Origin of the sequence: Neorhizobium vignae (genome assembly GCF_000732195.1) — a bacterium.
Lineage (GTDB): Bacteria > Pseudomonadota > Alphaproteobacteria > Rhizobiales > Rhizobiaceae > Neorhizobium > Neorhizobium vignae.
On record NZ_JNNU01000003.1, the window covers coordinates 172,552 to 229,593 of the forward strand.

Genomic DNA, 57,042 nt, shown 5'->3' on the forward strand with positions numbered 1-57,042 from the left:
CAAGCCGCGTCTTGCGATGCGCGCTCCGTATGTGATTGGCCGCCTGTGCTGTTGGCATCCAGATCAGCTTTGCGCCCATTTTCAGCTGGGCGTCGACCACGAACGGGTTCAATCCGCCCGTCGAGTTGTTGAGCACCAGGCCGCTGAACATCGACAGGCCGCGGTCTCCGAACAGCCGCTCCATCATCGGGATCACCGGCGCGACCGAATAATGATGGTCCTTGAACAGAAGCCCGCGCATGCCCGCCGCCGCCGCCTCTTCGGCGGCCTCCATGTGGTCGAGCTGCCGGGGCATGGTCGAAGGACCGGAGTGGACGTGAAGATCAACCGCGCCGCGCAGCAAAGTGCTGGCCAATTCATCGTCGACACCGGCGATAAGCCTTCTGACTTCCTGTCTATTGCGGTTCACATCGTCTGCCGAGGCCATGGCAATCTCCTGCTTGCGTCCTGAACCTCCCTAAAGCTTGACTCCAGATTGCGACAACTTATCATCCCCGGCATTTCGCTAGTCGAAACAGCCGTCTAGATTCTACGGGAGGAGGATCCATGGGCATTCGAGCAATCGAACGCGCGATGAATGTTCTGCAAGAGCTGAACCTTCACCCAATCAATACAATTGCCCAACTGCATGCCCGGACCAAGCTCCCGAAACCTACTCTCGTTCGCATCCTGCGGACGCTCGAGGAAGCGGGATATGTGGAAAATGATACACGGCAGGGAGGCTATCAGGTCAGCGGGCTGGTGACGTCCCTGAGTTCCGGCTTTCACAAGGGACCGCTGGTCGTGGAAGCCGGCCGCGCCTGGGCAATTGCGATGACCCGCAAGCACAAATGGCCGATAGCGATCGCCTTGCCGGACTACGACGGGATGGTGGTGCGGTTCAGCACGGTGCCGGACAGCTTTATTTCGCCGTTTCACAGTACGGTCAACAAGCGTCTCTGTCTGCTTACGCGCGGACTGGGCCTGGCCTACCTTGCCTTCCTCGACAAGGATGAATTCGACCTGATCATCGACGTGCTGAAGAGGTCGGATGATCCCGAGAACGCGCTCAGTCACCATCCGGCCGAACTGAAGCGGGTTGTCGGCAAGGTCCATCGAGACGGCTACGCCACCCGATCGTCTCTCGTGGAGCCAAAGAACTCCAACACCATCGGCGTTCCCATCATCGGCCAGGGCGGGCGGGTCCTGGCGAGCATAGGGCTGACCTATTTCACGTCGGCCTTCGGCTCGGAACGGGAAGCGTGCGAACGCTACGTTCCGATCCTGCAGTCGGCCGCGGCTGCGATCTCGGAAGATCTGGACCGCCTCTCCAACACGTTTGCCACCTGATCCGACAGGGCCGCCTGCCGGACCGAGACCGAAAGGCATTCCGGGCCGTCGGCAAGACCTGCTGCCATCAGCGGATACGGCCGCTTGTCAGGACATGTTCGGTGCCGTTGCGGACATGTCGCGTCAATATATCCCGAGCGCCGCCGACATCCCGTTTCATGGCAAGCTCGAAAAGCCGCCGGTGGTCGTCCACCACCGGTTTGCCGCGAAAACTTTCGGCCAGCAGATGGTAACGCAGGAAGCGGTCGAAGACGGACGAGAGCGTCGCCATCAGCGTCTCTGAATTGCAGGCCGAGACGAGAGCCTGATGAAACTCCCAATCGTAACGGACCCAGTCGACGGTGCGTGAGGCGTCGCCTTCGAGAAGCTGACGTTCGATTGCCGAAAGCTTGTGATGCGCCGCGACGATCCGCGCCTCCCAGTCGAGATCTCCCGTTGCGAAGGAGAGGCCGATCGCATGGCTTTCAAGCAGGATTCGAAGATCCGCCAGTTCCAGGAGTTCCTGTCGGGACGCCGGGCTCACCTCGAACCCACGCTGCCCTTCGGCGATAACGAGGTTCTCTGTGGTGAGCCGGCTCAATATTTCCCGGAGCGTCGAGACGCTGACGGAATAACGCTCCTTGGTCTGCTCGAGCCTGATTTTGGAACCAGGGGGCAGGGCGCCGGAAATGATATCCTGGCGTATCCGCCGAAACACGGTCTCGCCGATCGTCTCGGCTGCCTCTTTTTCTGATTTCAGCATGTTCCCCCCTTTGATCTGATCGTATATAACTGATGAAAAAGAAAATACAGGCTAGAATTCCGATAATATGATGTTTCCCGATCGCAGCCGGAAAGACAGAGAAGTCAGGCAAAGACTGAATTGACTTATACGAACTATTTCGTACAATACAAAGGTGCGACGTTCTCGGGAGGAATGGCCTGCACAAGGGAGGCTTCGTCGCAGGTAAGCGGCGCGCCGTGAGGAGGAGGAACCTGCCCATGACATTCGATCTGACCCGCCGACATTTTCTCGGTGCTACATTGGCAACCGCCGCCCTGTCCGTGCCGGTGCTGGCACAGGACAAGCCGGTCCTGAAGTTTTCCGCGGTATTTTCCGAACAGGATATTCGCGCCCAGATGACCAAGATGTTCGCCGAGGCGATCGCCGGCTCTTACAAGCTGGAGCCTTATTACGGCGGCAACCTCTTCAAGCAAGGAACCGAGCTCGTCGCCATCCAGCGCGGCAATCTGCAGATGGGCAATATCGCTCCGCAGGATATTTCCAACCAGATCCCGGAATGGTCGGTGCTCACCTCGGCCTATCTGTTCCGCGACGCGCAGCATGTGACCAAGTTCTTCCAGAGCGAGGCCGGCGCGGAATTCAAGAAGATGGCCGACGAAAAACTCGGCGTTCATATTCTCGGCCCAACCTATTTCGGCGCCCGGCAGATCGGTTTGAAGCCGAACAAGAAGATCACTGCGCCCGCGGACATGGCGGGCATCAAGCTGCGCATGCCGGGTGGCGATGCATGGCAGTTCCTTGGCGCCGCGCTCGGGGCCAACCCGACGCCGATGGCCTATGCTGAAGTCTATACCGGTCTGCAGACCGGCGCGATCGACGGCCAGGACAATCCGCTGCCGAACGTCAAGAACATGAAGTTCTACGAAGTCATGTCGCAGATCGTCATGACCTCGCACCTCATCGGCTACGATCTTCTCACCATTTCCAGCAAGGTCTGGAAGGGCATGAGTGCCGACCAGCAGAAGTCCTTCCAGGCAGCCGCTGACAAGGCGATGAAGTGGAGCGAGGACCAGCACCTTGCGCAGGAGAAGACGCTGGTCGACGAATTCAAGAAGGCCGGCCTCAATATCTACGAGCCGGACATCGCCGCCTTCCGCAAATTCGCCCAGGAGAAATACCTGGCCTCCGATCTTGCCAAATCCTGGCCGAAGGGTGTCCTCGAAAAGGTCGCGGCAATCTGAAACAGCCCTCCTATAGGCGGGCGCCTCACAAATGCGTCGGCGGGCCGGAGCGATCAAACGCCCGGCCTGGTGGCCGAACCTCCGGGGGAGGGGGTAAATGAATTCGAAACTCATCGCTGCCGGCGGCTGGCTGCGGCGCCGGGCCGAAAATCTCCTGGCGCTGATGCTGCTCGGGATGTTTGTTGCCTTCGTCCTGCAGATCGTCTTCCGCTACCTCCTGAACCTGTCGGTCGGCTGGACCAACGAGATCAGCGTCGTGCTGTGGATCTGGATCGTGCTGTTCGGCGCCGCCTTCGTGGTGCGGGAAGTGGAAGAGATCCGCTTCGACTTCTTCTGGGCCGGCGCCGGCGACAAGGGGCGGCGAGTGATGCAGACCATCTGCGCCATCGCGCTCGTCGTCCTGTTCGGCATCTCCCTGCCGGCGGTGATCGACTACGTGACCTTCATGAAGGTGGAAAGTACCGCCTATTTGAAGATCCGCTTCGACTACCTCTATTCCATCTACATCGTCTTCGCGGTCGCGATGATCGTGCGTTATATCTGGCTCGGCGTGCTCGCGGTTCGCGGCAGGGCGCCTGAAGCCTTTGATCCCACCAAGGCGGGCTCGGGCGTATGAACCTCACAAGCCCGTTTTCGATCGCGCTCGTCATCATCACGGCGCTCGCCTTCCTCGGCCTGCCGATCGGCCTTTCCATGATGTGCGGCTCGATCCTCTACCTGCTCCTCGCCGGGGCGGACATGGGCACGGTGGCCGAGCAGTTCCTGAACGGCATGTATTCGAACTACCTCATCCTTTCGGTGCCGCTCTTCGTGCTGGCCGCGGAATTCATGAATATCGGTTCGATGACCGAACGGCTGCTGGCGTTCTGCAACGTGCTGGTCGGCCGCTTCCGTGGCGGACTGGCGCAGGTCAACGTGGTGCAGAGCATCATCTTTGCCGGCATGTCCGGCTCGGCGATCGCCGATGCCGCCGGCAGCGGCCGGATGATGCAGAACATGATGACGCGGGACGGGCGCTATACGCCAAGCTATGCCGCGGCGTTGACGGCCGTCACGTCCGTCATCGGCCCGATCATCCCGCCCTCGATCCCGATGGTCATCTATGCGCTCGTGTCGGATGCCTCGATCGGCTACCTCTTCCTCGCAGGTATGGTGCCTGGCCTGCTGATGGCCGGCCTGCAGATGATGCAGGTGGCGATCACCGCGCGGCGCAAGAATTTCCCCGTCGAAGATCCGGTGCCGCTGCGGGATATTCCCCGCATCACCTGGCGGGCCTTCCCGGCTTTGATGATGCCGGTCGTGCTGCTCGGCTGCATCTATTCGGGGATTACGACCCCGACCGAAGCCGCCGCGCTCGCCGCCGCCTATGCGCTGGTCATCTCGCTTGTCATCTACCGGAGCATCAGCTTCGGAGCGTTCTACGATTCGCTGTTGCTCAGCGCCAAGTCGACGGCGTCGATCGGCATGTTGATCGCCGGTTCCCTGGTCTTCAACTATGTCGTGACGATCGAAAATATCCCGGACACTCTCCGGGTGCTGTTGACCGGCTGGGACCTGACGCCGACCGGTTTTCTCATCCTCGTCAACGTCCTGCTGCTTCTGCTTGGCTGCGCGCTGGAAGGCACGGCGATCCTCCTGATCATCGTGCCGGTCTTCATTCCGACCGCCCAGGCGCTCGGCATCGACATGGTGCATTTCGGGGTCGTGGTGGTCGTCAACATCATGCTCGGTCTCGTCACGCCGCCTTACGGGCTGCTGCTCTTCATCATGACGAACATTTCCGGCGTGCCGGTGAAGGACATCATCAAGGACGCGGCGCCCTTCATTTTCTGGATGGTGGTCAGCCTGGTCATCATCACTTTCGTGCCGGACGTCGTCCTGTGGCTTCCGCGCCTAATGGGTTATCAGGGGTGAACCGATGAAACCGATCTATATTCTCAACGGCCCGAACCTCAATCGGCTCGGCAAGCGCGAGCCGGATATCTACGGCACCACGACGCTTGCGGAAGTGGAGGCGTGGTGCCGTGAGGCGGCGGGCGAACGCCCGGTCGAGTTCCGCCAGACCAACAGCGAGGAAAAGCTGATCGACTGGGTGCATGAGGCGATCGACGAGGGTGCCGGGATCATCATCAACCCTGCCGCCTTCACCTTCACGTCACTGGCGCTTCTTGATGCGTTGAAGATGTTCAAGGGGCCGATCATCGAGTTTCACATCAGCAACATCCATCGCCGTGAACCGATCTATCACAACTCCTATGTCTCCATGACGGCGACAACGGTGATGGCCGGCCTTGGAGCTACAGGTTATCCGCTGGCGGTGAAGGCCCTGGAACGCCTGATCGAAGAGCAGAGACGATAACCAGGCCGAGCGGCTCGCGTTCGGGTAAATAACGCTTTCGGCCCAAAGGCTAATATTGACAGGCAATGTATACAGATTTATTGCTTGTATAACGGCGTTGAGGGGGAGCAACAGGCCGGCGGTTTTCCTGACTGCGCAGGGCAGGCCTTTTCTATCCCGGTTTTTCTTGCGGTTTCGATACCTGGGCCGAAGTTAGCGGTATCCGGGAGTGGTTTTTGACAAAACGCGACGCAAGAGGCGGGCCTGTATACACGGATTTGCGAAATCCAGGCCGAGCTCTCGGGAAACGTCTGGCCACGTTCAGCGGTTAACGAAGGCGGGAAAATAGTCGGACGCCAAACTGCCGCGCCCGTTGACTGTTGATCGCGATGTCCCCGATATATCCCGACAGGGCGTGATGGGCCGGACGCCGCAAGGAGGACGCGGTCTGTCACCAGGAGCTTTGAGAACAGTTTGTCTTAGAGGAGGAAAGAGAATGATTACCAGAAGAACATTGATGGCTGCGGCCGGTCTCGCCATGGGCGGCCTCGTTGCCATTCCGGCGTCCGCGCAGGAAACGGTCAAGATCGGCCTTATCCTGCCGATGACCGGCCCGTTCGCGTCGACCGGCCGTCAGGTCGAGGCGGGTGTCAAGGCCTATATCGCGCTGAACGGCGATACTGTTGCCGGCAAGAAGATCGAAGTCGTGCTGCGCGACGACGGCGGTGTCGCCGACCAGACCCGCCGCATTGCCCAGGAACTTGTCGTCAATGACGGCGCCAAGATGCTGATGGGTTTCGGCCTGACGCCGCTCGCCATGTCGGTCGCGCCAGTTCTCAACCAGGCGAAGATCCCGGCGATCATTACCTCGGCCACGACCTCGGCAATCATGCCGCAGTCGCAGTATTACGTCCGTACCTCGATGGGCGGCCCGCAGTCCGCCGTTCCGGTGGCCACCTGGGCGGTGCAGAACAACCTGAAAAAGGTCGTGACGCTGGTCTCCGACTACGGTCCGGGGATCGATATCGAGCAGGGTTTCACCAATCAGTTCAAGAAGGATGGCGGCACGATCGTCGAGGCGATCCGCGTTCCGCTGGCGAACCCGGATTTCGCCCCCTTCCTGCAGCGCGTCCGTGACGCCAAGCCTGACGCGGTCTTCGCCTTCGTGCCGGCCGGCATCGGGGCGCAGTTTATGAAGCAGTATGTCGACCGCGGCCTGGCCGACGCCGGCATCAAGCTGATTGCCACTGGCGACGTCACCGACGACGACCTGCTGAACGGCATGGGCCCGGTCGCCAAGGGCGTTATCACCGGCCATTTCTACTCGGCCCTGCACGACAGCCCGGAAAACAAGGCTTTCGTCGCTCAGGTGAAGAAGGCTGCCAACAACATGCGCCCGAACTTCATGTCGGTCGGCGGCTATGACGCCATGACGCTCGCCTATATGGCGCTGAAGAAGACCAATGGCGATACCGACGGCACCAAGCTCATCGAAGCCATGAAGGGCGCCACTTGGACGAGCCCGCGTGGCCCGATCACCATCGATCCGGCCACCCGCGATATCGTCCAGGACATCTACATGCGCGAAGTCAAGGAAGTGAACGGCGAACTCTACAACGTTGAATTCGCGACCTTCCCGAAGATCAGGGACCCGAACGCCAAGTAAGGCGAGGGCGATCCCGCTTTCCAGCGCGACACCTGGCGAGCGTTTGCTATGTCAATGCCTGCGAGCAAGCGGTCGAGGTGGTCGACCAAAAGAACGATATCCGCCGCCTCTGCGGAGGCGGCGGCTTTGCGGGCGCCCAATGCTTGCACGACTTGCCGGGGACGGCGATGAATATAACGAAAGCTAAGCGAGATCTGTGCGTTCCTGGCAAACGGCGTCGCCATCTGGTCGAGATAAGTTTCGACATCGATGGAAATCGCGACCGGCCGTACCCGATATTCATCACCATCTCGCCTCCGACCCATGTGACTAGGTCAGCCCTTGCGAGGGAAAACAACGTTGGAGGACACCCTTGAAATCGGCCAGAACCGTCTCGAGTTTATAACTTCCAGGAAGCTGCCATCGGTCTGCAGGATGAGCAGCCGAGAGGTTTGATGGCTATCGATGTAAAAGTACCGATCGCCTTTTTGGTCGGGGATACGGAGCACTTTTATGACATACCCTTGGGCGTCTTGACATAGGATTGCTTGAGTAGGATCTGGTGCCATCTCCACGATTCTCCCGCCTCGCCGAAGATGGAACAGCGGTTCGTACGAATCAACAGGTCCTCCCGTCGAAATACCACCATGGAAAAGTTGCAGTTCCCCTTTTCTCCAGTGCCACGCTAAGGCAGCCTGATTCCGAGCGCTCCGCCCCCGGCTCCGCTATGGCGTGCCGCCCAAGTTCCCGCCTCGTTCGGAGACCGCATTCTCGGGAATCAACGCTCGCTGCGCCGATTTGAGAGACCCAGAAATCGGTACTCGGTGCTGTGGTGTGTCGGCCATGTTGGCGACGAATGCGTGGCGGAGGCCACCAGGCCACCGCCGCGCGCTCATTCTCGATTAGCTCTTGATGGCGATGCGCTTGACCTGCGACTGGGCCTTGTCGGTCTTTGGCAAGATGACAGTCAGCACGCCGTTTCTGAAGGTGGCGTCGACTTGGTCTTCCTTGACCTCGACACCGAGCGGAATGCGGCGTTCGAAGCGGCCGTAGTAGCGCTCGGAGAACTGCCGATCCCTGCCTTCGCTCTCGGAGCGCTTTTCGCCCTTCAGCGTCAGCACGCCATCATTGAGCAGGACCTCGATGTCCTTCTCTTCAAGGCCAGGCACGTCGGCCACCACCTTAATTTCCTTTTCGGTATCGCAGATCTCGACACTCGGCCAGCTACCTCCGAACGTGGCGCTGTGTCCGAAGGACGGGAGGCCGGATCCAAAGCCGCGGAAGACGTCATCGAAAAGACGGTTCACCTCGCGATGAAGCGACAGGAAAGGATCACGGTCGTCGTTGCGCAAGAGACTTGGAACCTGGTGGCCATTGTTGCGACCCCAGGGAATTAGATCACGAACACTCATCGTTCTTCTCCTTTCTGTTGGTTCGGTTGGCAAGACGTTCTTGCCGGCGTCGGACCATGTCCGGCGCCGTGTTTGCTCCCTGCTAGCGGAACGCTTAAGCCGCCTGCTTCTTGGCCTCGATCTGCTTGGTCTCGGTCTTCGGCATTCCCTGGCCTGTTCGGATCTCGATCTGGCGCGGCTTCATCTCTTCAGGGATGTCGCGCTTGAGATCGATGGTCAGCAGACCGTTGACGAGACCTGCACTCACGACCCTGACATGGTCGGCTAATTCGAAGCGACGCTGGAACGAACCGCTGGCGATGCCGCGGTGCAGATATTGGAGGTCATCGCCGCCCGCCTTCTGTCCCGAGACGATGAGCATGTTCTGCTCTTGCGTCATCACCAGTTCGTCCTGTGAGATGCCCGCCACTGCCATGACAATGCGGTAATCATTCTCGCTAGTCTTGACGATATCGTAAGGCGGCCAAGTGTCGATCGTCTCGGCGCGGCTTGCAGCCTCGAGCGCGTTCAACATTCGGTCGAAACCGATGCTCGACCGGAACAAGGGTGAGAAATCGAGGTTTGTCCTCATAGCCATATCCTCCTTATAAGCAACATGGATACAAGGAGACGCCAAGAGAGACCGGCGTCTCCTGGACTGGTGTCAATCCCCGTTGGGCAATCGACTAATATTTATATAATTCAGTGTCTTAGAATTTCAAGGGGAGGGGAATTTCTCGCTGGAAAAATTGAAATTCTCGGAGGCGCCACAAAATCTGGACCGAGTTAGGGGAAGGAGAAAGTAGCTACGACAATGACCTTAGACGACGCCATCACCGTCCTTAGGCCTGCCGATGAAACGCTGGTGGCAATCATCGCGACAGTTGCGACCCAGGCTGAACTCGCCGAGGCTCTTGCGGGGGCCAACAACGACGAGGCCATGACTGGCGAGGGGCGACCTCTGCCGGCTGGCAAAGTCGCCGCCCTGATTGAACTGTTGGATGCCGATGAGGAAGAGCCCGAATAGGCTAAGGGTGGTCCCGCGCCATCTCGTATCGTTGCGGATGACCCCTATGCAGTCGTGAGCACGCGAACATCGCCGCGGCGATCGATGACATCCACCACAACCTGTTGACCTGAACGGCGAATGGCGACGTCGACCGATCCAGTACCGGTCTGCAGGCGCCGCAAGATGACCTCATTGAGGAAAGCGGGTAGCCTTGGTTCGTTGAGGCTGATGAGCTGGCCGTCCGGTTCGAAATCGAGACCCAGACAAGACTGCAGCAACAGGAGAGGCGCTGCCGCCGCCCATGCCTGCGGCGAGCATGCGACCGGATAGAAGGTCGGCCCCTGCGCGCGCTGACGCGACATCCCGCAAAAGAGTTCGGGGAGCCGCCGCAGATCAATATAGGTCGACGCGGCAAACAAGCCCTCGAAAATCCGAGCGGCTTGGGCGCGGTAGCCATAACGAGCGAGGCCGCTGGCAATCAAGGCATTGTCATGCGGCCAGATGGAGCCGTTATGATAGCTCATCGGATTGTACCGCGCCTCGGTCGACGGGATTGTGCGGATGCCCCAGCCGCAGAAAGACGAAGCGCCCATCAAGGTGTGGGCAATAACCTTCGCCCGTTCGTGATAGGCGATGCCGGTAAACAATGCATGGCCGGAATTCGAGGAGCGGACCCGGCAGGCGCGCTTGTCCCCGTCGAGCGCCAGTACGTAGGTGCCCAGTTCCTCGTCGAAGAAACTTACGTCGAAGGCGCGGCGCAGGTCTTCCGCCCTTGCCTGGAATTTTGCCGCCCGTTCCGGCCGCCCGAGCCGTCGAAAGATCTCCGCCGCGGCCTGCCAGGCGCCATAGACATAGGCCTGCACCTCCGCGATCGCGATTGGGCCTTTGGCGAGTGTCCCGTCGGAATGAAACACGGAGTCGTGGCTGTCCTTCCAGGCCTGGTTGATCAGCCCGTCTTCGGTCTGCCGACCATATTCGACGAAACCGTCGCCGTCGCGGTCACCATGCTCGTCGATCCAGGTCAGTGCCGCCTCGATATTTGGTAGCACGGTTTCGAGAGTGGCAAGGTCCCCCGTGCGCTTCAGGTATTCGCCTGCCAGCATTACAAACAGGGGCGTCGAATCGATGCTGCCGTAATAGCGCCGGAAGGGAACCTCACCGAGTTCCGCCATTTCGCCGTAGCGCACTTCGTGCAGGATTTTGCCAGGTTCGGCATCAGAAGCGGCGTTGATCTCCGTCGCCTGGTTGGCAGCCAGGTGTCCAAGCACGCCGCGAGCGATCTGCGGATCGAGCCAGAGCGTTTCCAGCGCGGTGATCAGTGCATCGCGGCCGAAGACCGTGCTGAACCACGGGATGCCGGCATAAGGGTACGGACCTTCCGGCGTGTCGGTCATCAGCATATAAAGGTCGGAGACACTGCGGCGGGCCAACTCGTTGAAGATCTCGTTGGACGTCGCGATCGATGCCGCACGCGCTGACGAGGCACGCAAGGCGCGGCGAGCGTCCCGCAAGGCAAGAAAAAACGAACGGTGGCCCGGCCGCCCGGCCGCGGCCTGATCGCAGCCGATCTCGATAAAGAACGACCGGGCTTCGTGCGGCTCAAGATGGAGATCATAGGCAACGAGATCATCGCGAACTTCGTCCGGCCTCGGATCGAAGGTAATGTGGGTCGATCGCTGACGTTCGTCCAGACCGATATAGGACAGAAGGACCCCGTCCCTTTCTTTAACGATGGGAGTGGGGCGGCCCTTCTTTGCTCTTACGGTTCCGCGCACTTCGAAGAGATCGGCAAAATCGGCCCCAAACGCGATCTCGATGCGAATGTGCTGACGCCGGTCGTCGTAATTACGAATACTCAGCCGTTCGAAGCAGCCGGCATTCCAGAGGAAGCGGGTCCTGCGCAGGTGGACAAGGTCATGCGCGAGCGAGAGCTTGCCCTTGTGATCGAATATGTCGGGGTTGGTGAGGTCACAGGTCAACGTCGCGTTGTCGTCGCGTAGCCTCGACGACAGAAGCATCGGCCGTTTGCCATTGATCGTCAGATGAAGATGGGAGAGATAACGTGTATCCCGATGAAACAAGCCCTCCGGACTGCCTGGTCCGGAAACCACATCGCCATTGTAGTCGAAGACGGCGAAGGTATCGCCGTGCTTCAAGGTGCGCGGCCGTCGCTCCTGCAGCGACGCGGTGGCCGGAATGAAGAACTGCGCCATCGGCGCTTGGCTTGCTGCCGTCACGGAATCGCCGTCTGCCGAAGCGACCGACATTTGATGGCCTCCCTTTTACGCCACGATCTGAAGATCGAGGCCTTGACCATTGGCGCGGCGCAACGGTGCTGCCTTCATGCGCACACCGGACAGGTTGCGGTAGATATCGAGATAATCCCGCGCCATCCGTTCAGCGCTGAACCGCTTCTCGAATGTGGCGCGCACCTTCTTCCGATCCATTCGCAGAGCCCATTCGACGTTTTCGGCCGCTTCCGTCACGCTGTCGACGAGTATCCCCGAGACACCATTGTCAATCACCTCGGGCACAGAGCCGCATGCGAATGCGATGACGGGAGTGCCGCAGGCCATCGCCTCGATCATGACAAGGCCGAAGGGCTCCGGCCAGTCGATCGGAAACAGCAGGGCGCCGGCATTGCCCAGGAAGGCAGCCTTCTGATGCTCGTTGATTTCGCCAATGAACTCGACATTTGCATGGCTCTTCACCAACGGCTCGATCACCGTTTCCCAGTAGGCCCTATCGGCATTGTCGATCTTGGCGGCGATCTTCAACGGCATGCCGACCTTGGTGGCGATTTCGATTGCCCGGTCCGGACGCTTCTCCGGCGATATCCGCCCGAGGAAGGCAAGATAATTGCCCTTAGGTTTTTCGGTGAACGGAAGAAGATTGGTGGGCAGGCCATGATAGACCGTCCCGGACCAGTTGACCGGAGGCATCGGGCTACGCTGATCGTTGGAGACCGACACCAACGGAATATCGGGAAATGCCTTATAGAATGGCTTGAGGTCCGGCAAGTCCAGCCGCCCGTGCAAGGTCGTGACGGTGCGGTCAGCAAAATCCCGGATCAGCGGGAAATGCACAAGATCGATGTGGAAGTGGAGAACGTCGAATTCGTGCGCACGGCGGCGAATTTCCTCCAGCATCACGACCTGATGCGGCAGGTGGTCCCTGACGGCCGGGTTGAGCCGCAGCGCGACGTCTGAGCAGGGCGCCAGCTTGGCATCGGTGACGGAATCGCCGCTGGCAAAGAGGGTTACGTTATGGCCCTGGGCCACAAGTTCTTCGGTGAGATAGGAAACAATCCGTTCGGTTCCTCCATAAAGCTTGGGCGGAACACTTTCGGCAAGCGGCGCGATCTGAGCGATCTTCATCGGCAAAACCTCCTCAGTTGAACAAAGAGTCGTCGGCAAAAATCAGGTCCGCGTCCTCGTAGAGGCACGCGACAGGTCAAGGCGAAAGTCTATATCTCGAATGGCTGCCGGCGATGTCCTCCTTTCCGGTAGCTGCACAGGCCAAGGCCGCCGAGCCGGCGCATTTGCGGTCTCCTGCGATGCGTCGTTCTACAGGCATTAAAAGATGCCGACGAACGCTGCTCGCCGCTTCGCTCCTCGGCCTTGTCCAAAGTCTTCAGTGCGTCGATGATCTCGTCGTAGGAGACGGCTTTATCCGTGCCGGGATAAAGACGAAGGGCCGGAATGGATTCGATGGCGAAGATATCGGATGCCCACGAGGCAAGAATGGCCCGCTTTTCCTCGTCGCCGATGTCGTCGGCGGCAAGCACGTCACGAGGGTGATCGAAATGTTTGGCCGGGTGAAGCAGTTGCGCGGCGCTGATCGCGGCTGTGGCTTGCTCCGGTACCGAATTCCTGATGTTTTCCTTTCTCATGGCTTGGCTCCATTGATCTTGACCGATGGAACTTGGTTGAATGGTGGGGAGGCCCGCCCCTGACGGAGGCTGCGGGCCTCCTCGATCAGTTTAGAAGTCCATGCCGGCGCCGGCGGGCAGGGCCGGAGCTGCTTCCTTCTTCGGCTTTTCGGCGATCATCGCTTCGGTGGTCACCAGAAGGCCGGCGACGGAGGCTGCGTCCTGGAGTGCGGCGCGCACCACCTTGGCGGGATCGATGACGCCCTGTGCGTAGAGATCTCCGTATTCACCGCTCTGGGCGTTCCAGCCGTAGGAGAACTCGGCTTTTTCGCGCAGCTTTCCGACGATCACAGAACCTTCAGCGCCAGCGTTTTCTGCGATCTGCCGGACGGGAGCCTCGATTGCACGACGGACGATGTCGACGCCGACACGCTGATCCTGGTTGACGGTACTGAGATTGTCGAGCGCCTTGACGGCCCGCAGGAGCGCTACGCCGCCGCCTGGCAGGATGCCTTCCTCGACAGCCGCGCGGGTCGCATGCAACGCGTCGTCGACACGGTCCTTCTTTTCCTTGACCTCGACTTCCGTCGAACCGCCGACGCGGATCACGGCAACGCCGCCGGCAAGCTTGGCCAGACGTTCCTGCAGCTTTTCGCGGTCGTAGTCGGATGTGGTCTCCTCGATCTGGGCGCGGATCTGGGCCACGCGGCCGTCGATTTCCGACTTCGAGCCGACGCCATCGATGATCGTGGTATTTTCCTTCTCGATCGAGACTTTTTTGGCACGGCCAAGCATGTTGAGCGTGACATTTTCGAGCTTGATGCCGACGTCTTCGGAAATGACAGTGCCGCCTGTGAGGATGGCGATGTCTTCCAGCATAGCCTTGCGGCGGTCGCCGAATCCCGGAGCCTTGACGGCAGCGATCTTAAGGCCGCCACGCAGCTTGTTGACGACGAGCGTTGCAAGAGCTTCGCCCTCGACGTCTTCGGCGATGATCAGGAGCGGCTTGCCGGACTGCACGACGGCCTCCAGGACCGGTAGCATCGACTGCAGATTGGAAAGCTTCTTCTCGTGGATCAGGATATAGGGATCCTCGAATTCGACGCGCATCTTCTCGGCATTGGTCACAAAGTAGGGACTGAGATAACCGCGGTCGAACTGCATGCCTTCGACGACTTCCAGTTCGGTTTCAGCCGTCTTGGCTTCCTCGACGGTGATGACACCCTCGTTGCCGACCTTTTCCATGGCTTCGGCGAGATAACGGCCGATCTCCTCGTCGCCATTAGCCGATATGGTGCCGACCTGGGCGATCTCTGCGTTGTTGGAGATCTTGCGGGCGTTGGCTTTCAATTCCTTGACGACGGCGTCGACGGCCAGATCGATACCGCGCTTTAAGTCCATGGGGTTCATGCCGGAGGCGACCGCCTTGGCACCTTCCTTGACGATTGCCTGGGCAAGAACGGTGGCAGTCGTGGTGCCGTCGCCAGCAATGTCGTTGGTCTTTGAAGCGACCTCGCGCAGCATCTGCGCGCCCATGTTCTCGAACTTGTCTTCCAGCTCGATTTCCTTGGCGACAGAAACACCGTCCTTGGTGATGCGCGGAGCGCCGAAGGACTTGTCGATAACGACGTTGCGGCCTTTGGGGCCGAGCGTCACCTTCACGGCATTGGCCAGCACATCGACCCCACGCAGCATGCGTTCACGGGCATCGGTGTTGAATTTGACTTCTTTCGCAGCCATTTTTTCACTCCTTCAATAGGCAGCTTAGTTTGCCTGATGGACAAAGGCGCCTCAGGCGGCCTTCTTGTGCTCGGCCTGGGCTTCGATGATGCCCATGACATCGCTTTCCTTCATGATCAGCAGGTCTTCGCCGTTGATCTTGATCTCGGTGCCGGACCACTTGCCGAACAGGATGCGGTCGCCGGCCTTGACGTCGAGCGCTTGGATCTGACCGGCCTCGTTACGGGCGCCGGGGCCGACGGCGATGACTTCGCCTTCCTGCGGCTTTTCCTTGGCCGTGTCGGGGATGATGATGCCGCCCTTGGTTTTTTCTTCGGACTGGACCCGGCGGACGAGAATGCGATCATGAAGCGGTCGGAACGACATGTTTTCCTCCATTGGACAAAAAAGATGACGCTTGATCCCCTACCGAACCGGATGACCAGTCCGGGCGGGCGCGAACCTCGTCTGAGCTTCGCGCGAAAAATCTATTTTCGACATTTTTTGATTTCAAGAGGTCACATCGAAAAAATTAGCACTCATGTAGGGTGGCTGCTAACATGCTGTAAAGGAACAATAAACTGAGTTAGTGCGTTCAGAATTCCGTTGATGGCCACAGAATTTTACGCCACCTTCACCGTGTCATGAAATGGAGATGAAGCATGCGATTTTCATCGGATCTGGAGCGTCAGCTCAATGGCTATGGTCTTACCACCGCGCATATCCTCTACCGCATTCCGGATTTCGAGAGCGTCCTGCAGACCTATGTCTGGCAGGACTACGACCTGGCGCCCGATTTTCCGGAAATGCACAAGTTTCTCGAATTCTGGCAGGCCAATCTCGACGGGCCGCTGCATTCCGTCCGCTACAGCCATCAGCGCCTGATCGGGCCGAACGAATGGCGCCGCGTCGAAGGCGAGTTCAAGCTCCACTGAGGTCTTGACACCCAATTTTTCGCTTCCTAGCTCTTTGCGCGATCGAGGCTCCGACGAGCTCGGTCACTATCCCAGGTCTGTCTGGAGTGAGATCGAGAATGGAAGAGAAGATAAAAATCATCAAAGACCTCAGCATCGAGGAACGGGAAGAAGTCTTTGCCGATATCGCGCGCGTTCTGGAGGGAGCTGCCCGCGAGGCATATGTTGAAGGTAACCGCGGCTTTGCCGTTCTTTCCGCGAATATGGCCGAGGCGATCCGTATCAATGCCGACGAACTGGCGCGCGACGATCTTCAGAACGCTGAGAGCGTGCTGCAGCAGGCAACGACCGTGATCTCGCAGTTCAAGGCCGTGCATCCCTATCGGATGGTGAGCCACGCACGCCACTAGGGCCAGCTGTGATCGCTCCAAGCCGAAAAGGCTTTGGCTCCAGCCCTCGCGAACTCTTCATCCACGGGCGATCGCGCCTGGGTGATGACGAGTGGGCGGCTTTCGCCGAAGCCGTGCCGGCGCACCAATCTCGTGGGCGTCGGGATAAAGACGACGGACGGCGGCGCAACGCCCAACTGAAGCGCGACTGGCAACTCCGCGATCTCTTCCTATAGGGCGCGCGATCAGTAAGGCTATGCGTGCCCGTCTCAGGTATCGCCGCTGGCGATCAGCGTCTCCCGTGCTTCGCCGTATGCATCCTGCGGCGCCTTGTGGCCTTCGAGCCCTTCAAGAGCGTAGTTGTTGAGGAACTGGCGTCCGGCAAAGAGCTTGCGCTCGACGGGGCTGAGTTCCGCCTCGTCGCAAAGCTCTTGCCAGTGCGCGGCGATGACCTGGATCTGGGCTTCTATCAGCGCGGCGGCTTCAGCCTCGTTCAGGTGATAGTCGCGCGGCGGCGAGACAGGTGGCGAGCGTACTGGCGTGAACCACTCGCGCTGGGCCACGGGACACGGAAAAACTGAAAGCGATGGAATCGTCCTCCTCATCGTGATGCCAGTCAAAGCGCTTTTTCTCTTCCAGGCACCTGCTTCACGTCAGGTCGATATCCGCAACGCGTCCGACTAGGGTCAGGCGAGCGGTTTTGAAAAAAACCTGAGCAAAACGCAGGGGTTCGTTGTTATTTGCATACGAATTTGAGCGCCAATCCCGCTCGCGATTCCAATGAAGTGTCCGGAGTTTCGCGTATTCGCATAATCCCGGACGCGCCATCGTGTTGGAAAGCTCCGCCCCGAAATTTAAATGGACAATGCTCGAGCAAAGATCGTAAGAGGCGCTGATTTACGCAGCTCCTCCGGGGCCAAGGTTCCGCGGCGAGGGTGACCCAAAGCCTAAACAGACCCGAAAAGGTCTTGGTAGCTGCCGCTTCAAACAAGTCGAGCCAAAGCCCGGGAATCCCGCGACAGCTCATTGTTGTGGCGTGTGGCGTTCTGCTCGCTAACCTTCTCCCCAGACCCGACGGAAAAGATGCTCAATTCTTGGCGTCGACGACGTGCGATTATCCCGTTCTTGCAATCTCCCACAATTCGAGTAACCTTTCATAATGCGCATCCTAGGTGCACCTCTATGTTGTTTTCACATAATTGGTTCAGGATACCGGAATGCATGATCGAAATCGACCAACAGATCTTGAGGCGCTGGAAGCGCGTCTTGCCCTGGATTTGCTGTGGCTAAATCAGCCGCCGAAGGCTTGGATGCCGTCGCGAGACGTTGACGGCTCGCCAGCTCTCGACGTTGCCGTGATTGGAGCGGGTTTGTGCGGCTTGGTCGCTCTGGCGGCGCTAAAAAAGGTCGGGATATCAAATGTGCGGGCCTACGACCGTAGCCCGCAAGGGTTCGAGGGGCCCTGGATGACCTATGCGCGTATGGAGACCCTGCGGACGCGCAAGGATGCCGTCGGTCCGGCCCTTGGCATTCCGTCGCTGACATTCCGGGCGTGGTTTGAAGCGCAATATGGCGCTCAGGCCTATCTCGACATGGGGCTCATCCCGCGTCCGATGTGGATGGATTACCTTGTCTGGTATCGTCGGGTGCTCGATCTTGATGTGGCCAACGAGACGACGTTTTCGGGCCTGGAATTTCGTAAGGACGGACTTCTGGCGGTGCAGCTGGAAACCGGCGGGCAGACGCAGACGGTGCTTGCACGCCGCGTCGTTCTGGCGACCGGTCTCGATGGACTGGGCGCACCTACCCAACCGGAGGTCGCCACCCGGGTCCCCCCGCGTTTTGTGAGGCACGGTGCCGACCTCATCGACATGACCTCGCTGAGGGGCAAGCGCGTTGCGATCGTGGGGGCCGGTGCCTCGGCCATGGATAATGCAGCCGCCGCCCTTGAGGGCGGCGCGGCGCGTGTCGATATCTTCGTCCGCCGGCCGGATATCCCGCGCATCGACAAGTTCACCGGTGTCGGCAGCCAGGGAATGACGCACGGCTATCTCGGCCTGCCCGATGCGCACAAATGGACCTATATGGTGGCCGGCGAGCGGGCACAGATTCCGCCACCGCGTCACAGCGTGCTGCGCGTCTCGCGGCACCCAAACGCCTTCTTTCACCTCGCAAGCCCAGTGGACGATCTCGTCGAGACCGCCGACGGCGTCGACGTCGTGACGCCGAAGGGCCGTTATGCTACCGACCTTGTGATCTTTGCCACCGGCTTTTCGGTCGATTTCGGCAAACGTCCGGAATTTGCGGCGTTACGAGACAGGATCCTGCTCTGGCAGGACGCCTACAGTCCTCCTGCCGGTTGGGAACATGCCGGCATCGGGGCCACACCGTATCTTGGCCCTGCTTTCGAGTTCCGGCCCAAACCTGATCTCGACAGGGCGACGGCCGACGCAGTCTCCCGGATCTCCTGCTTCGCCTATCCCGCAGTTCCGTCACACGGCAAGATCACGAGCGGCATTCCTTCCATCAGCGAGGGGGCAACGCGCCTTGCGACTGGACTTGCCCGCTCGCTGTTTGTCGAAGACCGGGCCTATCATCTTGATCGTTTTCTCGGGTTCGATACGCCAGAGCTTCTTGGCGACGAATGGACAGATTCAGACCTCCATGAGGACCTGAGCCGCGCCAATGGATGAACAAGTTCCGAAGCTGCAGATTTTCTACGGCATCTCGTCCCCCTGGGCATATTTCGGGGCACGGAAGGCGATCACCGTCGCCACCGACAACTGTGCCCAAGTGCGTCTGCGCCCGATCCGCATCATCGAGGCCAATGGCGGCATACCGCTGCGCCAGCGGCCGGACGCGCGTCAGCTCTATCATGAGGTCGAATTGCGCCGCTGGCGGGAATATCTCGGCATCCCGCTCAACCTGAAACCGAAATTTTATCCCTGCCGCACAATCGAACCGGCTGCACAGGCGGTGATCGCACTCCAGAACGCCGGGCTCGACGCCATCTCGTTTTCCTTCGGCGTCCAGCGCGCCTTGTGGGCCGAAGAGCGCGACATCGCCGACACCGACACCTTGCGCGCCATCGCCCGTGCCATGGCCGGCGAGGAAGCTGCCGCATTGGTGGTTGATCCACAGCCGGAAGCGATCGTCGATGAGTGGCAAGAAAACCTTACGGAGGCCGAGCGGCTCGGCATTTTCGGGACGCCTACCTATGTCGTCGGCACGGAATTGTTCTGGGGCCAGGACCGCCTCGACTTCGTCGACCGGGCACTGAAAGCCGGCCGAAAAACGACTGACGCACGGAAGGAATCTGCGTGATGCCCGACACCGATAAGCTGGATGCCAAGAAACTGCATGAAGACGCCATCATCGTCGATGGCCTGCAGACCTGCCAGTGGAGCCGGTCGATCTTCGAGGAAATGCGTGCCGGTGGTCTGACCGCCGTCAACGTCTCCTCGCTGCTATGGGAGAATTTCCGCGAGGGTATCGGCTACGTTTCCGAATGGAAGCGCTTCCTGCGCGAGAACGACGACATTCTCCGTCCGGTTCGCACCGTCGCCGATATCCATGCCGCCAAGGCGGAGAACAAGACCGGCATCATCATCGGCTGGCAGAACACCTCGCCGCTCGAGGACAAGCTCGACTACGTGGAGATCTTCAAGGATCTCGGCGTCGGGATCATGCAGCTCACCTACAATACCCAGAACTATTCGGGTGCCGGTTATCTGGAGGAGGTCGACAGCGGCCTCACCGGTTTCGGCAAGGAGGTTCTGGCGGAGATGAACCGCGTCGGGGTCCTCTGCGACCTCAGCCATGTGGGCGACAAGACGACTGCGGACGTCATCGCGCAGTCGAAGAGCCCGGTCTGCATTTCCCACATCCTGCCAAGGGCGCTGAAGGACGTGAAGCGCAACAAGCCCGACGAGCTCTTTGTTGCCTGCGCGCAAAAGGGTGGCATTATCGGCGTCAGCCTGTTCGCACCCGGCCTTGCCGCCGGCAATGATGCCACGGTCGACGACTATCTCGATGCCATGGCCTATATCATTGACCTGGTCGGCGAAGACCATGTCGGCATCGGTACCGACTTTTCGCTCGATCGTCCACGTCCGGGCTCCTGGCTGCTCTGGGCCAACAAGGACAAGGGCACGGCCCGCACGCTCACCGAGTTCGGCTCGGTCAAGATTTCCAAACCGAAGGGCATAGAACGCATGACCGAGTTGCCGAACCTGACGACCCGCATGCTGGCCCGCGGCTGGAGCGAGGACCTGGTGCTGAAGCTGCTCGGTAAGAACTGGCTGCGTGTCCTCGGCAAGGCCTGGGCGCCCACCGTGTAGATGAAGCTGGCAGGACGGGGAAAACCGCAGCGCACCCGATAGTGGTCGCGTTCGCGCATTCGATGAATTTCAAGCCTCGGCTAAAACTGGAGAGACGGACATGACGACACACATGGACAATGGGAATTCACGGAATGTGGTTTCGCGGGGCTTGCTCCGCGCTGGCGCGACTATCGCCGGGCTTCTGGCGCTTCTGGGCGTGGCTCAGGCGCAGGAGGCTTCCATCAAGGGAACGGTCAACATCGTCGGCTTTTCCGGCGTGTTCGCCGACAACTACCAGAAGTTCATCATCGAACCGTTCAAGGCCAAACATCCCGGCATCGACGTAACCTATCAGCAGAGCAAGAACTCCGCGGAGACCCTTGCGCTGTTGACCCTGCAGCGCGCCGATCCGAAGATCGACATCGCGCTGATCGACGTTGCCGTCGCTATCAAGGCCAGCAAGGATGGCATTTTCGCCAAGCTCGACCCCGCCAAGGTCAAGGTACTCGACGAGATGCCCGCCTGGGCCCGTCTCGACGGTGACAAGGCCGTCGCGTTTTCGCAGGACAACCTGGCGATCCTCTACAATACCGATACCGTCAAGCAGCCGCCGACCAGCTGGAATGACCTGACCGACCCCAAATACAAGGGGAAGATCGCCGCAAAGCTTGGCGACACCCGCGGTGTCATCCTGCTGCCGATTCTCGACAAGCTGGCGGGTGCCGACTACAAGCAGAGCATCGACCCCGCGCTCGGCCTCTTGAAGAAGATCGCGCCCAACGTCTCGACCTGGGAGCCGGCTCCGGACTGTTATGCGGTGATCCAGAGCGGCGAAGTCGATCTTTCGATTTGCTGGAACGGCCGTGCGCAGTACCTGCACGACACTCAGGGCGGCAAGATCGGCGTCGCAGCCCCGAAGGAAGGCTCGATCGGTCAGACCAACACGATCGGCCTCGTCGAAAACTCCAAGAATGCCGCGGCCGCCCAGCTCTTCATCAACTATGCGCTCGGCACCGAAGCGCAGGCGGCGTTCGCCGAGAAGAGCTTCTATGGTCCGGTCAACACCAAGGTGAACCTGCCGGACGCCGTGGCTGCCCGCATCTATGGCTCGAAGGAAGCGCAGGCTGCGCAGATGTCGCTCGACTGGAATTTCGTCGCCGAGAAATACTCGGCCTGGATCCAGCGTATCAACCGCGAAGTCATCGCGCTCAACTGATCCAACTTGAGGAATCTGGCCGCCATGGCTGATCATCACGTCGTCATCGACAATCTCGTGAAGACCTATCCGGGCGCCCAGAAGCCTTCCGTGGATCACGTCAGCTTCTCGCTGCCGCGCGGCGAGATGCTGGCCCTGCTTGGTCCCTCGGGCTGTGGCAAGACAACGATCCTGCGCATGATAGCAGGCCTGATCGCCCCGACATCGGGGGCGATCAAGCTCGAGGGCAGGGATGTGTCGTCGATTGCCGTCTACAAGCGAAACATGGGTATGGTCTTCCAGGCCTATGCCCTGTTTCCCCATATGACAGTCGCCCAAAACGTCTCGTTCGGCCTCGAAATGCGCAAGGTCGGGCGCGCCGAACGGGAGGGGCGTGTCCGCAAGGCGCTCGATCTCGTGAAGCTTGCCGGGCTTGGCGACCGCAAAGTCAACCAGCTATCCGGCGGTCAGCAGCAGCGTGCGGCGATTGCCCGCTCGCTGGTGATCGAGCCGGAACTTCTGCTCCTCGACGAGCCGCTTTCCAATCTCGATGCCAAGCTTCGCGACGAGATGCGCGATGAGATCCGCGATATCCAGGCACGCACCGGCGTCACGGCGATCTTTGTCACCCACGACCAGGACGAGGCCTTGTCGATGGCAGACCGCCTGGCGGTCATGTCCGCCGGGCGGCTGGAACAGGTCGGCACGCCGCGCGAGATTTTCGACCGACCTCAGAGCGAGTTCGTTGCATCCTTCATCGGGGCCGGAACCTTCTTCGAAGGCCAGGTGGCCGAACCCGGCCTTGCCGTGGTCGAAGGGCTGAAGACGCTGCGTTTCGTCGGTGAAGCGCAGGTGGGATCGACGGTCAAACTGATGATCCGGCCGCACAGGCTGGTCCTCGCCGACAGTGCCGGCCAGCCGAACAGCTTCACGGGGACCGTGGAGCACATTGTCTATCGCGGCCAGATCCTGACGCTGAACATTCGCTGCGGGGGCAGGCTGCTACAGGCCGATCTTCCCACCCATGCCGGCATATTGCCCGAGAAGGGTAGCGAAGTGACGCTCGCCGTCGCCCCGCAAGACGTTACCCTGGTCGGGCAGGTGGCACCATGAGCGCCGCACTTACGGCTGCGCGGACATCACCGGCAAACGCGTCGCGCGGGGTATTGCTGCTGCTGCTATTGCCGGGGCTCATCGCCCTTGTGATTACCTTTCTCCTGCCGCTGATATGGCTTTTGCGGGCCTCCTTCGCATCCTCGACGATGGGCGCGTTCAGCGGCGGAAACTGGACGGTGCAATCCTATTCGGCAGTGCTGTCCGATCCGTTTTATTGGCGGGTGGCGTGGAATACGCTGGTGCTGGGCTTCAACGTGGCGATCTTTGCAGTGATCCTGTCCTATCCGATCGCGCTGTTCCTCGTGCGCACGGAAAGCCGCTTTCGCGGTGTCCTGACGGCACTTGCCGTTGCGCCGCTGTTAACGTCGTCGGTCGTCAGAACCTATGGCTGGATGGTCATCCTCGGAGACCGCGGCGTGATAAACAGCACGCTCCAGTCTCTTTCACTGACGGGCGGGGTTATCCGGCTCACCAATAACAGCTTCGGTGCCACGGTTGCACTGGTGGAAATCCTGATGCCCTACGCCATCCTCGCGATGCTCAGCGGCTTCGGGCGGCTGAACCCACAACTCGAGGAGGCTGCCGCCATGCTCGGGGCGAACCGCGTGAAGGTCTTCACGCGCATCATCCTGCCGCTCAGCGCACCCGGCGTGCTCACTGGAGCGCTTCTGGTCTTCGTGCTGGCGATCTCCTCTTTCGTGACGCCGCGGCTGATGGGCGGCGGACGCGTCTTCGTGCTCGGCACCGAAGTCTTCAACGAGGCGACGGTCACGCTCAACTGGCCGCTGGCGGCGGCTCTATCGGTCATGCTGCTGATCCTGTTCAGCAGCATCATCCTGCTTTACCAGCGCGCCTTGCGCGCCTTGGAGGCGTGAGGGGCCATGCCGAACAATCCACTTCTCGGCCGGATCACCTGGAATACACTGATCGCGCTGCTTTACCTGTTCCTGCTGGCGCCGATCATCGTTGTCTTCATCATCTCCTTCGATACGCGCCAGTATCTCGCCTTCCCGCCGGAGAGCTTCTCCTTCGGCTCCTATGTAAAGGTCTTCCAAAACGTCAAGTTCATCTCGGCCTTCTGGCGGAGCCTTGTCATCGGCGCGATTGTCGGTTTCGTCGCGGTTTCTGCCGGAATGCTGCTGTCGTTGTCGCTGTTGCGTTACCAATTCCGTGGCAAGGCGGCGGTGGGCTTCCTCATCCTCGCGCCGTTCCTGGTGCCACATATCGTCCTTGCCGTTGGCATCATGCTGGTGATCGCGCCGCTCGGCCTGCTGGATAGCTATCCGGGCATCGTGCTTGCCCATCTCGGCATCACGATCCCCTATACCGTCAGAACCATCACCATGAGCCTGATGGCGGTGGATACCCGTGTCGAGGAAGCAGCCCTCGTCCACGGCGCATCGCCACGCATGGTGTTCTGGCGTATCACCCTGCCGCTGGTGCGGCCCGGCCTGATAGCGGGCGGCGTGATTGCCTTCCTCATATCCTTTGACGAGGCGACGATCTCGCTCTTCATCGTGTCGGTCAAGGCTTCGACCCTGCCGACGGAAATCTACCACTATCTCGAATATTCTACCGATCCGCAGATCGCCGCACTCTCCGTCATCCTGATCCTGATCTCTGTTGGAGTCGTGATGATGGTCGAAAAGCTGATCGGCCTCCGCAAGGCGCTCTGACATGCTCGTTGAGACAACTGCCGGAACCGTCGATGGCTTTGAGGAAAACAGCTACGCTGTTTTCCTTGGGGTTCCCTATGCGGCACCGATTACTCCCGAGCGGCGTTTCGCCGCGCCGCAGCCCGTGTCGCGTTGGTCCGGCATCAGGTCTGCCCAGGCGCTCAGCGCCGTGTGCCCGCAGATCCCGACCTATGGTCCCGTGGGAAAGGGGGCTGCATCGACGCTGGAATTCGGCACCGACTTCCTGACGGTCAACATCCGCACACCGTCCGTCACCGGCTCGGCTCCGGTCCTGGTCTGGATTCACGGAGGGGGTTACGCGGTCGGTTCTGCCAATGAGGCAGTGCTGCAAAGTGGTGCATTCGCCGCCAGCGGTCTCGTCGAGGTGACCGTCAACTATCGGCTTGGGGCGCTCGGCTTTCTGCATCTGAACGACGGCTCGCCGGACAATCGTGGGCTTCTGGATCAGATCGCGGCACTGGAATGGGTCCGCGACAACATCTCCGCCTTCGGGGGGGATCCGAAGCAGGTCACGTTTGCAGGCCGCTCGGCGGGGGGCTTTTCTATCGCGGCTGTCATGGCCATGCCAGCGGCGCACGGATTGTTTGCCCGGGCAATGCCGCAGAGCGGCGCAAGCACCGGCGTCTCAACGATGGATGATGCCCGGAAGCTCAACAGGCGCATGCTGGACTATCTGCAGGTAACCGAAGCGGAACTCGCAAATCTGCCCTTCGAGAAACTGCTGATTGCACAGCGCGACCTCTGCAACGAGTCCTACGAACAGCATGACTTCGAGCGGGATGGCTCAGCGTCTATGCTGGGCGTGCCTTTCGTTCCGGTTATTGATGGGGTCACCCTTCCGCTGCATCCGGAAGACGCGGCCGCGTGCGGAAAGACAGCCGCTGTCCCGATGATGATCGGCTGCACGACGGGCGAATACGTCACGCATGCCACCGCGCAGCCGGAAATGGATTTCGAGCTTGCGGCCCAGTTGCTGCATCAGCGCGTGTTGCCCCTGGGGTTGACCGGTGTCGAGGTCGTTCGGCGATATCGCGAGGTCCTTCCGGAGCACACGGCACGCGGCATCTGGAGGGCCATTGGCGGTGACCTGGTGTTCCAGAACCCAACCACCCGGTTCGCGCGCCTCCATGCCGCGCACCAGCCGGTCTATAAATATCTCTACGGTGCCATCGAGCCGGACGAGCTTGGCGCACCGCATGGTGCGGAGGTCGGGGAGGTCTGGTATCGTCAAGGAATGGATGTCAGCCATCTGCCGACCCGTCAGTCCGTCAAGGATAGGACCTTTGCGACAGCGGTTCACCACGTCTGGGTTTCGTTCATTCGCGACGCGGCGCCCGAGACACCTGCAGGCTGGTGGCCGCGTTATTCCGGTGCCAAGCCGCAGATCTTGCATATGGAGAAGGGCGTATTTCGCGTCTCGACGGATCCATTCGACGGTCGAACAATGCTTTGGGAAAGGTCACTCACCTAACCAGGTATCCTGGGGCGGGCCTGCCCCTGCATGGGCTTCGCTTCGATGATGGAGATTGCGATCTTGTTCAATCCACCTCTAGCTTCCGCTGAGCAAATCGACCTATGGGTATTATCGGGCAATCCGAGCCGGTCTAAGGAGACATCTTGTCGGCTTGAAACAATTGCCACGCTCTGCAGTCCTTTCGAATTCAGGATCTTGGATGCCCCCTGACTATCTGGATACGAAACAGCTCGAGGCGTTCATTGCCGTGATGTCGATCGGCAGCATGACCGGAGCTGCCAAGGCGCTGGGCAAGTCGCAGCCGGTTATTACCCGGCTCATACAAGATCTGGAGCAGGAACTCGGATTTCCGATCCTGCATCGCAACGGTCCGCGGATAGCGCCCACGGAACATGGCGTGGCCTTCTTTGCGCAGGCGGAGCTGTTCTTGAGCGGATTGCGCACGATCAGCGAACGTGCCCGGTCGATCGCGACAGCGCGGGCGACGCCGATTGAGGTGGCGTCGATCCCGGCCATCGCTGCGAGCATCGTGCCGCTTGCCCTCAGCGACCTCCCCCCGGACCAGTTTCCGGATCATGTCCACCTTCGAAGCACGTCGGCCGAGAACGTCGTGCAGGCGGTCGTGGCGCGAACCGCTGATATCGGCATCGCAAGCCTGCCGCTGGACAATCCGGGGGTGGATGTGCATTGGGTGGGCGAAGTGCCCTGTGTCGCCGTTGTCGCGACAAACGATCCCCTGGCCGGTGTCGATCTGCTTTCCGCGGAAAACCTGAAGGGCCGCCGGTTGATCGCATCCGCCAATCCGTATCGGCTGAGGATGAGGATCGACAAGGCGCTTGCGGAACAGTCGATCGAAACGGGTGGAATTATCGACAGCAATGCGACTTATGTGTCGCTCGCGCTGGCTCGTTCGGGACTTGGCGTGGCGATCGTCGAGTCCGTTACCCTGACGGGCCTTCCGATCCGGGATGTCGTCGTCCTACCGCTTGCCTTCCATATCCCGTTCTATTGGGGCGTCATCACGGCGACGGGCGTACCGCTGCCTGCGACTGTGGAGCGGCTGATCTTATCCATGGAGCGCCGGGCAATGGACGTGCCGCATTTTCGCAGGCTCAAAGCAGAACCTCCTGTTTAGGCAATTGATAACCGATTTCATTACCGCGTTCGCAGGCGGATTGCCATCCAAGATTACGGGATGCGGGTCTCGCAGCAGCGTCAGCCGTGTTACCTCAGCGTGGCATGCGCCAAGGGCATCTGCACCCCTCGTTGATCGTCATTCGTGAGCGACACACGCGGCTCTGCGTGAAATGCTCGAGCCACAACGTGCACGGATCGGCAACGGCCGCTGCAATACGGTCCTGTCATGGAGCCGCCGGTCGTGCGGTTGGATCAGTCCCGTGGTTTTCGTAGGATGCAGTGCAAGAACTGTCAGGCCCATAGCCCGTGCAAGCCTGCCGACCTCTTAGATGCGGCGGTGGACGGGAGACGATCGCTACCAAACTCGAAAAGCAGATTATCGGTCAGCTCACGGCGGGTGATGTGCCGACGTTCCGCGATCATCTGTACGAACGGACGGCATACAAGGCGCTCTTCTATCACCAGCTCGATCCACCCGAGGTGAACGGGCTACCGGCCGCAAGGGGCAACGCCCTGCGGCTCGCTGAGGAGCTCGTCGATCTCGTCGCCGATGTGAGGGCTGTAGGATGGCTGGTAAGCATTTTGGCTTTGGCAAGCTTGCCAATATCAAACCGGACGCTGGAACTGGACCTGCAAGTTCATACGGCAAGATTGATGCAATCGGCGCGCGCCCCGGGTTCATCGCCTGCGAACTGGTCCAGAGGTTGATCCGCCGGAGGCCGGCAGAGCCGTCCGCCAACCTCAATATCCGCTCGTCGATCACGACCTTCACTCGCTTCCTGCAACCCTGCGAGCGGAACCGGATGCCGTACTCCCAGCGGGTGAAGGAACTCGCGGAAGGGGGTGGGGGCGATTGACGCAACTGCGTTAACGCACATCAACGCATTTTAGGTGCATGTTCGAAGGATCGTGCTCACGTACACCAAGTACACAAAACCGTTAACACAAGTTAGGCAGCGCAAGGCCGAGACGCTCGCACCGAAATTCAGGCATGCAGTATTTGCGATTTTCTGACGGCCAAAATGAACGATCATGCAAGATTATCGGATGTTTGTGCGCCGGGACAGGCTGTGCGGTTTGTAGTCTCAAGACCTCCGGAAACCGCTCCCGCGCCCCAGCTTATTCGAGCCCCTTCTAAGATACCTGTCACATGCTCACTTTTTTGTTGTTGACGTCACGAAACGGTTGCACGAAGCAGGTTGTGCGACGTTAGGATGCGTCGTGTTTTTGACGGCAAGTTGATTCGCTTCGAGGGGGCTCATGCGTAGCAGTCGGTTTGGTTTTGCGGCTTTTGCCGCCACGGTATCGCTTTGCGTTTTTTCCGGCGGTGTGGCCGGAGCGATGGTTGTAGACGGGCTGCTAGGACATGGAGCACTCGCGGCCGAGCAGGGTGCGAAGCCGGGCGGCTTTGGCACCGGCGGTGCGGGTCTTGGGGGCGGGACCACTGGCCGGACTGGAGCCGGGCAGTCAACTGCGGGTGGAACGGCAGGCCAGGCCGGCGGTTCGGGGGGCGGAGGCGCTCGAGCCAGGCACTGCGACCCGGCCGGAGGCTGGCGCTTCGTCGAATGATCGTGCGGTCGATCGGACGCTTGGGATCGGCAAGCCGCAGGAAAAGGGTCTGGGGGCAGGGGCTGTTGACGGCAAGGCGGGTGGGACCGCTTTAGGAAAGCCGGCCGACAAGCAGGCCGGTGACGACGCGCAATCCGGCAGCGCAGATGCCAAGGCCAAGGATGGCGAGGGTGCAGTTGAGCCTCAGGCAATGTCGGCCATGGCGGCTGCAGCGCCGGCGGTAGGGGGACGTCCCAACAATGCGCCGGAGAAACCGTCCGTGCCGGAGATTACTGGCAACGGGTTCTTCACCCAGAAGGTCGGCATCGACGTCCCGGGCTTCCGCGGCCTGGAGCCGAAGCTTGCGCTGAACTACAGTTCGTCACGCAAGACGCGGCTGGGCGGGCTTTACCAGGGCTGGCTCGGTTATGCCTGGGGGCTTGACGGTTTCGACGTGATCGAGCGGGCGACGCCCGGCTACGGCTATCCGTACTTCGATGGCAATGACGTCTACCTGCTGAACGGCGAGGAACTGGTGCGTTGTGCCACCGGCATGGTGGCAGCCTCGTGCTCGGCCGGTGGCACGCATGTGACCGAGAACGAGAACTTCAAGCGGGTGATCTTCGATGCGACCGCCAATACCTGGACGGTGACCGACCGCGACGGGACGGTGTCGCTGTTCAGATCGGTAATGGCGATTGCCGGCAGCACGCCGGCGTCCGGCACGCCTGACTATCAGTTGCAGCATGACGGTCGTTTCCTGCTGTCGTCGGTGACCGACACCAACGGCAATGCCGTCAACTATGCCTATAGCTGCCCGGACCTGCCGGTATGTTATCCGTCGGTGGTCAGTTATGGCGGCATGAGCGTCAACTTCTATTACGAAGCCCGGCCGGATGTCCTGGTCATGGCCAACGGACTGGGGCTTTCCTATACCAAGCAACGGATCAGAACGATTGACGTCAAGGTCGGCGCGGAACTGCGATCAGCCTATACGCTGACCTACGACCAGGCGCCGTTCTCGAACGCCTCGCGGCTCACCAAGGTGGACCGTTACGGCCGTGACGCCACCGTCTCCTCCGAAGGCGTCGTCACCGGAACCACGTCCAAGACCATCGCCAGATGACCTATGACAACCTGGTGATCAGCTATCAGCAGGGATATTATGCCCAGCCGCAACGACCATGTTGCGCGTCGTATGTCCCGGTCCTCGAAACGGCGGTGGACTTCGATTCCGACGGCAAGGACGAACTCGAGGTTATCACCAATGTCGACGGCATCGAGGAATGGCCCGGCCGCACGACGATGTGGGATGTCTATCGGTTTAACAGCGGTGGTGCTGGAGCACACATCGCTTCGGTCAATCTGCGTCCGCTTTATCTAAAGGACGACAACGGAACGGCCCGCGTTTTTCCTCTGGTGGCGGGACGCTTCTCTGCCGGCCAGCCGAAACAGGTGCCGGTGTCCTACATCTATGCAAAACAAGTCTTGGACTCGGTCGAATATGTCAGCGCCAAGGCAATGATCTCCCTGGGGGGACTGTCTGACTGCTATGCAGCCGCGTGCTCCCAGTTTTATCAGGAGCCTAACCCCTATTCCGAACCGCCGTCGGTTGCGACCCTCGATCACGACGGTGATGGTGTGGATATTCTCGTTGGAAGCGGGATTACCGGGATGGGCGACTTTGCCGCCAACGGCCGGCAGGGATACGTCAATACCAACAACGGCGTATCTGCCTTCCGTGTCATCAACGGAGCCTGGTCCTCGGTCTGGATCGGGGCAAATTGTTATGCGACGACCTATAATTTCTACGTCTGCGCGCTTGGCGATTTGAACGGAGATGGCGCGACGGATCTGGTCGGCGCCTCAAAACGACTGAGCGGCGACACAAATTACACTGCGCAAATTTGGCTTTCGACGGGCAAGGGTTTCGTGTCCATGGCGGGCACTTTCCCATGGCGCCTCGATACGGCGCTTCGTGATGCCGACAATGACGGCAAGGTAGATATCTACCAGGACGGGACGGTCCTGACGCTTGGGGCCTAACCGGCTCAGTTCCGCGTGGAAACCAACAATCCGACGCTTCGAAGACCAAATCCATATCGATGGCGGCATGCATCGATATCACCTAGCCCAAGCCTATAAGACCTCGAGAATGCCCTTCCTCGTTCGCAAGGATGACTGCGGCGAAGTTTTAGATATTCTTAATTCGGGCATCATCACTTGGTCAGCCCCAGTTGCCTCACCGCCGCTAGTTTCAGACGGCAATCCTGACCAGCCGCAGCAAGCTTGATAGAATATTGCCAACATCTCGTTGTGACGTCGAAGCTGGATCCGGCCACCGCCGAAGTTCTCCCGAACGGTCTTATTGCGTTCTGCCATGTCATTGAATGCCGGCAGCCCAAGATCAGGCGTAGATCGCCCCCCTAAAAGGATATATCGTCGTCCAAATCTCTTGAAAAGTTCCCGCCCGTTGATCCGATCGTCGTGACGATAACTTCGCCCTCGATGATCGCGAACGGCGATGCGCTTCCGACGAATGCTGTTTGACGAACCAACGTCGGCGCTTGATCCGGAACTGGTCGGAGAGGTCCTCAAAGTCATGCGATCGCTGGCCGAGGAGGGACGAACGATGCCGGTGGTTACCCATGAAATGGCGTTCGCACGCGACGTCTCGAATAGAATTGTCTTTCTTCACAAGGGAGCCGTAGAAGAGGAAGGGGCTCCCTCGGAGCTATTTCGATTTCCGAAGTCACCGAGGTTTCAGCAGTTTCCTGCGAGCGTTCGGCAATAACCGCAATCTCGAAATCGCGATGGCATCCCAGGCTGTGGCGCGGCCCGAGAGCCTCCCTACAGGTAGATCGCCATGTATTTCCGTTCTGCTTTACGGCGAGCGGCGGCTGAAAGGCCGTGTCCTCTGATGTTGCGCGGTTTGAGGCTGGATTGCCTCCACTTGCTCGGAAAACTGTGCCACAGCACATGACCTTGCGGTCCGATGGAACCACGACATTGCTGATATGTTGATCGACTGTCGATCGGTAGTGAATCATGGAAGTTCTGCAAAGTTTGAGTTGACCGTCTTCGATGGCAAGGCGACAGTTGCAACCTGCGGCAGGGCAGGAGGAAAACGATGGACGAGAAAGACCGCTGGCGCCACATGGCAAGCGCACCGAGAGACGGTAGTCGGATCTTGGTGACGATCCGCCCTTCCGAACAGGGACCAGCAGAAGTTGACCTCGCGTATTGGTCGAATGGCGATCAGTTCGGTGGTGAAGGCTGGCGCGCCTCTGATTCCTCGCCCGGGCACGTCATCGAATATGCTGAGCCGGAATTGAAGTGTTGGATGCCGATGCCCTCGGCCAACCTCAATCGCCTCTCACTGCCCTCACCCTGGGAAGGCAGCGACGCCCAGCAGTTCGACGGGTCAGGGATTTAAGAAGCCACGCCCTCGGCGAATTCAGTTTGCGTTGCACCCGTCGCAATGACCTCGGCACCGAGCGTTTCGCCGGCTGGATCAGGAACCGTGACGACGTCCTGCGAATTCCGCTTGTCTTGCGTCCATGGATCCGCATGTCATCTTCGACTGTGAGAAGGTTCTGCCGAACCCTTCGCGCTCCCGGCCGCCGCGGCAGCCGGCAACAAACTCTCATAGCGTTCCTCTTCTCCCGTTCGGCGGTAAAAGTCCTGAGACAGCGATCAAGGGAACTCCTCCCCGGCTTAGACGCAGTCGTCTAAGCCGGGCATAGTATATCATATTTTATGATATAAATCATAAATTCGGTTGACATTCTCAGTTGCTCAGGCAGTATCTGAGCCATTCGGATAGCCGATTAGCACGCTGGAACTGGGAGGATAACGGCATGCTTTCGAGACGGACGTTTATGTGGCTCGCGGGAACATTTCTCGCGACAAGGCCGGCGCTTGGGCAAGTGCCGAGCAACGATTTGCCCCGAGAACAGCTGCTGATTCTCGAAAATCCGGAAGGTACAATCAAAAACGCCGGATGGTTCAACATTTGGGCCATCAATGCCGGTGGCCAGACGACGGGTCTCCATCAGAATGTGATGGACACCTTCTGGTACATCGACCCGGATCACGGCATCGACGGTGTCTGGGACAATTCCCTTGCGACGGAAAAACCGATTTATAACAAGAATTTCACGGAGATGACCGTCAAGCTCCGCTCCGGCATCTTCTGGAGCGATGGCATCGAATTCACTGCCGACGACGTGGTGTTCACGATCGAGACCCACATGAAGACCAGCGGCCTACGCTGGAGCGCCCCGGTCCAGATCAACGTCGCGGCGATCGAGAAGAAGAGCCCGACTGAAGTGCTCTTCAAGCTCAAAAAACCCAATTCACGCTTCCACGCACTGTTTACGGTTCGCTGGAACGCCATGTGGATGATGCCGAAGCATGTCTTTGAGAAGGTCGGTGACGTTCTCAAGTTCGACTTCAACCCGCCGGTCGGGCTGGGCGCCTATACGCTCCACAATTTCGACCGCGGCGGCAAGTGGTTCATCTGGAAGAAACGTGAGGATTGGAAGCGTACCACGGTAGCCCGGTTCGGCGAGCCTGGCCCAGGTTACCTCGCTTATATTGACCCGGGACCGCCTGAAAAACGCGTTATTGAGCAGCTCAACCATCGTCTCGACGTCATCCACGACCTGTCCCCCGAAGGCATGTTCACGCTCGCCAAGGACTCGCCGTCGTCGGTCAGTTGGTTCAAGGGTTTCCCGTACGCACACCCTGATCCGACATTGCCTTCGGTCATCTTCAACCATCGGCTGGAGAAATTCCAGAATAAGGACGTACGCTGGGCGCTGGCGCTGCTGATCGACATCAAGGCCGTCAGCATGGCCTCCTATCGAGGCGCGGCCACCATTTCGGCAATCGGCGTGCCGCCCACCGGACTTTATCCGAAATATTATTTCGAACCGATGGAGCAGTGGCTGACGGGCTTCGAACTCGACACGGGCAAGCGGAAGATCAAGCCGTACGACCCGACGACGGGCAAGCAGATCGCCGACATGCTGCGTCCGTCCCTCAAGGACCAGATACCAACGGACACGGCAGATATTGCGACAGCGTTTGGCCGCGGATGGTGGAAACCTGACCCGGAGGCGGCAACCGAACTTCTCCAGAAAGCCGGCTTCACCAAACAGGGCGAGCGCTGGCACCAGCCGAACGGGCAACCGTTCACCGTGAAAGTCATGGTGGAAGGCGATCTCAGGCCGGTCATGACACGCGCCGGATCGATCATTGCGCAACAATGGCGGCGTTTCGGCATCGATGCGAATATCGACGTCGCCCAGGGAACGATGCTTGACCGGCGAGGCGTCGGCGACTTCGACACCTTCATAGGCTGGAGCGTGGAAACCTGGGGTGGTCACCCTGACCTGTCGTTCTTCCTCGACAGCTGGCATTCCCAGTTTGTCGTCGATGTCGGCAAGGTGCAACCGCCGAGAAACTGGCAACGTTGGAAAGAACCGAGGCTGGACAAGATCATCGAGGAGATTCGCACGATCGATTTCGACGATCCCCGCGGGGTCGAGCTCGGTCTCGATTATCTGAAGCTGGCCACCGAGGAGATGCCGATCATTCCGCTCATGGCCTACAACGTCTTCGCGACCATGGACACGACGTATTGGACCGGTTTCCCGAGCCTCGCAACCAAGCCTTACACGAACCCGGTCGCCAACTGGGGTAACACCAAATACATGATGGTCAACTTGAAGCCGACCAAGCCGGCAAAGTGAGAAACTGCCGCCCGGCGCCTCCAAGGCGCCGGGCGGAGACCTCATCCCGATATGCGAGGCATCAATGCGTTCCTACGCCATCTACGTGGCCAAGCGCGTCCTGCAGTTCGCGCTGGTCGTTTTTGTCGGCATCAGCATCACGTTTCTGATCACGCATCTTACGCCGATAGATCCGGTCGAGCATGCCGTCGCTCAAGTCAGTACATTTGGTTTTTCCAGCCCCGAATCCATCGAACTTCTTCGGCAGTCCCTTAAGGAACTCTACGGCGTCGGCGACAATCTGTGGGAGGAATATCTCATTTTCTGGCGACGTCTTGCCATGCTCGACTTCGGCCCCTCACTGTCGGCATTCCCCACGCCCGTGAGTGAACTGATCGGAAGAGCCATCCCCTGGACGATCGGTCTCCTTACAGTGTCCACCGTATTGAGCTGGTTTATCGGGAATATCCTCGGCGGATTGGCGGGCTACTACAGCCGCAATCGGATCCTTCGGATCCTCGGTATGATCATGATGGGGCTCCATCCCGTGCCCTACTACATTGTCGCCTTCGTTCTGTTGATCGTCTTCACATTCCTCCTGCCGATCCTGCCGAGCAGCGGCGGCTACGAGATGAATCTTGCGACCGGCTGGACGCCGCAATTCGCGGGCAGCGTTCTGTTGCACTCCATTCTGCCATCGCTCTCCCTCATCCTCGTCGGTGTCGGAAGCTGGTTCATGGGAATGCGGGCGCTGGTTTCGAATATCGTTACCGACGACTACGTCACTTACGCTGCACTCGCCGGCGTCCCCGAAAAGCGGCTCGTGACGTCCTACGTGATGCGTAACGCATTCTTGCCGCAGATCACCGGTCTTGCGATGTCGATCGGCGCAATCTTCAACGGTGCGGTAATCACCGAGCAGGTTTTCGGCTACCCGGGCATCGGGCGCCTCCTGGTCGAAGCAGTCCATGCTGCCGATTATTCGCTCGTTCTGGGGATCACGTCGATTGCAATCATCGCGGTTTCGGCAGCCGTCTTCATCATCGACATCATCTATCCCCTGATCGACCCGCGCGTACAGGTGACCCAATGATTGCCGTCCTGAGAGACCTGTTCCGCTATAACGGCGAGTTTGCGATCGGATGCGTGATCATGGCGATCATCCTCGGCATCGCCGCTGCCTCTTTCTTCTCCCCCTACGAGCCGATCGACTCCTACCTTGTGGCCTTGGATGCACCACCGTCGCTGGAATATGTATTCGGAACCAATTCGCGCGGTCAGGACATTTTCTGGCAATTGACCTTTGCGATTCGCAATACTCTCGCCTTCGGCTTCATCGTAGCGCTCATCAGCCGCATACTCTCCCTGGTGATCGGGCTGATCTCCGGTTATGTCGGCGGGATCGTTGACCGGATCCTGATGTCGATCAACGATACGTTTATCGTCATCCCACTCTTCCCGCTTCTGGTCCTGCTCTATTTTGTGTTGCGTGACGACATGACCTGGTTCGTGCTTGCACTCGTCATGGCGGGCCTCGGATGGGCCTATGATGCGCGGCTTATTCGATCAGTGATGATAAGCCTCAGAACCCGTGAATTCACCAACACCAGCGTCTTCTCCGGCATGTCCATGCCAAGGATCGTCACGCAGGAACATCTACCCTATGTGCTGCCGATCGTCTTCTCGACGTTCATGAACAACATGAACTGGTCGATCGGGCTCGAAGTCACGCTTGCAGTCTTGGGCTTTACCGATGTCGATACGCCGACCATCGGCGGCATGATCTTCTGGGCCAACCAGCACAGTGCAATGGTGTCCGGCGTCTGGTGGTGGTACTTTTTCCCAACCCTTTTCGTGACGTTGACGTTCATCGGACTCTTCCTTCTGGCCATCTCGATGAATGAATACATCGATCCGCGCAGCCGGCTCGATCGGATGGGGAATTCCTGATGACGCAGATCTCCGCCTCAGCTGGTCACGGAAACGCGCACGTCCTGGAAACGAGCGACCTTCGCGCCTACTACCGGATGAAATATTTTGGGATCGACCGCGAAGTAAGGGCTGTCGACGGAATCTCGATGCACGTGCGCAAGCACGAGATCTATGGCATTGCAGGCGAATCCAGTTGCGGCAAAACCACGTTCATCAAAGCGATCGCCGCTGCGATCAGACCCCCGCTGGAAATTGTCGGCGGACAGGTAAACTATAGCTTCATCGACGACGATCTCTACGCTTTGTCCCCGGCACGACGCACCGCCATACGCTGGCGACACCTCTCCTACATCCTGCAAGGCTCGATGAACGTGCTCAATCCCGTTCGTCGTATTCACAAAACCTTCGAGGATTTCGCGTTCCGGCACATGCATTTGGCGCGCGCCGAATTCGACCAGGAGGTGCGACGCCATCTGGAGCGGCTGGGCCTTCCTGCTGAGATACTTCGCTCCTATCCGCACGAACTATCGGGCGGGATGCGACAGCGCGTTTGTATCGCGCTCGCGACACTTTGTAAGCCGGAATTCATCATCGCCGACGAACCGACGACCGCGCTCGATGTCGTCGTCCAGAAAGACGTCCTGGCGATGATCCGGGAAACGCAACATGAATTCGGATCGTCAATGATCTTCGTGACCCATGACCTGACGGTTCATGCAAATATCGCTGACAGGCTCGGCATCATGTATGCCGGCCGGCTCGTCGAAGAAGGGCGAACGGCGGACGTTTTTGCCAATCCTTTGCATCCGTACACGGCCCATCTGATCGCCAGCCTGCCGACGATCGGCGACAGGCATACACGCGACGGGCTTCACGGAACCCCGCCGAACCTGGCCGATCCTCCAAAAGGGTGTCGTTTCCATCCGCGATGCCCACTGGCGATGGAGATTTGCCGACACGAGAACCCCGCCCTTACCACCCTCGCAGAAGATCACAGGGTGGCATGTTTTGCGGCGAGTTCGGACGTCCTGCCGACAGCTGATGGGAAGCCGAACCAGCCCGAGGCATTGGAGATCGGGCGATGACGGCTCCTCTTCTGCACCTCGACGGCGTCTCCAGGCTCTACAAACGGGGGGGCTTGCTTGGCCGTCAGGAATTCCGGGCGGTCGACAATGTGTCGTTCCGCCTGGAGGGCGATGAACCTCAAATCTTCACGATCATCGGTGAATCCGGAAGCGGCAAGACGACACTTGCGAGGATGATCCTCAATATGGTCCGGCCAAGCGCGGGGACGATCTTCTTCAAGGGCCGCGACCTGGCTTCGATCCGCGGACCTGGAGCGCGGCGAAGGTTCATGAAAGAGGTCCAGCCGATCTTCCAGAACCCTTTCGAGGCGTTCAATCCCTTGAAACGCGTCGATCGCTATCTGTTCATGACGGCAAGGAACTTCACTGACGCCCGTTCACCCGCGCAGCTGGAAGCCGTTGCCGACAGGGCGCTGAACAACGTCGGCCTGTCGATTGCCGAAGTCCGCGGCCGGTTCCCTCATGAGCTCTCCGGAGGTCAGCTCCAGCGAGTGGCGATTGCCCGGGCACTTATCCCCGGCCCATCTATGCTCGTCGCGGACGAGCCGGTTTCGATGGTCGATGCCTCGCTGAGAATGTCCATCGTTAATCTGTTTCGTGCACTGCGCGATGATCTCAGGGTTTCGATCATCTACATCACGCACGATCTTGCCACGGCCTATTACGTCAGCGACAGGATCATCATCATGCGCAAGGGGGAGATCGTCGAAAGCGGTGAGGCGCGCTCGGTCCTTGACAACCCCCAGCATCCGTACTCGCAACTCCTGAAGTCCGCCATCCTGTCTCCCGACCCGAACGGTCGCGGCGTGCTGACCGGCGACAGCGCCGCGACCCAGCAAGCGCGTGCATCACCACAGCCGTCGACCGAAGAGACAGAGCTGCAGCCGCATTAGCGGCGAATTATCCATTTCCTGAAGCAAAGTGAGATTTGAGATGATCAAGGCCCAAGCCCGGTTCGACCGGGACTTTATCATTGGTGAAACCGACAACCGTCTGTTCGGCGCGTTTATCGAGCATCTTGGCCGCTGCGTCTACGGCGGCATTTTCGAACCCGGCCATCCAACGGCTGACGAAAAAGGGTTCAGGCGGGATGTTCTGGAGCTCGTGCGCGAGCTCAATCCCACCATCATGCGCTACCCCGGCGGCAACTTCGTTTCCGGTTACAATTGGGAGGATGGGGTAGGCCCGGTCGAGCAGCGCCCACGCCGCCTCGACCTGGCATGGAAATCCGTCGACACCAATCATTTCGGAACCAACGAATTCATGGACTGGTGCCGGGTTGCCGGCATCGAACCGATGTTGGCTGTCAACCTCGGCACACGCGGACCAGACGAAGCCCGCCATCTCCTTGAATACTGCAATCATCCTTCCGGCACCCACCTTTCCGACCTGCGCCAACAGCACGGCTGGGAAAAACCGCACGACATCAAATTCTGGTGCCTGGGCAACGAAATGGACGGCGGCTGGCAGATGGGGGCGAAAACGGCCGACGAATACGGCCGCATCGCCGCCGAGACCGCAAAGATGATGCGGATGACCGATCCGACGATCGAACTGGCGGCCTGCGGATCCTCCGGGCGAAAAATGGCGACATATGGCGAATGGGAGAGGATCGTCCTCGAACACACGTTCGATCATGTCGAGTTCATATCGCTGCACACCTATCTCAATAATTATGCCGACGATACGCCGTCGTTCCTCGCAAGCCCTGACCTGATGGACAGCTTCATCGAAGAAGTGGTTTCGATCGCCGATGCTGTCGCGGCGCGCCGTCGCTCCCGCAAGCGCATCATGCTGAGTTTCGATGAGTGGAATGTCTGGTATCGTACCCGGCGCGGCGAACATAACCGCGTCAAGGAAGGATGGCCCGTTGCTCCACCCATCCTGGAGGAGGAATACGACATGCAGGATGCGCTTGCCTTCGGCGGCGCATGCATCTCACTCCTCAATCACGCCGATCGCGTTAAGGCCGGATGCCTCGCCCAGCTTGTAAACGCCATTGCCCCCATCATGACGGAAACCGGTGGTCCGGCCTGGCGGCAAACGATCTTTTGGCCTTTCTCGGACTTCAGCAATCTTGGCAGGGGCCGTGTTCTCAGAACTCGCGTGGATACGCCGACCTATGCCACACGCTACTACGACCCCACGCACACGGAAGACCTGTACGACAAGATCGACGCGGTTCCCTACCTCAAGTTCTCGGCAGTGCATTCCGAAGAGAACAAGACAGTCACCCTCTTTATCCTGAACCGGCACCTTTCCGACGATATGCAGATTGATATCGCGGCAACCGGCTTTGGCGGGCTAAAGCTGCAGCGAGCACATTCGCTGCATCACCATGACCTCAAGGCGAGCAACACCAAGAATGAGCCGGACAAGGTGGCCCCTCACAATCTGAGGGACATAGAGGTGACGAGCGGCAGTGTTACGGTCACTGTTCCCCCGGCGTCATGGAACGTCGTTCAGTTTGGCGCTTCCCTGTGAAGCCGAGGTCGAGGACGGATCGTGCTTGCCCCAGCCGTCGTCAGGCGAGATAGAGCCGCATGATGATGTCCTGGTCGTAGTTGCCGAAGCCGCGACCGAAGATGTTGATGCCCCCTGGGTGGGGGGCATGCTCCTCTATGCCGATTTTCATCCTGATCGAATGATGCTCGGCCAAGCCGATGTCGTCGATTGTGACGTTGGAGATCGATACGCCGTCGATAAACGATCCCTGCTTGGTTACGCGCCAAGTCTTCAGCTTTCCGTATTGAGAGCCTTCAAGCTTCCACCACTGTGGCGTATAGACCCCGCGTTTGTCGCCGTAGTCACCGGGTGACGTCCAGGTCCCAATGCGATGTTCGTTGATCCACAGCGTTATGTCGGACGGCCAGTTGACGTTCGTCCCCGGCACTTCCGACGAAAGCTCCATCGAAAATTCGATTGCCTCGACCGCTGACTTCACAAGCTTGGCGTTGTTTGGAAACTTGTATTCGACATTGCCGCGCCCGAACCAGATCAACGCTGCTTGCACCCGGCCGGGATCCAGAAAAAAATCGGGAACATCCAGCAAGCCGATGACGCCGTCTGGCGAGCAAAGCCCGCAGGGTGCGGAAACTTCGCAGCTCGTGTAGAGCCCTAGAGGCATCGCGACCTCGATCTGGTTGTTTCTGGTTGCTTTTTCAGCGGTGTCGAACCGGACGATGATCTCGTCGTATTTGGCGCTGCAAATCTTCTGATTGCCTTTGGTCGCCTTGACGGAAGAGGTCTCGATGAGACCGGCCTCTTCAAGAGTCAGAATGTTCACGGCAACTGTCGACTGCGGCAGCGACAAGGCCGCGCTAATTTCATTGACGTTTAGCTTTCCCCGATCATGGAGAAGCTGAAGAATGTTGACTCGAATGGGTGAAGCCAGGCCCTTTAGAACCAAGCTGCCGGTACCAGCGGAAACTGTGAGAAAATTCGGCTTCATACTTCAGATCATGCTGTTGTCCTTCATCTGTATCAGGATTTTTGATTTAGTAAGAGCGAATTTTTCGGCGGCTGGCACGTTAGTCGCCCCAAAAATCTCAACAAGACCCCCACCCGCCGTCACTTCAGGTGCGATCTGCTGCCGCTTCGTCGACAAGGCCATTTCGGATCTCAACGGCTATTCCCGCGCGGCCCACCAATTTTCCAATCTCAACAAGGTGCGCCCACTCAGATGCAGCTCGGTAGAGGTACAGGTTTCGCCCGCTCAAGCCGGCAGAAGCATAATGCGGTGGATCGTTTCCTCGGCGATGCGGTGGTCGCTGTAAAGGAGCGGCACGTATTCGCCTTTCGACCAAATGCTGGCCAAGTCCCCATAGTGCGGCGAGCGCGGATCGCCGGACTGGCCGGGGGTGTTGATGCAGACGCTGTTGTCCCAGTCGCCGACATCCATGACGAGGCGGACGGAGGCGCCGGCGTTGACGCTAAAATCGCCCATCCGATAGGCGGCATGCATCGGCGTCGAGCGGCTGCCTCCCACTGGCAGCGGGCCGACATTCCAGTCAGTGGCCCCTTCGGTCTTGATACGGCTGGTCGCGTGTTCGAAGAGCGCGCGGTGCAGGTCGCCCCAGCGCCAGGCGGCTGGATCAGGGCCGAGCCGGATTTCGCAATCGGCAAAACCGGCGGAAAGCGTCGATAGCAGCATGGCGTCGCGATCGGCGGCGTCCCAGAGTGTGCCGAGTTCGCTGAGCAGCGCCAGCATCCGGTCGACATCGCCGGGCAGCAGCAGTTGGCGGACGGTCGGGTTCGGTGCGAACCTCGTCAACAGCGCCGGCCGCAGGTGTTTCATCCACCAGACTTCGAAGAGCGTGGCCGGTGCACTCCCCGCTTCGAGGCGGTAATCCCAGCCGTCGAAAAGCTTCGTGGCGCGCTCCTGCCGGTCATCCAGCAGTTGACGGCTGGCGACTTTTTGAAGCACGGCGCAGATGGTCGCGGCCGGGCGGGAATAGACATCGGTCTGCAAAGCCATCGAGGCCTGCAGCGTGTGTTTGAGATCGGCGCGCAGGACCGACTTGATGCGCTGGGCGCGGCTGACCTCCGCCCATTCGTGGCCGATGGAAGGGGCTGTCGGGTCGCGGTCGGCCGGCAGGTTCATTTCGTTGGCGGAGGCGACGAAGCCATCGGCCGGGTTATAGGCGTAGGGCAGATCGCCCGCCGACAGGAATCCGTCCCATTCGTGGGATCCATGACCGGGCACAGGCAGCAGCCCTTCCCAGTTGCGGCGCACTGGCGTGAAACCGGCGGTGAACCAGCCGATATTGCCGTCCACATCGGCACTGACATGGTTGACGGACGGCGTGCCCCAGGACCCGAGCGTCTGCGAAAACGCCTGAACCGAACCGCTGCGCATATAGGACAGGCTGCCAAGATAGGCTGCCGACCCCGGCGAGAGCCAGACGGAGCGCATGGCAATGACCTGGCGAATCTCCGGGTTCTCGTGGAGGATCGGGCCGTGGCGGGTGAAGGAGAGCGTCAGCGTCTGCTCGGCATGACCCTTGACCGCGAAGTTCTCCTCCACGCGGGTGATCTTCTCCCAGCCGTCGCCATAACGATAGTGTTCCGCATCGCCGTCCTTCGTCTCGTAAACATAGACGTCTTCCTGATCGGCGCCGAAGATGGTGAGGCCGAAGGCGGTGCGGTCGTTATGGCCAAGCGAGATGCCGGGCGCGGTCGGTTCGCCGGTGCCGATGGTGTTGAAGCCCGGGGCTTGGAGGTGAACGAGATAACGTAGCGACGGCACTGCATGCGCCCGGTGCGGATCGCTTGCAAGGATCGGCCGGCCGGTCTCGGTGCGCGAACCGTGCACCGCCCAGTTGTTGGACCCTTCCTCCGCGATCGCCTGGACGATATCGCCGAGATCGGTGACCTCCGTCCATTTCCAGACGTCGTCGAGTGTTGCCGCCAGCCGGGCCTTGTCGAAGGTGACGGCCGCGGTGGCAAGCTTGAAGAGACGGGTCGCGGCAAGCGGAATATCGGCGAGCGAGATCCCGTCGGCCGGCGTCAGAGAGACGGGCGGATCGAGTTCGAAGCGCAGCAGGTCCGTTTCGGCGTCCGCAAGCGCCATGATGTTGGCGCGTAGGATTTCCGAAATGCCGTTGCGGGTCAGCGCGTGGCTGCGGATGCGCACCACGTCGTCCGGCTCCCACCGCGACGGCCTGGTGTCGAAGACGGCGAATTCGGGCGGCAGGCGGGCGGGTTCCGCCTTGCAGAGCGTGACATAGGCATTGATGCCGGCCGCAAAGGCGGTGCAGATCGCCTGCGTATCCGATGCATAGGAAATCCATTCAGGGGCCATGTCGCCGCGATAGAGGAAATGCCGGGCGGCATGATCCTGCGCCAGATAGCCAGGGCCGAAATCGGCGGCGAGAAGCCCGAGGCCACGCTTGCGCCAAAGGTCGAGTTGCCACAGCCGGTCGCGGGCGGCGTTGAACCCCTGGACGAAGAACAGGTCCTTATCGCTTGCCGCCCTGATATGCGGGATGCCCCAGCGGTCGATCCGGATTTCTGCTTCGGCATCGAGGCCGGTCAGCAGGAGTGTTTCGTTCCTTGGAACATCGCTCATGGCATTCTCCTACGCGTGATGGCAGGCGACACGGGCGCCATCGGCGCGTGGCGTCAGTTCCGGCCGCTCTCTCGAGCAGATTTCGGTCGCAAGCGGACAGCGTGTGTGGAAGGCGCAGCCAGACGGGATGTTTGAAGGACTTGGCAACTCGCCACTGAGGATGAAGCGCTGCTTGGCGCGCTGCACCTCTGGGTCGGCTTCCGGCACGGCCGACATCAGCGCCTTGGTATAGGGATGTTTCGGATTGGCGAAGAAGGTGTCACGGTCGGCCATCTCGACGAACCGGCCGAGATACATGACCACCACCCGGTCGCAGATGTGCCGGACCACGCCGAGATCATGGCTGACGAACAGGTAGGAGACGCCGGTGCGCTTCTGCAAGGCGACCAGCAGGTTGAGTATCTGGGCGCGAACAGAAACGTCGAGCGCCGAGACTGGCTCGTCGCAGATCAGGAGATCCGGCTCCAGGGCAAGTGCGCGGGCGATCACTACGCGCTGGCGCTGGCCGCCGGAGAACTGGTGCGGATATCGGTCCGCATGTTCGGGACGCAGGCCGACCTGTTGTAGCAGCGTTGCGACACGTTCCCTCAGCGCCTTGCCTTTGGCGACGCCGCGCGCGATCAGCGGTTCGCCGATGGTGGCGCCCACCGTGGACCGCGGATCGAGAGACAACGCCGGATCCTGGAAGATCATCTGCACCTTGCGGCGGATATCGTTGAGCTGCCGGCGATTGGCGCCGACCACTTCGTCGCCGCTGATGCGCACGCTTCCCGAAATGGGAGCCTGCAGGCCGACAATGGTGTTGGAAAGGGTCGACTTGCCGCAGCCGGATTCACCGACCAGCGCCACGGTCTCGCCGCGGGCGATATCGAGGTCAACGCCGTTGACCGCCTTGATCACCGGGCCGGCTTTGCCGAGCAATCCGCCTCGGCCGCCGAAATGCACCGCCACGTCGCGGATTTCGAGAACGTTCTGACGCTCGCTCATGCCGCCACCTCGCGGATTTCCGCCATGCGATCGATATGCCAGCAGGCCGAACGATGGCTTCCGCCGCAATCGAAAAGAGGCGGCTGTTCGGTGCGACACTTGTCGGTCGCGAGCGGACAGCGTTCGGTGAAACGGCAACCGACGCCGAATTCGTTCGGCGTCGGCACCGTCCCCTCGATGGTCGCGAGGTCCGCCTTCGGCGCATCATCGAGCTTGGGGACGCTGGCCAGCAAAAGGGCCGTATAAGGGTGCTTGGGCTGCCGGAAGAGATCGTGCACCGGCGCGATTTCGGCGATGCGGCCCGCATACATCACCGCCACGTCGTCGGCGATATCGGCGACCACGCCCATGTCGTGGGTGATCAGCACGATTGCCGTGCCGCGATCGGCGACCAGCTTCTTCATCAGGTCGAGTATCTGCGCCTGGATGGTCACGTCGAGCGCCGTGGTCGGTTCGTCGGCGACGAGCACGCGCGGGCCGCAGATCAGCGCGATCGAGATCATGATGCGCTGGCACATGCCGCCGGATAGTTCGAACGGATATTGATCCAGCCGCCTTGCCGGGTCGGGAATGCCGACATCGACCAGCATCTGTCGCGCCTTCTCATAGGCCTCTGCCTTCGAGACGCCGTGATGGGCGCGATAGGCCTCGGCAATCTGCGAGCCGACCGTCGTCAGCGGATCGAGCGAGGCGCTCGGCTCCTGGAAGATGATCGAGATGTCCTTGCCGCGCGCCTTGCGGAACTGTCGCTCGGACAGGGCGGCAAGATCGGTATTTTCGAGCATGATCCGGCCGGCGGTGCGGCGGGCGGCGGGCGGCAGCAGGCCGAGCATGGCATAGGAGGTCAGCGATTTGCCGCAGCCGGACTCACCCACCAGCGCCATGACTTTGCCGGGCGCTACAGTGAACGAGATATCGTCGACGACATTGGCGCCACCGATATCGATGGTGAGCCGATCGACCGTCAGCAATGGATTGGCAGCGGCGTCCATCATGTTTCCTCAGCCTGTTGTCCTGGCCCGTTCGGGACGCTTGTAATTGCCGATCGAATTGCCGCCATCGACGCTGATCACGGCGCCGGTGATAAAGGCGGCCTTGTCCGAGCAGAGATAGGCGATCGCGCCCGGCGCATCCTCGGGACCGCTGGCGCGGCCGAGCGGAATGTTCTTCAGCATGTTGGTGACGTATTCGTCGGAAAGCTCGCTCACCTCGCTGCCCGGCGCAAAACCCGGCTCGACGACGTTGACGCGAACGCCGTATTCGGCAAGCTCCATGGCGAACCCCTTGGAGAGCCGCTCGATCGCGGTCTTCGATGTACAATAGGGGACGGAATTCTGGTTCATCTTGCGGGCAGCACCCGAGGAGATGTTGACGATCGAGCCGGCCTTGCCTTCGGCGATCATGAGCTTTGCGAACTCACGAGAGAGCACGAAGGGCGCGCGCAGGTTGACGCCGAAGACGCGGTCCCAGTCGGAGAATTCCATGTCGAGCAGGCTAAAGCGGGTATAGATGCCGGCATTGTTGACGAGGATGTCCGGCGCTTTCCATTCACGCTTCACGAGATCGACGAGTTCGAGCATCGAGGCGTCGCTGGTCAGTTCGGTCGCATGCAGCAGAACCCGGGAACGGTCGAGGCCGAGCTCGGCGACCGCCTTTTCCAGTCCATCCATTCGGATATCGCTGAGACAAAGCCTTGCGCCTTCCCGGGCGAAATAGGCGGCAATCCAGCGGCCGAAGATGCCGGCTGCACCGGTGATGACGATGGTCTTGTTTTCGAATTCCATGATTTAAAACCTCAACGCGCCAAACGGCTCAACGGGTACGGGAACGTGGGTCGAGCTGGTCTCGCAACCAGTCGCCAAGCACGTTGACGGAAAAGACGAGCAGGAAGAGACAGACGCCGGGAAAGGCGACGATCCACCAGGCTCGTTCGATATATTGACGGCCAACGCTCATGATCGAGCCCCAGCTCGAGGCCGGTGGTTGGATGCCGAGGCCGAGGAAGGAAAGGCCGGCTTCCATCAGGATCATCAGGCCGAATTCGGCGGTTGCGACGATCAGCACCGGCCCGGCGATATTCGGCAGGATGTGGTGGAAAAGGATGCGTGCTGCCCCTGCCCCCGCCAGCTCCGAAGCCTTGATGAAGGGCAGGTTCGCCACCTGCAGGGTCTGGGCATAGGCGACGCGGGTATAGCGCGGCCAGCGGGTGAGGCCGAGCACCAGGACCAGCTTCAGGAAGCCCGGACCGAGCACTGCGACGGTCAGCACTGCGAGCAGGATCGCCGGGATCGACATCATGATATCGACGAGCCGCATGATGAGGATCTCGATCTTGCCCCGGAACCAGCCGGCAATCATCCCGAGCGTCACGCCGACCAATGACGAGACGACCACGGACAGCACGGCGACCGAGAGCGAGACGCCCGCCCCATAGAGCGTGCGCGACAGCAGGTCGCGTCCGAGATCGTCGGTGCCGAGCCAGTAGGTGATGCCGCGCATCTCGAAGCCTGGCGGCTTCAGGCGGCCGAGCAGGTTCTGCCGGTTGGGATCGGCCGGCGCCACCCAGGGCGCGAAGATCGCCAGAAGCACGATCACCAGGAAGATGATCGACACGACGATGACCGAGAGGGGGACCCGGCGAAGGCGTTGGCGAAGGGCGAGGACGGCGGTGCTCAAAGCCTTCTCCTTATCGAACCAGACGGATGCGCGGATCGACGAGCGCGTAGACGAAATCCGCGATCACGCTGGTCAGCACATAAACGAAGGAAATCAAAAGCACGATCACCTGGACAACCAGGAAGTCGCGCGACTGGATGGATTGGATGGCGAGCTGGCCGATGCCCGGCCAGGCGAACACGGTCTCGACGATGACGGCACCAGCAAGCAGGTTGCCGATTTCGAGCGCGGCGATGGTGATCACCGGGATCGCGGCATTGCGCAGCACATGGCGGAACACGACGGAGCCGAGCGACAGGCCGCGGGCGCGCCCTGCCCTGACATAGTCCTTGCCGAGTTCGTCGATGATCGAGATACGGGTCATGCGGGCGAAGGTCGACATCGAGATCGCTCCGAGCGCCAAAGAGGGCATGATCAGCGAGGCGAAATCGCCAGAGCCGGAGGTGGGCAGCCAGCGCAGCGTCACGCCGAAGACGAAGATCAGCACGATGCCCGACAGAAAGGTCGGCACGCTTTGGCCGGTAACGACGATCGCGGTCAGCAGCCGTTCGAGCCAGCCGCCGCGCCTGGTCGCCGTGACGATGCCGGCCGGAATCCCCATGCCGATCGCAACCACCAGCGCGCCGGCGGCAAGCATCGCGGTATAAGGCAGGCGCGAAAAGACGATATCGAATGCGGGCACCCGCTGGACGACGGAAATGCCGAAGTCGAAATGCGAAAGGCCGCCCAGATATTCGAGATATTGTACCCAGATCGGCCGGTCGAAACCGAGCTGGCTGCGCAACTGGGCGATCATCTCGGCCGATGCGTCCTGCGGCACGAGCAGCAGGGTCGGGTCGCCCGACAGATGCATGACGACGAAGACGATGGTGAGAACGCCGAAGATCGCAATGATCGCCTGTATCAAACGCTCGACGGCGTATCTCAACATGATCGTGTTATCCGTCTGTTACTGCTGCCAGCTCATGTCCATGACGAACATGGCTTCGTTGGCGGTCGGCTGCCATTTCAGCTTCTTGGCTGCGCCATAGAGCGCATAAGCCTGGTAGAGGCCCATGCCCGGAACGTCGTCCTTCAGGATCTGGTAGGCCTGTTCGTAGAGCTTCAGGCGTTCCTTCTGATCGAGGATGACGCGTGCCTTGTCCACGGCCGCATCGAACTTCTCATTCGAGTATTTTGCCCAGATGCTGCCGGTGCGGAACAGCGGGAAGATCACGCCGTCGACGTCCTGGCAGGCGCAGGACCAGGCACCGAAGGCAAGACCGCCGGCATTGGCCGGATCGCCCTGGCGGCGCTTCAGGAAGGTTGCCTGGTCGCTGGAGGAAATCTCCACCTTGAGGCCGGCTTCGTTGACCATCTGCTGGATAGCTTCAACGGTGGCGCGGCTATAGGCGGGAGACGTCAGGAATTCGACGGTTGCACCTTCCGCACCGGCGGCCTTCACCAGCTCCTTGGCCTTGTCGAGATTGTATTCGTAGCCCTTGACCTTGTCGGTGTAGCCGAAGACGGGTTCTGCGCCGAGAACTTCCACCGGCTTGCCGTAGCCTTCCAGCAGCGCTTCGACGAGCGCCTCGCGGTCGATCGCATAGGCGATCGCCTGGCGGACGCGGATGTCCTTGGTGGCGCCGCCCTGGGCATTGATGAACAGGTAACCGATGCGTTCGGTCGGAACTGACAGGACCTGCGAATTCGAGTCGTTCTTGATGCTCTCGGCCTGATCCGGCGGCACATCGCGGACGAGGTCGGCCTTGCCGGTCTTCAAGTCGGCGATGCGGGTCGATACGTCCGGCACGGTGCGGAAGACCACCTTCTGGAACGGCGGCTTGGCGCGCCAGTAGCTGCTGTAAGCTTCAAGTTCGGTCTGAACGCCCTTCTGCCAGTTGGCCATCTTGTAAGGGCCGGAACCGAGCGGCTTCAAGTTGAATTCCTGGTCGCCGACCTTTTCGACATAGGCCTTCGGCACGATCGACAGCTTGACGAGCTGGGCGAGCAGCGCCGGATAGGGCGACTTGGTGGTCATCTTGACCACGTTCGGGCTCACCGCCTCGGCCTTGGCGATCTGGTCGAACTGCGAAAGCTGTGGGCTCTTCAGCTTCGGGTCGATGATGCGGTTGATCGAGAAGGCGACGTCTTCGGCGGTGAGCTTCGTGCCGTCCTGGAAGGTGACGTCGTCGCGGATCTGGAACTCGATCGTCTTGTCGTCGAGATATTTCCACGACCTGGCGATCTGCGGAACGATCTCGCCCTTCACATCGCGGGTCAGCAGGTTGTCGAAGATATTGCGGTAGATCGAATAGCTGTCGGTATTCCACTGCAGATGCGGATCGAGCGTCGCCGCATCGTTCGGCAGATCGATGGTCAGCGTATCCTTGGTTTGCGCAAGCGCAGTCGACGCGGTGAGCGCCAGTAGCATAGCGGCTACGGATGCGAATTTGGCAGACATGTTCCTTACCCTCATTGTTGTTGCTGCTGTATTCAAGAACTGCTTACGCCGCCTTCTCTGCGGTCTTGAGGCCGGCCTCGTCGGCACAGTAGCGCGCCAGTTCCGCATGGGTGCAGAACCAGACGTCGCCCTTCGACTTGGCGAGCCGGATGATCTCTTCCAGAATGAAGATCCGCGACCGGTGGCCGACATGGTGCGGGTGCATGGTGAGCTGGAACAGCCCGCCCTCGTCCCAGGCCACTTCGAGTTCGCGAGCAAAGATGTCCAGCACCATGGCCGGCCCCCCATAAGGCCGCGCGCCGGTCATCCGGTCCATCGCCACATAGGGCGCGTCGTCGCGGATCCACTCGACCGGGATTTCGACCACGCCGGTCGGCTCGCCATCCTCCAGAAGCTCGTAAGGTTCTTCGTCGGCCATCAGCGAGGAATCGTAGAGCAATCCCATCTCGCGGGCGATCTTCAGCGTATAGGGGCTGAAATCCCACGACGCGGTGCGCATGCCGACCGGACGGATGCCGGACAGGCGTTCGAGCGTGTCCGAAGCGCGCAGCGCCAGGTCGCGTTCCGTCACCTCGTCGAGCCGGGAATTGAACTCGTGAATCCAGCTGTGGATGCCGAGCTCGTGGCCGGATGAGACGACAGTCTTCACTTCTTCCGCATTGATCATCGCCGAGACGGCCGGCATGAAGAAGGAGGCCGGCACGGCGTATTTTTCGAGCAACCGCAGGATGCGCGGCATGCCGGCGCGGGCGCCGTACTGGCCGCGGCTCATCGTGCCGAAGGACGTGCCGCCATTGCGCAGTTCCATCGTCTCGTGATCGGAATCGAAAGACAATGCTACTGCCATGCGTGCGCCGTTTCTCCACTTCGCAGGCCTTAAGGAACGCCCCGCGCGCACCTTCTGAACCTTCTGCTGCCAGACACTATCCGGCCAGGTCCAGGGTTCGGAGGCATCGTTTTGCTTATTCGGCGCATTCATGAGATCGTTCGTCCTTATCAGCGCGACACTCGAAAATATGAGTGGCTGCTTTCTGGGCAGAATTGTTATGAGCCGATCCGATAACCATCAATGGGGGTTTCGTTCACATATATGAACTCCGAAATCAAAAGCGCCGGCCGGATTCTCGATCTGCTGGAATACATGGCGTCCAGGCGGGAAGCGGTACCGCTGGCCCAGATCGTGCGCGATCTTTCTTTCCCCAAAAGCAGCGCGCACGGCCTCGTTCAGACGCTGGCGGCGCGCGGCCACGTGGTCCAGGACGACGCCGGCCGCTACATGCTGGTCGAGGCGACCCGGCACGGCTTTCCGTTCCGGCGCCATGAAGAGCCGCTGGTCGTCGTGGCAAAACCGTTCATGGAGAAGCTGCGCGACGAATCCGGCGAGACCATCCTGCTCGCGACGATGAACGCCCATTGCGACATCCGTCGGCTGGCGAAATGCGTCAGCCGCCATCGTGTACGCTACGACGTAAACCTCGATGCGGCGATCGCCGCCTATTGCACCGCGACCGGCCGCGTGTTGCTCGCCTTCACCCCGAGGGAGGCGCTGGAGCACTATCTCTCCCGCGTCCAGCTGCTCTCCTATACCCGCTATACTGTGACGGATATAGAGCGCATTCGCGAGATGCTGGTAAAGGTCCGTCGGGACGGCTACGCACTGAACGATCAGGAGTTCGTCACCGGCTCGACCGGTATTGCCGCGCCGATCTTCGATGGCAACGGCGCGGCCGTCGCGGCCCTCAATCTCGGCGTTCCGACCGTGCGTTACAACGAGCAGCGCGAGGGCTTTCTGCTGATGGTCCGCAGTGCAGCCGACGATATCAGCCGGGCGCTTGGATACCGTCGCTGAGGCTCATTTCTGATGCGGATGATGGAACCGGTGCAGATACGGCGTGATTTGGAAAGCTACACTCTTTCCTGCCGGCATTTTTGGAACAAACTGCGTCGGCCCGCAATCTTGGGGTCGGAACAAGATGGGGTGGTTGCCGTCCTCCCCTCACGGCATCGCAATATGCCAAGATGTCGTGGTTGTAGCCCACAGGACGGAGAAGACGGCAAAATGAAAGACACGATGATCGGGGTGGATCTGGCAAAGAATGTTTTCGTGCTGCACGCAGCAATGATGGCGGGCGAAGTACGGTATCGAAAGAAACTGTCACGAGGACAGTTTCTCCGCTTCCTATCGGAACAGCCGCCAGCGATTGTGATTATGGAAGCCTGCGGTAGCGCCCATTACTGGGCCCGTGAGTTGGTCGAAGCGGGGCACGAGGTCAGGCTGATCGCTCCGCAATATGTCCGCCCTTTCGTGAAGCGCCAGAAGAACGACGCCGCCGATGCTGAAGCAATCGTCATCGCGGCCCGTCAGCCCGAGATGCGTTTCGTTCCGCCCAAAACTGCGGATCAGCAAGCTCGGGCGGTTTTATTCCGGGCGCGCGAGCGGATTGTCCGCCAGCGAACGGAATTGGTGAACGCTTTGCGTGCTGTTCTCTATGAATATGGCCAGGCCATTCCCCAGGGCATCGCTCATATCCAGCGCATTGAAGCGATCGTTGAGAGGACTGAGATCGACCTGCCTGAACTCGTTCGGGAGGAGTGCCGTGATCTTTTGGCTCGATGCCAGCTGCGACCTGCTTGACAACCGCGATTAGAGAACCTCTCGGGACATCATCTTCGATGGAGGCAGATAAAACGAGAGACGCGCAGCCGATGAGGCCGTCCGCCCGTATACTTAAGTTCACCCCGCTCGGGTCTATGTTTCTTGCCGCGGCGTCACCCCATGCTGATCCATTGGTCGTTGCGGCAGCCGCGTGGGACATGCTGTTCGATGGAAATGAACTTCCTGACTGCACACTTGCCGAATTGGTCGCTATACTTGTGGAACGAGCGTCAGCTCCAGTCGCAACCCGATCTGCGTAGACGCGCAGCGGTATCTCCCTGCTCCGCGGCGCCCCACGACATCTAAACAGTTGGCACGAAACGATTGCGAGCCGGGCGCTCGTCTGTCGGCAGCGAGCTGAAACATACTCCAATCGTCTGTTCATGTTCTCGACGCGCCACCGAAGCCCGGGTGGATGGACGCTCCGTCGCTCGCTCGAACGGTGACGAGATCAGATGTCCTCGTCGCCACCGAAGTCCATCTCATCTTCCGGGGCTTCGGCTTCCGGTGCGGCAGGCTCGGGTGTAGCGGCTTGCGCCTTGTCAGCGCCGAACATGCCGCCGATCGCATTGCCGAGCAGAACACCCCCGGCGACGCCCATTGCAGTCTGTGCCGCGCCGGCAAGGAAGCCGCCACCGACGCGGCTCTGGGTTGGCATGCCGTTCTGGCCATAACCCTGGTTCTGCCCGCCCCACGGGGAACCGGGAGCGGTGCGCCCATCGAAGGACGGCTGTGGTGGCGCGGAACGCCGTGGAGGAGCATTGTTACCGAACATAGAGGAAAAGAAGCCCCCTCCGCGCGAACTCTGTGCTTCTTGTGCTTCGAGTTCTTCAATACGGCGCTGTGCCGCTTCGAGAGCCTGCTCCTGCACCACGATTGTCTGGGCCATGTAGTAGGGCGCGCCGGGCTGTTGGCTGATCCGCTCCTGGATGAAGCGTTCGGATTCGGCATCGCGATGGCCGGCTTGGCGCTCGACATGGGCGAGCTTGGAGAACAGGCCGTCGATGGCCTGCTGGTCGTTGCGATCCATGGGATGTCTCCTTGGGTATGGACTGCTGTTACTCTTCGCGCTGCCCAGTGAAGTTCAGCAGCAGCTGGAAGATGTTGACGAAGTTCAGGTAAAGCGACAGAGCGCCAAATACGGCGAGCTTCTGCTGGGATTCCTGGTCGTAATTGTCGGCGTACTGCTCCTTGATGTTCTGGGTGTCCCAGGCAGTCAGACCGACAAAGACGACAATGCCGATGACCGAGACGGCAAATTGCAACGCACTGGATCCCAGGAAGATGTTGACGATCGAGGCGATCATCACACCGATCAGACCCATGATCATGAATGACCCGAACTTGGCAAGGTCACGCTTCGTCACATAGCCGTAAAGGCTGGTCGCGCCGAACATGGTGGCGGCGATGAAGAATGTCCGCGCGATGCTCGCTCCTGTGAACACCAGGAAAACGGATGCGAGCGACAGGCCCATGACCGCGCAAAAAGCCCAGAAAGTCATCTGCGCCGCGGAAGCCGACATCGAATGCATCTTGAACGAGAAGAAGAAGACGAAAGCAAGCGGAGCCAGCATCACCACCCATTTCAAGGGCGTGGAGAAGATCGGCACGTAGAGCGCCGGGGTCGTGCCGACGATGAAGGCGACAAGCCCCGTTACGACCAAGCCAAGGCCCATATAGTTGTAAATGCGCAGCATGTGCTTGCGCAGGCCCTCGTCGAAAACTGCGGCAGATGCCGGTTTGTAGGCGCCGTAGCGGTCCTGTTGGGGATACATGATTGTCTCCTTGCCGATCAGTAGAGTGAGTTTTTGAGAAGTTCAGCCTCGTCGATCAGGCCGATATTGGGTGTACTCGAGATCACCGCATAGGCGACTTCGCCGAGTTGCCACCAGGCCGCTTCGGCGTCCGTGAAATCGAGGTCTTTCACGGCTTCCACTGCGAACTGGCCGGGGCGGACGGCAAAGAGCGAGATCAACGCCCCTTCTTCTGTCCGAACGCTGGTCTCGACGCTGGGTCCGAAGTCCGATGGGAAAACCTGGACGTCAATGACCGTCCAGCCCTTGGGCAGTTCCGGCATCACGATCCCCGTGGCTGCGCGAATGTCATCGCGATCATAGATCTTTACCTCAGGCTGAGACGGCATCCCCGCACGAACGAGCGATGTCTGGTGGGCGCGCACAGCCTGTCCGACGAATGAAGGCGGAGGAACGGAAGCGTTGACCTCGCCCGGACCCATGGACGAATGGGCGAACCATCCGGCTGTCAAAAGGATGCCCACGGCTGCCACCTTCTGCAGGGCCGTCCACATTCGGGCATTGGCAAGCCCCGAGGACAGGTGACGAGCTGCTTCCCTGGCCCGCGGATTACAAACGACATCGCCGGCGGTCATCGCAAGCTTCAAAGTGGTGCGCATACCGAGATCTGCCATCACCCGGGCCGCCGCTTCGGGATGTTTCGCGAGCCAGGTTTCCACCCTGAGCCTGCCAGAAGGGTCCAGTTGGCTATCGACGTAGGCATCTAGGTCGCTCTCGAGAATGGTCGCGACGTCAGTCATTGCCGCCTCCTACAATTTTGAGATGGCTGGGCTTCCTGGTGCCGTCGTCGAACGCTCGGAGATTCGCCCTTGCCCGAGAGACTCGGGACATCAGTGTCCCGACCGGAATGCCAAGCGTGTCGGCGGCCTCCTGATAGGACAGGTCTTCGACGGCGACGAGATGTAGGGCTTCACGCTGCTCTTCGGGCAGGGCCAGAAAGGCTTGACGAACCTGAGCGAGATGTACGGAATGCTCTTGGCCCGCGGCATAAGACAAATCGGTTTCCAACATCGCCGCATCGTCGCGGCGGGCTCTTGCCGCTGAAGAACGCACTTGGTCTACATGGGTATTGTGGACGATGGAGAGCAGCCAGTTCCGCAGGCTCGCACCCGGACGAAAGGTTGCCCGCCGCTCATAAGCTCGAACCAAGGCATCGTGAACGAGATCTTCTGCGTCAGTCGCATTTCGTGCCAGCGAGCGCGCATAACGCCTAAGCGTGGTCAACTGTCCGATTACATCAAAGGCACGTCTGTTGCGGTCCATGTCCCCATATACGGAGCCGGCACTGTTTTGCTTCCATCATCGCCAAAATATTTTTCGAACTCGCAAGAAAGGTCGATGACGCAGATAAATTCCCTAGACGAGAGACGGATGAGCCGGCTCCAACTGTTTACCTTTCAAGAACTTGGTAAAGTCCGGTCGTTCCGTTGCTGACGATGGCGCCGCCAGGGCCAGACGAAGACGTTCGCTGTCTTAACCCTAAGGCGAACATTCGAATTATGCAACTCGACTCCCCCGCCAAGTAGGCTAGGTTGAAGAGAGGTCAGGAAGCACTCGCTGATATCGCGATGCGCAGCCGTTGCTCTATCTGAGCAGCTTTTGGGAGGAATTTATGAAGCTTGCAATTACCAGTCTCGTACTTGTCATCGCCCTTGGGTTCTCGATCGCGCTGGCGACCGCGCATAGCGGAGGGACCGATCGCAACGGTTGTCATCAAGACAACAGGAACGGCGGTCGTCATTGCCACTAAGTAGCTTTCCGACCGCAGTCCTGTTCGCGCTCGCGACCGCCGGCACGGTTCTTGCCTGGGACGGCGTTGATAGCAGTACCGGTGGATCAATCGAGATCGGCAAGGGAACCCTGGTCCGGCCTGGTCGGACGATCGAGATTTATGACTATAGCGGGGGCGGGTACCGTGACGTAGACGTCCAGAGTATCCGCCGCTACGGCAACTCCGTCGAGGTGGACGTCTATGACAGCGATAGCGGCCAGACGCGCACGCTGGACAGGGAAGCCAACTGAGCGGAAAACGCGGCGCGGCTTTGGTCGCGCCGCGCCCAACCTGCTGGCATGCCTTGTTGGATTCGATCCTGGTGGAAATTCCCGACCGCAGGATTACGCCTTTCTGGCCGATGAGGTGGTGTCGCCCGCCTAAGTCAGGTGGCCAGTCCCCAGCACTGCTGAAACCAGTTGGGTAGCGATGACAGACAGTCGATGGGTGTCTGGTCTAACAGTCCTTCACAGATAGGCCGATCGCCTGCTCCTGAAGCAAATAGGCCTTTTGCTGTTCTGTAATATAATCTCGAACGATGGGGGCTGCGTCCCGGCTGCGGGATAGCTGCATGTGAAACACGAGTTGGCTTCCGGTCCGGAACATCATCTCGCAGCTGATCAGGTAAAATTCCCACATCCGGGCGAAACGCTCGTCGTGCAATTGGACGACCTTGTCGCGGTTCTTCTCGAAACGTTCCACCCAGTGGGCCAGCGTCATCGCATAGTGCAGGCGCAAAAATTCAAGGTCGGTGACCCAAAGGCTATTGCGCTCCACGACTTCGAAAACCTCCGACAACGCCGGAGAGTAA

General features: G+C 60.0%; 55 protein-coding genes and 3 pseudogenes (2 of these 58 cut by a window edge). 33 read left to right on the forward strand and 25 right to left on the reverse strand.

Translation table 11 applies throughout. The annotated features are described in order from the left end of the window. Positions 1-427: the start of a DUF6282 family protein gene (locus GQ59_RS05435; protein ID WP_051903807.1), read on the reverse strand. It extends 521 nt beyond the left edge of the window; the window shows 427 of its 948 coding nt (coding positions 1-427); its start codon is at positions 425-427; its stop codon lies beyond the left edge, outside the window. Positions 428-546: 119 nt separating this feature from the next. Here GQ59_RS05435 and GQ59_RS05440 point away from each other — a divergent pair, with 119 nt between their 5' ends. Further along, entirely contained in the window at positions 547-1,329 is a 783-nt protein-coding gene (locus tag GQ59_RS05440; RefSeq protein WP_037078546.1) for a helix-turn-helix domain-containing protein, read from the forward strand. 67 nt (positions 1,330-1,396) lie between these two features. Here the strand turns inward: GQ59_RS05440 and GQ59_RS05445 are convergent, their stop codons facing one another. After that, entirely contained in the window at positions 1,397-2,071 is a 675-nt protein-coding gene (locus GQ59_RS05445) for a GntR family transcriptional regulator (RefSeq protein ID WP_037078548.1), read from the reverse strand. Between the two features lie 239 nt (positions 2,072-2,310). On the opposite strand from GQ59_RS05445, the gene dctP reads away from it, so the two are divergent. The 5 genes from dctP (at position 2,311) to GQ59_RS05470 (ending at position 7,298) form a co-directional block, all read left to right on the forward strand. Continuing rightward, entirely contained in the window at positions 2,311-3,294 is a 984-nt protein-coding gene (gene dctP / locus GQ59_RS05450) for a TRAP transporter substrate-binding protein DctP (protein ID WP_037078551.1), read from the forward strand. 97 nt (positions 3,295-3,391) lie between these two features. Further along, the gene (locus GQ59_RS05455; RefSeq protein ID WP_037078554.1) at positions 3,392-3,910 is read left to right on the forward strand and encodes a TRAP transporter small permease; all 519 of its coding nucleotides are present in this window, start codon (positions 3,392-3,394) and stop codon (positions 3,908-3,910) included. Then, positions 3,907-5,208, forward strand: coding sequence for a TRAP transporter large permease (locus GQ59_RS05460; protein ID WP_037078556.1), 1,302 nt, complete (start codon positions 3,907-3,909; stop codon positions 5,206-5,208). The genes GQ59_RS05455 and GQ59_RS05460 overlap by 4 nt, the downstream gene beginning before the upstream one ends. Before the next feature lie 4 nt (positions 5,209-5,212). Then, positions 5,213-5,653 (forward strand): type II 3-dehydroquinate dehydratase, encoded by a 441-nt coding sequence (locus GQ59_RS05465; protein ID WP_037078558.1) that lies wholly within the window; start codon positions 5,213-5,215, stop codon positions 5,651-5,653. Between the two features lie 475 nt (positions 5,654-6,128). Continuing rightward, positions 6,129-7,298, forward strand: a complete 1,170-nt coding sequence (locus GQ59_RS05470) for an ABC transporter substrate-binding protein (protein ID WP_037078561.1) — start codon at positions 6,129-6,131, stop codon at positions 7,296-7,298. Positions 7,299-8,179: 881 nt separating this feature from the next. Here GQ59_RS05470 and GQ59_RS05475 read toward each other — a convergent pair. Continuing rightward, positions 8,180-8,689, reverse strand: coding sequence for an Hsp20/alpha crystallin family protein (locus tag GQ59_RS05475; RefSeq protein WP_037078564.1), 510 nt, complete (start codon positions 8,687-8,689; stop codon positions 8,180-8,182). A gap of 94 nt (positions 8,690-8,783) precedes the next feature. Continuing rightward, positions 8,784-9,260, reverse strand: a complete 477-nt coding sequence (locus GQ59_RS05480) for an Hsp20 family protein (RefSeq protein WP_037078566.1) — start codon at positions 9,258-9,260, stop codon at positions 8,784-8,786. A 222-nt stretch (positions 9,261-9,482) separates the two neighbouring features. On the opposite strand from GQ59_RS05480, the gene GQ59_RS05485 reads away from it, so the two are divergent. Next, positions 9,483-9,695, forward strand: a complete 213-nt coding sequence (locus tag GQ59_RS05485; protein ID WP_037078568.1) for a hypothetical protein — start codon at positions 9,483-9,485, stop codon at positions 9,693-9,695. Positions 9,696-9,739: 44 nt separating this feature from the next. Here the strand turns inward: GQ59_RS05485 and GQ59_RS05490 are convergent, their stop codons facing one another. The 5 genes from GQ59_RS05490 to groES form a co-directional block, all read right to left on the reverse strand. Next, on the reverse strand, positions 9,740-11,944 hold the full coding sequence (locus GQ59_RS05490; RefSeq protein ID WP_037078570.1) for an amylo-alpha-1,6-glucosidase: 2,205 nt from the start codon (positions 11,942-11,944) through the stop codon (positions 9,740-9,742). A gap of 15 nt (positions 11,945-11,959) precedes the next feature. Beyond that, positions 11,960-13,054 (reverse strand): glycosyltransferase family 4 protein, encoded by a 1,095-nt coding sequence (locus GQ59_RS05495; RefSeq protein WP_037078572.1) that lies wholly within the window; start codon positions 13,052-13,054, stop codon positions 11,960-11,962. A gap of 89 nt (positions 13,055-13,143) precedes the next feature. Then, a complete protein-coding gene (locus GQ59_RS05500) occupies positions 13,144-13,569 on the reverse strand; it encodes a hypothetical protein (RefSeq protein WP_037078574.1) in 426 nt (141 codons plus the stop codon). Positions 13,570-13,659: 90 nt separating this feature from the next. Next, positions 13,660-15,288 carry a chaperonin GroEL gene (gene groL, locus GQ59_RS05505; protein ID WP_037078576.1) on the reverse strand — a complete coding sequence of 543 codons (1,629 nt, stop codon included), beginning with the start codon at positions 15,286-15,288 and terminating at the stop codon, positions 13,660-13,662. Between the two features lie 51 nt (positions 15,289-15,339). Beyond that, a complete protein-coding gene (gene groES, locus GQ59_RS05510) occupies positions 15,340-15,654 on the reverse strand; it encodes a co-chaperone GroES (RefSeq protein WP_037078577.1) in 315 nt (104 codons plus the stop codon). Between the two features lie 275 nt (positions 15,655-15,929). On the opposite strand from groES, the gene GQ59_RS05515 reads away from it, so the two are divergent. Together GQ59_RS05515 and GQ59_RS05520 are read left to right on the forward strand one after the other, a co-directional pair. Then, positions 15,930-16,202 carry an usg protein gene (locus GQ59_RS05515; RefSeq protein WP_037078580.1) on the forward strand — a complete coding sequence of 91 codons (273 nt, stop codon included), beginning with the start codon at positions 15,930-15,932 and terminating at the stop codon, positions 16,200-16,202. Between the two features lie 98 nt (positions 16,203-16,300). Beyond that, on the forward strand, positions 16,301-16,591 hold the full coding sequence (locus GQ59_RS05520) for a hypothetical protein (RefSeq protein ID WP_037078582.1): 291 nt from the start codon (positions 16,301-16,303) through the stop codon (positions 16,589-16,591). A 248-nt stretch (positions 16,592-16,839) separates the two neighbouring features. Here GQ59_RS05520 and GQ59_RS05525 read toward each other — a convergent pair. After that, positions 16,840-17,110 (reverse strand): annotated as a pseudogene (locus GQ59_RS05525) (type II toxin-antitoxin system HipA family toxin); the annotation flags it as partial. A 677-nt stretch (positions 17,111-17,787) separates the two neighbouring features. Between GQ59_RS05525 and GQ59_RS05530 the strand changes: the two are divergent. The 20 genes and pseudogenes from GQ59_RS05530 (at position 17,788) to arfA (ending at position 40,298) form a co-directional block, all read left to right on the forward strand. Further along, positions 17,788-19,263, forward strand: coding sequence for an NAD(P)-binding domain-containing protein (locus tag GQ59_RS05530; protein WP_037078586.1), 1,476 nt, complete (start codon positions 17,788-17,790; stop codon positions 19,261-19,263). Further along, on the forward strand, positions 19,256-19,894 hold the full coding sequence (locus GQ59_RS05535) for a 2-hydroxychromene-2-carboxylate isomerase (RefSeq protein ID WP_037078589.1): 639 nt from the start codon (positions 19,256-19,258) through the stop codon (positions 19,892-19,894). Before GQ59_RS05530 ends, GQ59_RS05535 begins: the two co-directional genes overlap by 8 nt. Further along, a complete protein-coding gene (locus GQ59_RS05540) occupies positions 19,894-20,910 on the forward strand; it encodes a dipeptidase (protein ID WP_037078590.1) in 1,017 nt (338 codons plus the stop codon). The genes GQ59_RS05535 and GQ59_RS05540 overlap by 1 nt, the downstream gene beginning before the upstream one ends. Before the next feature lie 100 nt (positions 20,911-21,010). Then, positions 21,011-22,108: an ABC transporter substrate-binding protein gene (locus GQ59_RS05545; RefSeq protein WP_174459607.1), complete on the forward strand. Its 1,098-nt coding sequence runs from the start codon at positions 21,011-21,013 to the stop codon at positions 22,106-22,108. Between the two features lie 24 nt (positions 22,109-22,132). Then, positions 22,133-23,200 (forward strand): ABC transporter ATP-binding protein, encoded by a 1,068-nt coding sequence (locus GQ59_RS05550; RefSeq protein ID WP_037078594.1) that lies wholly within the window; start codon positions 22,133-22,135, stop codon positions 23,198-23,200. Continuing rightward, positions 23,197-24,078, forward strand: a complete 882-nt coding sequence (locus tag GQ59_RS05555) for an ABC transporter permease (RefSeq protein ID WP_037078596.1) — start codon at positions 23,197-23,199, stop codon at positions 24,076-24,078. Before GQ59_RS05550 ends, GQ59_RS05555 begins: the two co-directional genes overlap by 4 nt. A 6-nt stretch (positions 24,079-24,084) precedes the next feature. After that, positions 24,085-24,879 (forward strand): ABC transporter permease, encoded by a 795-nt coding sequence (locus GQ59_RS05560; RefSeq protein ID WP_051903808.1) that lies wholly within the window; start codon positions 24,085-24,087, stop codon positions 24,877-24,879. A gap of 1 nt (position 24,880) precedes the next feature. Continuing rightward, a complete protein-coding gene (locus GQ59_RS05565; RefSeq protein WP_037078599.1) occupies positions 24,881-26,371 on the forward strand; it encodes a carboxylesterase/lipase family protein in 1,491 nt (496 codons plus the stop codon). Positions 26,372-26,573: 202 nt separating this feature from the next. After that, the gene (locus tag GQ59_RS05570) at positions 26,574-27,509 is read left to right on the forward strand and encodes a LysR family transcriptional regulator (protein ID WP_037078602.1); all 936 of its coding nucleotides are present in this window, start codon (positions 26,574-26,576) and stop codon (positions 27,507-27,509) included. A gap of 568 nt (positions 27,510-28,077) precedes the next feature. Next, entirely contained in the window at positions 28,078-28,368 is a 291-nt protein-coding gene (locus tag GQ59_RS05575) for a hypothetical protein (protein WP_037078604.1), read from the forward strand. 572 nt (positions 28,369-28,940) lie between these two features. Beyond that, positions 28,941-30,185 (forward strand): hypothetical protein, encoded by a 1,245-nt coding sequence (locus GQ59_RS05580; protein ID WP_152564239.1) that lies wholly within the window; start codon positions 28,941-28,943, stop codon positions 30,183-30,185. Then, positions 30,182-31,105, forward strand: coding sequence for an FG-GAP repeat domain-containing protein (locus tag GQ59_RS05585; protein ID WP_037078609.1), 924 nt, complete (start codon positions 30,182-30,184; stop codon positions 31,103-31,105). Before GQ59_RS05580 ends, GQ59_RS05585 begins: the two co-directional genes overlap by 4 nt. Before the next feature lie 475 nt (positions 31,106-31,580). Beyond that, a pseudogene (locus tag GQ59_RS05590) lies at positions 31,581-31,853 on the forward strand (histidine/lysine/arginine/ornithine ABC transporter ATP-binding protein); the annotation flags it as partial. Positions 31,854-32,189: 336 nt separating this feature from the next. Continuing rightward, the gene (locus GQ59_RS05595; RefSeq protein ID WP_037078614.1) at positions 32,190-32,495 is read left to right on the forward strand and encodes a hypothetical protein; all 306 of its coding nucleotides are present in this window, start codon (positions 32,190-32,192) and stop codon (positions 32,493-32,495) included. 424 nt (positions 32,496-32,919) lie between these two features. Next, a complete protein-coding gene (locus GQ59_RS05600) occupies positions 32,920-34,818 on the forward strand; it encodes an ABC transporter substrate-binding protein (protein WP_037078615.1) in 1,899 nt (632 codons plus the stop codon). A 64-nt stretch (positions 34,819-34,882) separates the two neighbouring features. Next, entirely contained in the window at positions 34,883-35,890 is a 1,008-nt protein-coding gene (locus GQ59_RS05605) for an ABC transporter permease (RefSeq protein ID WP_037078618.1), read from the forward strand. After that, positions 35,887-36,747: an ABC transporter permease gene (locus GQ59_RS05610; RefSeq protein ID WP_037078620.1), complete on the forward strand. Its 861-nt coding sequence runs from the start codon at positions 35,887-35,889 to the stop codon at positions 36,745-36,747. The genes GQ59_RS05605 and GQ59_RS05610 overlap by 4 nt, the downstream gene beginning before the upstream one ends. Then, positions 36,747-37,814 (forward strand): ABC transporter ATP-binding protein, encoded by a 1,068-nt coding sequence (locus GQ59_RS05615; RefSeq protein ID WP_051903809.1) that lies wholly within the window; start codon positions 36,747-36,749, stop codon positions 37,812-37,814. The genes GQ59_RS05610 and GQ59_RS05615 overlap by 1 nt, the downstream gene beginning before the upstream one ends. Then, entirely contained in the window at positions 37,811-38,707 is an 897-nt protein-coding gene (locus tag GQ59_RS05620; protein ID WP_051903810.1) for an ABC transporter ATP-binding protein, read from the forward strand. The genes GQ59_RS05615 and GQ59_RS05620 overlap by 4 nt, the downstream gene beginning before the upstream one ends. Before the next feature lie 43 nt (positions 38,708-38,750). Then, entirely contained in the window at positions 38,751-40,298 is a 1,548-nt protein-coding gene (gene arfA, locus GQ59_RS05625; RefSeq protein ID WP_432762569.1) for an arabinosylfuranosidase ArfA, read from the forward strand. Between the two features lie 40 nt (positions 40,299-40,338). On the opposite strand, the gene GQ59_RS05630 is transcribed toward arfA, so the two are convergent. The 10 genes from GQ59_RS05630 to GQ59_RS05670 form a co-directional block, all read right to left on the reverse strand. Next, positions 40,339-41,265 (reverse strand): ArsR/SmtB family transcription factor, encoded by a 927-nt coding sequence (locus GQ59_RS05630; RefSeq protein WP_037078626.1) that lies wholly within the window; start codon positions 41,263-41,265, stop codon positions 40,339-40,341. A 3-nt stretch (positions 41,266-41,268) separates the two neighbouring features. Continuing rightward, entirely contained in the window at positions 41,269-41,427 is a 159-nt protein-coding gene (locus tag GQ59_RS32310; RefSeq protein WP_156376344.1) for a hypothetical protein, read from the reverse strand. Between the two features lie 102 nt (positions 41,428-41,529). Continuing rightward, entirely contained in the window at positions 41,530-43,884 is a 2,355-nt protein-coding gene (locus GQ59_RS05635; protein WP_037078628.1) for a penicillin acylase family protein, read from the reverse strand. 9 nt (positions 43,885-43,893) lie between these two features. Then, positions 43,894-44,871 (reverse strand): ABC transporter ATP-binding protein, encoded by a 978-nt coding sequence (locus GQ59_RS05640; protein WP_037078631.1) that lies wholly within the window; start codon positions 44,869-44,871, stop codon positions 43,894-43,896. Further along, positions 44,868-45,863, reverse strand: a complete 996-nt coding sequence (locus GQ59_RS05645) for an ABC transporter ATP-binding protein (RefSeq protein ID WP_152564240.1) — start codon at positions 45,861-45,863, stop codon at positions 44,868-44,870. The genes GQ59_RS05640 and GQ59_RS05645 overlap by 4 nt, the downstream gene beginning before the upstream one ends. Before the next feature lie 9 nt (positions 45,864-45,872). Next, positions 45,873-46,655: an SDR family NAD(P)-dependent oxidoreductase gene (locus tag GQ59_RS05650; RefSeq protein ID WP_037078637.1), complete on the reverse strand. Its 783-nt coding sequence runs from the start codon at positions 46,653-46,655 to the stop codon at positions 45,873-45,875. Between the two features lie 28 nt (positions 46,656-46,683). Continuing rightward, positions 46,684-47,547: an ABC transporter permease gene (locus GQ59_RS05655; protein ID WP_037078640.1), complete on the reverse strand. Its 864-nt coding sequence runs from the start codon at positions 47,545-47,547 to the stop codon at positions 46,684-46,686. Between the two features lie 10 nt (positions 47,548-47,557). Next, complete coding sequence (locus GQ59_RS05660) at positions 47,558-48,478, reverse strand: ABC transporter permease (protein ID WP_037078643.1); 921 nt, start codon at positions 48,476-48,478, stop codon at positions 47,558-47,560. An 18-nt stretch (positions 48,479-48,496) separates the two neighbouring features. Further along, positions 48,497-49,990: an ABC transporter substrate-binding protein gene (locus GQ59_RS05665; RefSeq protein WP_037078645.1), complete on the reverse strand. Its 1,494-nt coding sequence runs from the start codon at positions 49,988-49,990 to the stop codon at positions 48,497-48,499. 43 nt (positions 49,991-50,033) lie between these two features. Next, entirely contained in the window at positions 50,034-50,969 is a 936-nt protein-coding gene (locus GQ59_RS05670; RefSeq protein ID WP_037078648.1) for a polysaccharide deacetylase family protein, read from the reverse strand. 111 nt (positions 50,970-51,080) lie between these two features. Between GQ59_RS05670 and GQ59_RS05675 the strand changes: the two genes are divergently transcribed. Both GQ59_RS05675 and GQ59_RS05680 read left to right on the forward strand, forming a co-directional pair. Continuing rightward, positions 51,081-51,839: an IclR family transcriptional regulator gene (locus GQ59_RS05675; protein ID WP_037079159.1), complete on the forward strand. Its 759-nt coding sequence runs from the start codon at positions 51,081-51,083 to the stop codon at positions 51,837-51,839. Positions 51,840-52,049: 210 nt separating this feature from the next. Next, a pseudogene (locus GQ59_RS05680) lies at positions 52,050-52,598 on the forward strand (IS110 family RNA-guided transposase); the annotation flags it as partial. A 499-nt stretch (positions 52,599-53,097) separates the two neighbouring features. On the opposite strand, the gene GQ59_RS05685 reads toward GQ59_RS05680, so the two are convergent. The 4 genes from GQ59_RS05685 to GQ59_RS05700 are packed head-to-tail and all read right to left on the reverse strand — an operon-like array spanning position 53,098 to position 55,723. Further along, on the reverse strand, positions 53,098-53,676 hold the full coding sequence (locus tag GQ59_RS05685) for a DUF2076 domain-containing protein (RefSeq protein WP_037078649.1): 579 nt from the start codon (positions 53,674-53,676) through the stop codon (positions 53,098-53,100). A 28-nt stretch (positions 53,677-53,704) separates the two neighbouring features. Then, entirely contained in the window at positions 53,705-54,421 is a 717-nt protein-coding gene (locus tag GQ59_RS05690; RefSeq protein ID WP_037078652.1) for a Bax inhibitor-1/YccA family protein, read from the reverse strand. A 17-nt stretch (positions 54,422-54,438) separates the two neighbouring features. Continuing rightward, a complete protein-coding gene (locus GQ59_RS05695) occupies positions 54,439-55,200 on the reverse strand; it encodes an anti-sigma factor family protein (protein ID WP_037078655.1) in 762 nt (253 codons plus the stop codon). Then, a complete protein-coding gene (locus GQ59_RS05700; protein WP_037078658.1) occupies positions 55,193-55,723 on the reverse strand; it encodes a sigma-70 family RNA polymerase sigma factor in 531 nt (176 codons plus the stop codon). The genes GQ59_RS05695 and GQ59_RS05700 overlap by 8 nt, the downstream gene beginning before the upstream one ends. Before the next feature lie 349 nt (positions 55,724-56,072). On the opposite strand from GQ59_RS05700, the gene GQ59_RS33370 reads away from it, so the two are divergent. Both GQ59_RS33370 and GQ59_RS05710 read left to right on the forward strand, forming a co-directional pair. After that, positions 56,073-56,210, forward strand: coding sequence for a YHYH domain-containing protein (locus tag GQ59_RS33370; RefSeq protein WP_152564241.1), 138 nt, complete (start codon positions 56,073-56,075; stop codon positions 56,208-56,210). Next, positions 56,201-56,482 (forward strand): DUF5334 family protein, encoded by a 282-nt coding sequence (locus tag GQ59_RS05710; protein WP_244447908.1) that lies wholly within the window; start codon positions 56,201-56,203, stop codon positions 56,480-56,482. Before GQ59_RS33370 ends, GQ59_RS05710 begins: the two co-directional genes overlap by 10 nt. Before the next feature lie 205 nt (positions 56,483-56,687). Here the strand turns inward: GQ59_RS05710 and GQ59_RS05715 are convergent, their stop codons facing one another. Further along, positions 56,688-57,042: the 3' end of an SAM-dependent methyltransferase gene (locus tag GQ59_RS05715; RefSeq protein ID WP_037078663.1), read on the reverse strand. The gene runs 896 nt beyond the window's last position; only the last 355 of its 1,251 coding nucleotides appear in the window; its start codon lies beyond the right edge, outside the window — the gene reads right to left on this strand; it ends in the stop codon at positions 56,688-56,690.

Bases quoted from the DNA above. Each gene is read 5' to 3' on its own strand.
- GQ59_RS05520 (WP_037078582.1), top strand. From the start codon at position 16,301: ATGGAAGAGAAGATAAAAATCATCAAAGACCTCAGCATCGAGGAACGG.
- GQ59_RS05550 (WP_037078594.1), top strand. From the start codon at position 22,133: ATGGCTGATCATCACGTCGTCATCGACAATCTCGTGAAGACCTATCCG.
- GQ59_RS33370 (WP_152564241.1), top strand. From the start codon at position 56,073: ATGAAGCTTGCAATTACCAGTCTCGTACTTGTCATCGCCCTTGGGTTC.
- GQ59_RS05530 (WP_037078586.1), top strand. From the start codon at position 17,788: ATGCATGATCGAAATCGACCAACAGATCTTGAGGCGCTGGAAGCGCGT.
- GQ59_RS05455 (WP_037078554.1), top strand. From the start codon at position 3,392: ATGAATTCGAAACTCATCGCTGCCGGCGGCTGGCTGCGGCGCCGGGCC.
- GQ59_RS05565 (WP_037078599.1), top strand. From the start codon at position 24,881: ATGCTCGTTGAGACAACTGCCGGAACCGTCGATGGCTTTGAGGAAAAC.
- GQ59_RS05700 (WP_037078658.1), bottom strand. From the start codon at position 55,723: ATGGACCGCAACAGACGTGCCTTTGATGTAATCGGACAGTTGACCACG.
- groL (WP_037078576.1), bottom strand. From the start codon at position 15,288: ATGGCTGCGAAAGAAGTCAAATTCAACACCGATGCCCGTGAACGCATG.
- GQ59_RS05440 (WP_037078546.1), top strand. From the start codon at position 547: ATGGGCATTCGAGCAATCGAACGCGCGATGAATGTTCTGCAAGAGCTG.
- GQ59_RS05445 (WP_037078548.1), bottom strand. From the start codon at position 2,071: ATGCTGAAATCAGAAAAAGAGGCAGCCGAGACGATCGGCGAGACCGTG.
- GQ59_RS05540 (WP_037078590.1), top strand. From the start codon at position 19,894: ATGCCCGACACCGATAAGCTGGATGCCAAGAAACTGCATGAAGACGCC.
- GQ59_RS05555 (WP_037078596.1), top strand. From the start codon at position 23,197: ATGAGCGCCGCACTTACGGCTGCGCGGACATCACCGGCAAACGCGTCG.
- GQ59_RS05650 (WP_037078637.1), bottom strand. From the start codon at position 46,655: ATGGAATTCGAAAACAAGACCATCGTCATCACCGGTGCAGCCGGCATC.
- GQ59_RS05665 (WP_037078645.1), bottom strand. From the start codon at position 49,990: ATGTCTGCCAAATTCGCATCCGTAGCCGCTATGCTACTGGCGCTCACC.
- dctP (WP_037078551.1), top strand. From the start codon at position 2,311: ATGACATTCGATCTGACCCGCCGACATTTTCTCGGTGCTACATTGGCA.
- GQ59_RS05635 (WP_037078628.1), bottom strand. From the start codon at position 43,884: ATGAGCGATGTTCCAAGGAACGAAACACTCCTGCTGACCGGCCTCGAT.
- GQ59_RS05675 (WP_037079159.1), top strand. From the start codon at position 51,081: ATGAACTCCGAAATCAAAAGCGCCGGCCGGATTCTCGATCTGCTGGAA.
- GQ59_RS05545 (WP_174459607.1), top strand. From the start codon at position 21,011: ATGACGACACACATGGACAATGGGAATTCACGGAATGTGGTTTCGCGG.
- GQ59_RS05485 (WP_037078568.1), top strand. From the start codon at position 9,483: ATGACCTTAGACGACGCCATCACCGTCCTTAGGCCTGCCGATGAAACG.
- GQ59_RS32310 (WP_156376344.1), bottom strand. From the start codon at position 41,427: ATGGCCTTGTCGACGAAGCGGCAGCAGATCGCACCTGAAGTGACGGCG.
- GQ59_RS05515 (WP_037078580.1), top strand. From the start codon at position 15,930: ATGCGATTTTCATCGGATCTGGAGCGTCAGCTCAATGGCTATGGTCTT.
- GQ59_RS05575 (WP_037078604.1), top strand. From the start codon at position 28,078: ATGGCTGGTAAGCATTTTGGCTTTGGCAAGCTTGCCAATATCAAACCG.
- GQ59_RS05570 (WP_037078602.1), top strand. From the start codon at position 26,574: ATGCCCCCTGACTATCTGGATACGAAACAGCTCGAGGCGTTCATTGCC.
- GQ59_RS05460 (WP_037078556.1), top strand. From the start codon at position 3,907: ATGAACCTCACAAGCCCGTTTTCGATCGCGCTCGTCATCATCACGGCG.
- GQ59_RS05645 (WP_152564240.1), bottom strand. From the start codon at position 45,863: ATGGACGCCGCTGCCAATCCATTGCTGACGGTCGATCGGCTCACCATC.
- GQ59_RS05610 (WP_037078620.1), top strand. From the start codon at position 35,887: ATGATTGCCGTCCTGAGAGACCTGTTCCGCTATAACGGCGAGTTTGCG.
- GQ59_RS05605 (WP_037078618.1), top strand. From the start codon at position 34,883: ATGCGTTCCTACGCCATCTACGTGGCCAAGCGCGTCCTGCAGTTCGCG.
- GQ59_RS05630 (WP_037078626.1), bottom strand. From the start codon at position 41,265: ATGAAGCCGAATTTTCTCACAGTTTCCGCTGGTACCGGCAGCTTGGTT.
- GQ59_RS05640 (WP_037078631.1), bottom strand. From the start codon at position 44,871: ATGAGCGAGCGTCAGAACGTTCTCGAAATCCGCGACGTGGCGGTGCAT.
- GQ59_RS05660 (WP_037078643.1), bottom strand. From the start codon at position 48,478: ATGTTGAGATACGCCGTCGAGCGTTTGATACAGGCGATCATTGCGATC.
- GQ59_RS05670 (WP_037078648.1), bottom strand. From the start codon at position 50,969: ATGAATGCGCCGAATAAGCAAAACGATGCCTCCGAACCCTGGACCTGG.
- GQ59_RS05480 (WP_037078566.1), bottom strand. From the start codon at position 9,260: ATGAGGACAAACCTCGATTTCTCACCCTTGTTCCGGTCGAGCATCGGT.
- GQ59_RS05615 (WP_051903809.1), top strand. From the start codon at position 36,747: ATGACGCAGATCTCCGCCTCAGCTGGTCACGGAAACGCGCACGTCCTG.
- GQ59_RS05470 (WP_037078561.1), top strand. From the start codon at position 6,129: ATGATTACCAGAAGAACATTGATGGCTGCGGCCGGTCTCGCCATGGGC.
- GQ59_RS05690 (WP_037078652.1), bottom strand. From the start codon at position 54,421: ATGTATCCCCAACAGGACCGCTACGGCGCCTACAAACCGGCATCTGCC.
- GQ59_RS05560 (WP_051903808.1), top strand. From the start codon at position 24,085: ATGCCGAACAATCCACTTCTCGGCCGGATCACCTGGAATACACTGATC.
- GQ59_RS05465 (WP_037078558.1), top strand. From the start codon at position 5,213: ATGAAACCGATCTATATTCTCAACGGCCCGAACCTCAATCGGCTCGGC.
- GQ59_RS05585 (WP_037078609.1), top strand. From the start codon at position 30,182: ATGACCTATGACAACCTGGTGATCAGCTATCAGCAGGGATATTATGCC.
- groES (WP_037078577.1), bottom strand. From the start codon at position 15,654: ATGTCGTTCCGACCGCTTCATGATCGCATTCTCGTCCGCCGGGTCCAG.
- GQ59_RS05600 (WP_037078615.1), top strand. From the start codon at position 32,920: ATGCTTTCGAGACGGACGTTTATGTGGCTCGCGGGAACATTTCTCGCG.
- GQ59_RS05620 (WP_051903810.1), top strand. From the start codon at position 37,811: ATGACGGCTCCTCTTCTGCACCTCGACGGCGTCTCCAGGCTCTACAAA.
- GQ59_RS05535 (WP_037078589.1), top strand. From the start codon at position 19,256: ATGGATGAACAAGTTCCGAAGCTGCAGATTTTCTACGGCATCTCGTCC.
- GQ59_RS05595 (WP_037078614.1), top strand. From the start codon at position 32,190: ATGGACGAGAAAGACCGCTGGCGCCACATGGCAAGCGCACCGAGAGAC.
- GQ59_RS05500 (WP_037078574.1), bottom strand. From the start codon at position 13,569: ATGAGAAAGGAAAACATCAGGAATTCGGTACCGGAGCAAGCCACAGCC.
- GQ59_RS05685 (WP_037078649.1), bottom strand. From the start codon at position 53,676: ATGGATCGCAACGACCAGCAGGCCATCGACGGCCTGTTCTCCAAGCTC.
- GQ59_RS05495 (WP_037078572.1), bottom strand. From the start codon at position 13,054: ATGAAGATCGCTCAGATCGCGCCGCTTGCCGAAAGTGTTCCGCCCAAG.
- GQ59_RS05475 (WP_037078564.1), bottom strand. From the start codon at position 8,689: ATGAGTGTTCGTGATCTAATTCCCTGGGGTCGCAACAATGGCCACCAG.
- GQ59_RS05490 (WP_037078570.1), bottom strand. From the start codon at position 11,944: ATGTCGGTCGCTTCGGCAGACGGCGATTCCGTGACGGCAGCAAGCCAA.
- GQ59_RS05695 (WP_037078655.1), bottom strand. From the start codon at position 55,200: ATGACTGACGTCGCGACCATTCTCGAGAGCGACCTAGATGCCTACGTC.